Annotated in this window: 49 protein-coding genes, 1 CRISPR repeat array and 1 riboswitch (1 of these 51 running past the window's edge); of the genes, 20 read left to right on the top strand and 29 right to left on the bottom strand. The window is 73.7% G+C overall.

What is annotated here, in order from left to right; genetic code table 11:
* The 3 genes from LX15_RS26340 to LX15_RS26330 all read left to right on the top strand — a co-directional run.
* Nucleotides 1-238, top strand: the 3' portion of a protein-coding gene (locus LX15_RS26340) for a type VII secretion target (RefSeq protein ID WP_253672447.1). 116 nt of this gene lie to the left of the window's left edge; 238 of the gene's 354 nt are visible here — the last part of the coding sequence; the start codon falls outside the window, past its left edge; it ends in the stop codon at nt 236-238.
* 1 nt (nt 239) lies between these two features.
* A complete protein-coding gene (locus LX15_RS26335) occupies nt 240-1,124 on the top strand; it encodes a WXG100-like domain-containing protein (RefSeq protein ID WP_253672445.1) in 885 nt (294 codons plus the stop codon).
* Between the two features lie 217 nt (nt 1,125-1,341).
* The gene (locus LX15_RS26330; RefSeq protein WP_253672443.1) at nt 1,342-2,235 is read left to right on the top strand and encodes a bifunctional DNA primase/polymerase; all 894 of its coding nucleotides are present in this window, start codon (nt 1,342-1,344) and stop codon (nt 2,233-2,235) included.
* Between the two features lie 55 nt (nt 2,236-2,290).
* Here the strand turns inward: LX15_RS26330 and LX15_RS26325 are convergent, their stop codons facing one another.
* Nucleotides 2,291-2,992 carry a TetR/AcrR family transcriptional regulator gene (locus tag LX15_RS26325; RefSeq protein ID WP_253672441.1) on the bottom strand — a complete coding sequence of 234 codons (702 nt, stop codon included), beginning with the start codon at nt 2,990-2,992 and terminating at the stop codon, nt 2,291-2,293.
* Nucleotides 2,993-3,112: 120 nt separating this feature from the next.
* Between LX15_RS26325 and abc-f the strand changes: the two genes are divergently transcribed.
* The 4 genes from abc-f to LX15_RS26305 all read left to right on the top strand — a co-directional run bounded on the left by abc-f (nt 3,113) and on the right by LX15_RS26305 (nt 7,688).
* A complete protein-coding gene (abc-f, locus tag LX15_RS26320) occupies nt 3,113-4,753 on the top strand; it encodes a ribosomal protection-like ABC-F family protein (RefSeq protein ID WP_253672439.1) in 1,641 nt (546 codons plus the stop codon).
* Nucleotides 4,754-4,853: 100 nt separating this feature from the next.
* Entirely contained in the window at nt 4,854-5,726 is an 873-nt protein-coding gene (locus tag LX15_RS26315; RefSeq protein WP_253672464.1) for a Vgb family protein, read from the top strand.
* 192 nt (nt 5,727-5,918) lie between these two features.
* Nucleotides 5,919-6,560 carry a class I SAM-dependent methyltransferase gene (locus LX15_RS26310; RefSeq protein ID WP_253672437.1) on the top strand — a complete coding sequence of 214 codons (642 nt, stop codon included), beginning with the start codon at nt 5,919-5,921 and terminating at the stop codon, nt 6,558-6,560.
* A gap of 84 nt (nt 6,561-6,644) precedes the next feature.
* The gene (locus tag LX15_RS26305; protein ID WP_253672435.1) at nt 6,645-7,688 is read left to right on the top strand and encodes a DNA polymerase IV; all 1,044 of its coding nucleotides are present in this window, start codon (nt 6,645-6,647) and stop codon (nt 7,686-7,688) included.
* 76 nt (nt 7,689-7,764) lie between these two features.
* Here LX15_RS26305 and LX15_RS26300 read toward each other — a convergent pair whose 3' ends face one another.
* On the bottom strand, nt 7,765-8,541 hold the full coding sequence (locus LX15_RS26300; RefSeq protein WP_253672433.1) for a polyprenol monophosphomannose synthase: 777 nt from the start codon (nt 8,539-8,541) through the stop codon (nt 7,765-7,767).
* Between the two features lie 597 nt (nt 8,542-9,138).
* Nucleotides 9,139-9,774 carry a hypothetical protein gene (locus LX15_RS26295; RefSeq protein WP_253672431.1) on the bottom strand — a complete coding sequence of 212 codons (636 nt, stop codon included), beginning with the start codon at nt 9,772-9,774 and terminating at the stop codon, nt 9,139-9,141.
* Between the two features lie 377 nt (nt 9,775-10,151).
* Here LX15_RS26295 and LX15_RS26290 point away from each other — a divergent pair, with 377 nt between their 5' ends.
* A complete protein-coding gene (locus tag LX15_RS26290) occupies nt 10,152-10,847 on the top strand; it encodes a hypothetical protein (RefSeq protein ID WP_253672429.1) in 696 nt (231 codons plus the stop codon).
* Between the two features lie 668 nt (nt 10,848-11,515).
* Here the strand turns inward: LX15_RS26290 and LX15_RS26285 are convergent.
* The 7 genes from LX15_RS26285 to cobN form a co-directional block, all read right to left on the bottom strand.
* The gene (locus LX15_RS26285; protein ID WP_253672427.1) at nt 11,516-12,061 is read right to left on the bottom strand and encodes an EF-hand domain-containing protein; all 546 of its coding nucleotides are present in this window, start codon (nt 12,059-12,061) and stop codon (nt 11,516-11,518) included.
* Nucleotides 12,062-12,161: 100 nt separating this feature from the next.
* On the bottom strand, nt 12,162-16,784 hold the full coding sequence (locus tag LX15_RS26280; protein ID WP_253672462.1) for a type I polyketide synthase: 4,623 nt from the start codon (nt 16,782-16,784) through the stop codon (nt 12,162-12,164).
* Nucleotides 16,785-16,793: 9 nt separating this feature from the next.
* Nucleotides 16,794-18,824, bottom strand: a complete 2,031-nt coding sequence (locus tag LX15_RS26275; protein WP_253672425.1) for a non-ribosomal peptide synthetase — start codon at nt 18,822-18,824, stop codon at nt 16,794-16,796.
* Nucleotides 18,825-18,831: 7 nt separating this feature from the next.
* The gene (locus LX15_RS26270; RefSeq protein WP_253672423.1) at nt 18,832-19,824 is read right to left on the bottom strand and encodes an NAD(P)-binding domain-containing protein; all 993 of its coding nucleotides are present in this window, start codon (nt 19,822-19,824) and stop codon (nt 18,832-18,834) included.
* Nucleotides 19,817-20,668: an SAM-dependent methyltransferase gene (locus tag LX15_RS26265; RefSeq protein ID WP_253672421.1), complete on the bottom strand. Its 852-nt coding sequence runs from the start codon at nt 20,666-20,668 to the stop codon at nt 19,817-19,819. The genes LX15_RS26270 and LX15_RS26265 overlap by 8 nt, the downstream gene beginning before the upstream one ends.
* Before the next feature lie 607 nt (nt 20,669-21,275).
* A complete protein-coding gene (gene tsaD, locus LX15_RS26260; RefSeq protein WP_253672419.1) occupies nt 21,276-22,349 on the bottom strand; it encodes a tRNA (adenosine(37)-N6)-threonylcarbamoyltransferase complex transferase subunit TsaD in 1,074 nt (357 codons plus the stop codon).
* A 10-nt stretch (nt 22,350-22,359) separates the two neighbouring features.
* Nucleotides 22,360-25,965: a cobaltochelatase subunit CobN gene (gene cobN, locus LX15_RS26255; protein WP_253672460.1), complete on the bottom strand. Its 3,606-nt coding sequence runs from the start codon at nt 25,963-25,965 to the stop codon at nt 22,360-22,362.
* Nucleotides 25,966-26,096: 131 nt separating this feature from the next.
* Nucleotides 26,097-26,219, bottom strand: a riboswitch (cobalamin riboswitch).
* Nucleotides 26,220-26,291: 72 nt separating this feature from the next.
* On the opposite strand from cobN, the gene cobG reads away from it, so the two are divergent.
* From cobG to LX15_RS26240, 3 genes are read left to right on the top strand one after another with little or no spacing between them, the layout of a single operon-like run.
* A complete protein-coding gene (gene cobG, locus LX15_RS26250) occupies nt 26,292-27,608 on the top strand; it encodes a precorrin-3B synthase (RefSeq protein WP_253672416.1) in 1,317 nt (438 codons plus the stop codon).
* Nucleotides 27,605-28,231: a precorrin-8X methylmutase gene (locus LX15_RS26245; protein ID WP_253672414.1), complete on the top strand. Its 627-nt coding sequence runs from the start codon at nt 27,605-27,607 to the stop codon at nt 28,229-28,231. Before cobG ends, LX15_RS26245 begins: the two co-directional genes overlap by 4 nt.
* Nucleotides 28,228-29,817 (top strand): precorrin-2 C(20)-methyltransferase, encoded by a 1,590-nt coding sequence (locus LX15_RS26240; protein ID WP_253672412.1) that lies wholly within the window; start codon nt 28,228-28,230, stop codon nt 29,815-29,817. Before LX15_RS26245 ends, LX15_RS26240 begins: the two co-directional genes overlap by 4 nt.
* A 158-nt stretch (nt 29,818-29,975) precedes the next feature.
* Here LX15_RS26240 and LX15_RS26235 read toward each other — a convergent pair whose 3' ends face one another.
* The 4 genes from LX15_RS26235 to LX15_RS26220 form a co-directional block, all read right to left on the bottom strand.
* Nucleotides 29,976-30,776: a cobalt-precorrin-6A reductase gene (locus LX15_RS26235; protein WP_253672410.1), complete on the bottom strand. Its 801-nt coding sequence runs from the start codon at nt 30,774-30,776 to the stop codon at nt 29,976-29,978.
* A gap of 870 nt (nt 30,777-31,646) precedes the next feature.
* Nucleotides 31,647-32,390, bottom strand: a complete 744-nt coding sequence (gene cobM / locus LX15_RS26230) for a precorrin-4 C(11)-methyltransferase (protein WP_253672408.1) — start codon at nt 32,388-32,390, stop codon at nt 31,647-31,649.
* 73 nt (nt 32,391-32,463) lie between these two features.
* Nucleotides 32,464-33,681: a precorrin-6y C5,15-methyltransferase (decarboxylating) subunit CbiE gene (cbiE, locus tag LX15_RS26225; RefSeq protein ID WP_253672405.1), complete on the bottom strand. Its 1,218-nt coding sequence runs from the start codon at nt 33,679-33,681 to the stop codon at nt 32,464-32,466.
* 150 nt (nt 33,682-33,831) lie between these two features.
* Nucleotides 33,832-34,254 (bottom strand): TIGR03618 family F420-dependent PPOX class oxidoreductase, encoded by a 423-nt coding sequence (locus LX15_RS26220; RefSeq protein ID WP_253672458.1) that lies wholly within the window; start codon nt 34,252-34,254, stop codon nt 33,832-33,834.
* 326 nt (nt 34,255-34,580) lie between these two features.
* Between LX15_RS26220 and LX15_RS26215 the strand changes: the two genes are divergently transcribed.
* Nucleotides 34,581-34,910 (top strand): putative quinol monooxygenase, encoded by a 330-nt coding sequence (locus LX15_RS26215; protein WP_253672403.1) that lies wholly within the window; start codon nt 34,581-34,583, stop codon nt 34,908-34,910.
* Nucleotides 34,911-35,052: 142 nt separating this feature from the next.
* Nucleotides 35,053-35,868: an IclR family transcriptional regulator gene (locus LX15_RS26210; RefSeq protein ID WP_253672400.1), complete on the top strand. Its 816-nt coding sequence runs from the start codon at nt 35,053-35,055 to the stop codon at nt 35,866-35,868.
* 84 nt (nt 35,869-35,952) lie between these two features.
* On the opposite strand, the gene LX15_RS26205 is transcribed toward LX15_RS26210, so the two are convergent.
* Nucleotides 35,953-36,777, bottom strand: coding sequence for an alpha/beta fold hydrolase (locus tag LX15_RS26205; protein WP_253672398.1), 825 nt, complete (start codon nt 36,775-36,777; stop codon nt 35,953-35,955).
* A 26-nt stretch (nt 36,778-36,803) separates the two neighbouring features.
* Nucleotides 36,804-38,351 (bottom strand): MFS transporter, encoded by a 1,548-nt coding sequence (locus LX15_RS26200; RefSeq protein ID WP_253672396.1) that lies wholly within the window; start codon nt 38,349-38,351, stop codon nt 36,804-36,806.
* 146 nt (nt 38,352-38,497) lie between these two features.
* Here LX15_RS26200 and LX15_RS26195 point away from each other — a divergent pair, with 146 nt between their 5' ends.
* Together LX15_RS26195 and LX15_RS26190 are read left to right on the top strand one after the other, a co-directional pair.
* Complete coding sequence (locus LX15_RS26195) at nt 38,498-38,959, top strand: MarR family winged helix-turn-helix transcriptional regulator (RefSeq protein WP_253672394.1); 462 nt, start codon at nt 38,498-38,500, stop codon at nt 38,957-38,959.
* 114 nt (nt 38,960-39,073) lie between these two features.
* Nucleotides 39,074-40,099 (top strand): helix-turn-helix transcriptional regulator, encoded by a 1,026-nt coding sequence (locus LX15_RS26190; protein WP_253672456.1) that lies wholly within the window; start codon nt 39,074-39,076, stop codon nt 40,097-40,099.
* Here the strand turns inward: LX15_RS26190 and LX15_RS33280 are convergent.
* The 6 genes from LX15_RS33280 to LX15_RS26160 all read right to left on the bottom strand — a co-directional run bounded on the left by LX15_RS33280 (nt 40,075) and on the right by LX15_RS26160 (nt 45,703).
* Nucleotides 40,075-40,203 carry a DUF2087 domain-containing protein gene (locus LX15_RS33280; RefSeq protein ID WP_253672392.1) on the bottom strand — a complete coding sequence of 43 codons (129 nt, stop codon included), beginning with the start codon at nt 40,201-40,203 and terminating at the stop codon, nt 40,075-40,077. The genes LX15_RS26190 and LX15_RS33280 overlap by 25 nt on opposite strands.
* Nucleotides 40,204-40,887: 684 nt before the next feature.
* A complete protein-coding gene (locus tag LX15_RS26180; RefSeq protein ID WP_308213523.1) occupies nt 40,888-41,604 on the bottom strand; it encodes a GtrA family protein in 717 nt (238 codons plus the stop codon).
* A 341-nt stretch (nt 41,605-41,945) separates the two neighbouring features.
* The gene (locus tag LX15_RS26175) at nt 41,946-42,476 is read right to left on the bottom strand and encodes an NUDIX hydrolase (protein WP_253672390.1); all 531 of its coding nucleotides are present in this window, start codon (nt 42,474-42,476) and stop codon (nt 41,946-41,948) included.
* A gap of 279 nt (nt 42,477-42,755) precedes the next feature.
* Nucleotides 42,756-43,283: a DinB family protein gene (locus LX15_RS26170; protein WP_253672388.1), complete on the bottom strand. Its 528-nt coding sequence runs from the start codon at nt 43,281-43,283 to the stop codon at nt 42,756-42,758.
* A gap of 180 nt (nt 43,284-43,463) precedes the next feature.
* Nucleotides 43,464-43,735: a CRISPR direct-repeat array (repeat unit 28 nt; unit sequence GTGATCCCCGCGCACGCGGGGGTGAGTC).
* A 526-nt stretch (nt 43,736-44,261) separates the two neighbouring features.
* Nucleotides 44,262-44,825 (bottom strand): DJ-1/PfpI family protein, encoded by a 564-nt coding sequence (locus tag LX15_RS26165; RefSeq protein ID WP_253672386.1) that lies wholly within the window; start codon nt 44,823-44,825, stop codon nt 44,262-44,264.
* Between the two features lie 239 nt (nt 44,826-45,064).
* Nucleotides 45,065-45,703, bottom strand: coding sequence for a LuxR C-terminal-related transcriptional regulator (locus LX15_RS26160; protein ID WP_253672384.1), 639 nt, complete (start codon nt 45,701-45,703; stop codon nt 45,065-45,067).
* 290 nt (nt 45,704-45,993) lie between these two features.
* Here LX15_RS26160 and LX15_RS26155 point away from each other — a divergent pair, with 290 nt between their 5' ends.
* Complete coding sequence (locus LX15_RS26155; RefSeq protein WP_253672382.1) at nt 45,994-48,660, top strand: AAA family ATPase; 2,667 nt, start codon at nt 45,994-45,996, stop codon at nt 48,658-48,660.
* 158 nt (nt 48,661-48,818) lie between these two features.
* On the opposite strand, the gene LX15_RS26150 is transcribed toward LX15_RS26155, so the two are convergent.
* The 6 genes from LX15_RS26150 to LX15_RS26120 form a co-directional block, all read right to left on the bottom strand.
* Nucleotides 48,819-49,478: a YbaB/EbfC family nucleoid-associated protein gene (locus LX15_RS26150; protein ID WP_253672380.1), complete on the bottom strand. Its 660-nt coding sequence runs from the start codon at nt 49,476-49,478 to the stop codon at nt 48,819-48,821.
* A gap of 20 nt (nt 49,479-49,498) precedes the next feature.
* Nucleotides 49,499-50,281 carry an ESX secretion-associated protein EspG gene (locus LX15_RS26145; RefSeq protein ID WP_253672378.1) on the bottom strand — a complete coding sequence of 261 codons (783 nt, stop codon included), beginning with the start codon at nt 50,279-50,281 and terminating at the stop codon, nt 49,499-49,501.
* The gene (locus LX15_RS32715) at nt 50,274-52,136 is read right to left on the bottom strand and encodes a PPE domain-containing protein (RefSeq protein WP_308213522.1); all 1,863 of its coding nucleotides are present in this window, start codon (nt 52,134-52,136) and stop codon (nt 50,274-50,276) included. Before LX15_RS32715 ends, LX15_RS26145 begins: the two co-directional genes overlap by 8 nt.
* Nucleotides 52,137-52,160: 24 nt before the next feature.
* Nucleotides 52,161-52,751, bottom strand: a complete 591-nt coding sequence (locus LX15_RS26130) for a DUF3558 domain-containing protein (protein ID WP_253672376.1) — start codon at nt 52,749-52,751, stop codon at nt 52,161-52,163.
* The gene (locus LX15_RS26125; protein WP_253672373.1) at nt 52,751-53,194 is read right to left on the bottom strand and encodes a hypothetical protein; all 444 of its coding nucleotides are present in this window, start codon (nt 53,192-53,194) and stop codon (nt 52,751-52,753) included. Before LX15_RS26125 ends, LX15_RS26130 begins: the two co-directional genes overlap by 1 nt.
* A 205-nt stretch (nt 53,195-53,399) precedes the next feature.
* Complete coding sequence (locus LX15_RS26120; RefSeq protein ID WP_253672371.1) at nt 53,400-54,251, bottom strand: DUF817 domain-containing protein; 852 nt, start codon at nt 54,249-54,251, stop codon at nt 53,400-53,402.
* A gap of 314 nt (nt 54,252-54,565) precedes the next feature.
* Here LX15_RS26120 and LX15_RS26115 point away from each other — a divergent pair, with 314 nt between their 5' ends.
* From LX15_RS26115 to LX15_RS26100, 4 genes are all read left to right on the top strand, one after another.
* Nucleotides 54,566-55,732 (top strand): methyltransferase, encoded by a 1,167-nt coding sequence (locus tag LX15_RS26115; RefSeq protein ID WP_253672369.1) that lies wholly within the window; start codon nt 54,566-54,568, stop codon nt 55,730-55,732.
* Nucleotides 55,733-55,889: 157 nt separating this feature from the next.
* A complete protein-coding gene (locus LX15_RS26110; RefSeq protein ID WP_253672367.1) occupies nt 55,890-56,447 on the top strand; it encodes a TetR/AcrR family transcriptional regulator in 558 nt (185 codons plus the stop codon).
* Entirely contained in the window at nt 56,444-56,833 is a 390-nt protein-coding gene (locus LX15_RS26105; protein WP_253672365.1) for a DUF6463 family protein, read from the top strand. The genes LX15_RS26110 and LX15_RS26105 overlap by 4 nt, the downstream gene beginning before the upstream one ends.
* A gap of 63 nt (nt 56,834-56,896) precedes the next feature.
* Nucleotides 56,897-57,325, top strand: a complete 429-nt coding sequence (locus tag LX15_RS26100) for a DUF4345 domain-containing protein (protein ID WP_253672363.1) — start codon at nt 56,897-56,899, stop codon at nt 57,323-57,325.
* Between the two features lie 15 nt (nt 57,326-57,340).
* Here LX15_RS26100 and LX15_RS26095 read toward each other — a convergent pair.
* On the bottom strand, nt 57,341-57,671 hold a 331-nt coding region (locus LX15_RS26095; RefSeq protein WP_253672361.1), incomplete at its 5' end, for a transposase.

The following is a 57,671-nucleotide window of genomic DNA, read 5'->3' as shown; positions in this document are numbered from 1 at the left end:
GAATGACGCGTATGGGCTGTTCTGCCGTCCCTTCGCCGCGATGCTCAAACCCGCGCAGCAGCGGGGCGCGGACGCGTTGAAGGAGTGCGCGGAGCTGCTGGACCGCACCGTCGAGGACCTGCGGAAGGTCGCGGACACCTACCAGGAGGCCGAGGACAAGGAGGCCCGGCGGATGGAGGAGATCCTCGCCAGGCTGGGCGACGTGCCCTCCGCGCCGACCGTCGACAGGAGGGCCTGACATGGGGTTGGACCAGCGGACCGGAAACCCGTTGGTGGACGACAAGTCCTTCGTCGGGGGCAACTACACCTTCGACCCGCGCCAGCCGCTCGCCAACGTCGGTCTGCCCACGGGCGGACAGAACGCGGACGGCACCGAGGGCAGCACCGGTGTCATGACCGGGTTCACCGCCTTCGAGGCCGGGTGGACGTTGGCGCAGGGCATCGACAAGGGCGACTGGACGCTCGCGGCGGCCGGTGCGGCCGGAGTCGCGTTGGACGCCTTCAGCGCGGCCACCGACCCCATCGGCTACGTCGCCGGGCAGCTCTTCTCCTGGATGCTCGAACACGTCGAGCCGGCCCGCGCCGCGCTGCACGCGCTGAGCGGGAACCCGGACATGGTTCGGGGCTACGCCGCGTCGTGGACCAACATCGAGAAGGAGATGACCGCGGTGGGCACCGAGTACCGTGGCGTGGCCGAGCAGACCAGGGGCTTCTGGGAGGGCGCGGCCGGCGACGGCTACCGGGCGCGGGCCGGCAGGATCGCGGACCTGTGCCACGGCGCGGCGGGCGGCGCGCACGGCGTCGCCGCGCTGACCCTCGGCATGGCCGAGGTGGTGGGCGGTGTCCGCACCGCCGTGCGCGACCTGCTGTCCACGTTGGCCGGCACGCTGGTGAGCGCCGCGATCGAGCTGGGGGCCACCGTGGGTCTGGCGGCGCCGGTCGTCGTGGGCCAGGTGACGAGCAAGATCGCGCAGGTCGTGCGGATCGTCGGCGAGCTGATGACGGCGTTGGGCAAGACGCTCAAGAGCGCGACGACCTGGTTGGTCGAGCTGCGGGACCTCTTCGAGGGCTTCTGGCGCTCGATCCGCGCGCTGCGGGAGAACACCGGCCCCGCCGCCGCGTAGTCGGTGACGGGTGGCGCGGTCGAGCCCGCAGGCCGCGCCACCCGGCTTCCACGACACAACAGCGGTTTCCCCTTGCGGAGAAGGCACAAACGACGGTCTCGCCGTGCGCCGGACCCAACCGCTCTTCTTCTCCGATGCGATTCCCGTCCTTCTGGCGAAAGGACCCGCCCAACCCCCGCCAGGATCACTATCCTTCTGGCGGGGAGGGGAAATCGCCATGGGAGTTCCTGCCCGGCCCGCTCCAGACCGCCTTCTGCGGGCGGCGTTGTCCGCCGCCGCCCGAGGGTGGCCGGTGATGCCCCTGTGCCCCGGCGCCAAACGTCCCGTGCTCCGCGACTGGGAACACCGCGCCACCGTGGACCCGGAGATCATCCACGGGTGGTGGGCGGAACAGCCGTACAACATCGGCATCGCCACCGGACCCGCCGGGCTCCTGGTGATCGATCTCGACGACGCCCACGGCCAACCACCGCCCGAACCGTGGGCCAGTTGGGGTGTCCGCCACGGGCGGGACGTCCTGGCGTTCCTCGCGCGTGAGGCCGGCGCTCCCCCACCTCCCCGCACCTACACCGTGGGAACCCCGCGAGGCGGGGAGCACCACTACTTCCTCGCGCCCGCCGGCCAACGAACGCGCAGCACGGTGGGAACTCTGGGTTGGCGGGTGGACACCCGGGGCGACGGCGGGTACGTGATCGGGGCCGGTTCCGTTCACCAGGGCCGCCGCTACACGGTCCTCGACCCGGCCCCGGTCGCGCCGCTGCCGCGGTGGTTGGCCGAGGCGCTGACGCCGCCTCCGCCACCGGAGCCGCGCCCGCTCCACCTGCCGTCCCGGCGGGCCGACGCCTACCTGCGGGCCATCGTCGAGGACGAGGCCGCCCGGGTGGCGCACGCCCCGGTCGGGGAACGCAACATCACGCTGTTCAAGGCGGCCGCCACCCTGGGCGCCCTGGTCGCCGGGGGTGAGCTGGACGAGTGGACCGCGCGTCGCGTCCTGCGCGAGGCGGCGGCCGTGCACCTGGGGGTCGAGGGGTTCACCGACACCGAGACCGCCAGGACGATCACGTCCGGGCTGCGGCACGGGGCGCGCCAACCCCGTCGGTTGCGCGACTGAGGACCGCGCCAGAGGACGGCGCCCGAGGATCGCGTCAGAGGACCGCGTCAGAGGACTACGGGCCGGTGAAGACTCCCGCGACCGCCGCCCGCGCCGCGTCGTGCGCCGCCTGGTCGGCGAACTGGACGGACGTCGGAACGCGCAACAGGACCACCTGGTGGTACAGGGGCGCGGTGGCGGCGACCAGCAGGCGGCGGGCGTCGGTCCTCTCGGGGATCTCGCCGCGCAGGACGGCGCGCTCCACGATGAGCGCGCAGCGCCGGTACCGGTCCTCCCAGAAGTCGCGGAGGGCGCTGGCCGCCCGCGCGGAGCGGAACGACGCGGCGATGAGGGCCGTGGTGAGCGAGGGGGTCGAGGTCAGGGCCTCGTGGACCTCGCGGTTGACGGCCACGAGGTCGCCGGTGAGCGAACCGGTGTCCGGTGCGGCCCAGTCGTCGTCCCGGGCCGCGTCGAGGAGGTCGGCGAGCAGGCCGCCCACGTCACGCCAGCGCCGGTAGACCGTCGTGCGGTGCACGCCCGCGCGTTCGGCCACCGAGTCGACGCTCAGGCCGTCGTAGCCGTGTTCGAGGAGCTGGGCGCGCACCGCGTCGAGGACGAGGGCGCGGTTGCGGGCGGTCCGGCCGCCCGGTCGACGGGCGCGCTCCCGGCCGGGCGGAGCGGCTCCGGCTCCGGCTCCGGCTCCGGCTCCGGCTCCGGCTCCGGCTCCGGACATGATCGGCGTCACGCTCGTTCCGCTTGCCCGCGCAACGGTCTCCATGTCACCATCTTAATGCAACTGCTGTCGCACTAACCGGAGGTCCGGTGCTCCTGTCCAGCGCTCAGTCCGTCCTGCGGCCCCTCGCGGCCCACCCGGTCCACCGAGCCCTGGAGCACCCGTATGCCTACGCAGATCTCCGTCCGTTCCCTCAGCAAGTCCTACGGTGACCGCCTCGTCCTCGACGCGGTGACGTGCGCGTTCCCCGTCGGGGAGCGCACCGGCGTCATCGGGGAGAACGGCTCCGGCAAGTCCACCCTGCTGCGCCTGCTCGCCGGGCAGGAGTCGCCCGACCAGGGCGAGGTCGTCGTGACCGCCGAGGGCGGCGTCGGCTACCTCGCGCAGGACACCGAGCTTCCTCAGCACCTGACCGTCCAGCAGGCCATCGACGCGGCGCTGGCCGACCTGCGGGCCATCGAGGCGCGGATGCGCCACCTGGAGGCCACGATGGCCGACGGGGACGAGTCCGGTCTCGCGGAGTACGGCCACCTGTTGACGATCTTCGAGCTGCGCGGCGGCTACGACGCCGACGCCAGGGTCGAGGCCGCCCTCCACGGGCTCGGCCTCGGCGGGCTGCCCCGTGACCGCGCGCTCGGCGCGTTGTCCGGCGGCGAGCAGGTGCGCCTGCGCCTCGCGGGCCTCCTCGCGGCGGCGCCCGAGGTCCTGCTGCTGGACGAGCCCACCAACCACCTCGACGACAACGCCCTCGCCTGGCTGGAGAGCCACCTGCGCGCCCGGCGCGGCACGACGGTGGCCGTCTCACACGACCGGGTGTTCCTCGACCAGGTCGCCACCACGTTGGTCGAGGTCGACGCCGACCGCCGCACGGTCGCCCGCCACGGCACCGGCTACTCCGGCTTCCTGGCGGAGAAGGCGGCGGCGCGGCAGCGCTGGGTCCAGGCGCGCGAGCAGTGGGAGGACGACGTCGCCCGGCTCAGGGAGGCCGTGGCGACCACGGCCCGTCGCGTGGCGCCGAACCGGCCCATGACCGACCGCAACAAGATGGCCTACGACCGGGCCAGCGGGCGGGTGCAACAGTCCCTGGCGAGCCGGGTCCGCAACGCGGAGGAGCGATTGCGCCGCCTGCTGGACGCGCCCGTCCCTCCCCCACCCCAGCCGTTGCGGTTCACCCCGTCCCTGCACGCCAGCCAGGTGACCGGGGTCGTGCTCGACGCCGTCGACGTCGCGGTCGCCGGGCGGCTGGCCCCGACGAGCCTGACGGTCGACGCCGGAGACCGCCTCCTGCTCACCGGGCCAAACGGGGCCGGCAAGAGCACCCTGCTGCGGGTGCTGGTCGGCGACCTCGAACCCGACAGCGGGCACGTGGCCCGTCGGGGCCGGATCGGCTACCTGGCCCAGGACGTGCCGGCGGGCGCCCCGGGCGAGACCGTGCTGACCGCGTTCGCCAGGGGTCGGGGCGGCCTCCCCGAGGAGCACGCCGAGCGGCTGCTGTCGCTGGGCCTGTTCGGCGCGGAACAGCTCACCGCGCCGGTCAGCGGGTTGTCGACCGGTCAGCGGCAGCGGCTCGCGCTGGCCCGCCTGGTCACCGAACCCGTCGACGTCCTCGTGCTGGACGAGCCGTCGAACCACCTCTCCCTCGCCCTCGTGGAGGAGCTGGAGAAGGCGCTGGAGCACTACCGTGGGGCGCTCGTCGTCGTCAGCCACGACCGCCGGCTCCGCCAGCGCTGGCGCGGCTCCCAGCTCTCCCTCCACCCGGCCGACGGTCGACGCGACGCGGACCTCAGGAGCACCGTGCGCGGCTGAGCCGCCCACGGTCCTCGTCCGACGCGCCGACCGTCCTCCGACACCTCACCCGACAAGGAGTTCCTTGGTGCAGCAGACCTTCCACGGCTCGGTTCATGAAATGTCCATTGAGGACACCGCCGCCGGTCCCTACGCCGTCGCCACCGGTGCGGACGGCGCCCTGTGGATGACGTTGGTCCACGCCGGCGAGATCGCGCGGTTGACGCCCGACGGCCACCTCGACCGCTACCCGCTCGCCCCGGGCTCGATGCCCTCGATCATCGTGCCCGGCCCGGACGACGCGCTCTGGTTCACGATGAACCGCGCGAACGCGATCGGCCGGATCACACTGGACGGCGACGTCACGTCGTTCGCCCTCCCGACCGACGACAGTGGACCGTTCGGCATCACGGCCGCCGCCGACGGGGCGCTGTGGTTCACCACCATCACCGGTGACAGCGTCGGCCGGATCACGCCCGACGGCGAGATCACGACGTTCGCCCTGCCGATGCGGGGCGGCATGCCGTCGATGATCACCCCGGGTCCGGACGACGCCCTGTGGTTCACCCTCAACCAGGCCGACGCCATCGGCAGGATCAGCCTCGACGGGACCGTCACCCTGCACGCCCTGCCCACCTCGGGGGCCGCGCCCGTGGGCATCACGTGCGGCACGGACGGCGCCGTCTGGTTCGTGGAGATCGGTGCCGGCCAGATCGGCCGGATCACGCCGCGGGGCCAGGTCACGGAGTACCCCCTGCCCGACAGGGCGGCGCGCCCGCACGCGATCACGGCCGACCCCGACGGTGGGTGTTGGTTCACCGAGTGGGCCGCCAACCGCGTCGGCTACGTCGGACCGGACGGCCGGATCGAGGAGTACGCGCTGCCCACGCCGAATTCGGAACCCCACGGCCTCACCGTGGGGCCGGACGGAACGGTCCACGTCGCGCTGGAGATCGGCGCGATCGCACGTCTGACGCGTGGCCAGCGGCCGTGACGAGCAAGGCTGAGCGCCGTGACGGACGAGGCTGAGCGGCCCGGACGGCCGGGCGCGAACGGACGACGGCCGCTTTTCTCCTTGTGCCCCAAGGAGAAAAGCGGCCTCGCCGCTCCCGTCTGGCCGATAGCGCACAAGCGCGCAGCGGCTTCTCCATGAAGTGAGATCTGGTGGTCTGCCTATGCTGCGAACATGCGCAGACCTCAGCTCCCCTCGTCGATGTGGTGGAGCATCAACAGCCATTACCACGGTTGGTTGTTACGACAGCTCCCGGCGCGAGCGGAACACGCGCTCGACGTCGGCTGCGGCACGGGCGCGCTCGTCCGCGAACTCGCCGCGCGCGTCGAGCGGGTCGACGGTGTGGACGTGTCCGCGCGGATGATCGAGCGTGCCCGCGAGAAGTCCCGGGCGCTGTCCCGCGTGCGGTGGTTGTTGGGTGACGTGCTGGACGGCGACCTCCCGTTGCGACCGGACGGCTACGACGTGGTCACCGCCGTGTCGAGCCTGCACCACATGCCGCTGCGGCCCGCCATGGCCAGGATGGCGGAGCTGGTCCGCCCCGGCGGGACGCTCGCGGTCATCGGGTTCTACCGGAGATCCACGCTCAGCGACCACGTGGTGTCAGCCATCGCGCTGCCCGCGTACGCGGCGGTCGGCGCGTACCGAGCGGCGATGGGTCGGGGTGGGAAGCTGGAGAACGACGGCATGCCCGTCCAGGACCCGACGACGACGCTGGCGGAGATCCGCGCCGCGGCGGCCGAGCTGCTCCCCGGGGCGCGGGTGCGGCGGTGTCTGTTCCACCGGTACCGGCTGGTGTGGCGACGGCCGAGCTGACCAGGGGAAATCCTTGGCGGCTCATCAGGACCGACCTCCGGGTCAGGTCGGCGGCGGGAACCGGTGCGGGCCGATACTGGGGACGTGTCCACACCGGAGTGGGTGCTGCACGTCGACCTTGACGAGTTCATCGCCGCGGTGGAGGTGGCTCGCCGGCCGGAACTCCGTGGCCGCCCGGTGGTGGTCGGCGGGTCCGGCGATCCCACCCGACGCGGTGTGGTGGCCACCGCCTCCTACGCGGCACGCGAGTTCGGTGTCCACTCCGGCATGCCCCTGCGCACCGCCGCCCGACGGTGCCCGGATGCGGTGTTCCTGCCGTCCGATCCCGCCGCCTACGAGGCGGTCTCGGAGCGGGTGATGGACACGCTCCGCGCGTTCCCGGTGGTGGTCGAGGTGCTGGGCTGGGACGAGGCGTTCCTCGGCGCGCGCACCGACGACCCGGAGGCGTTGGCCGCCGACGTGCGACGCGCGGTCGCCGAGGAGACGGGCCTGTCCTGCTCGGTGGGCATCGGCGACAACAAGCTCCGCGCCAAGATCGCCACCGGTTTCGCCAAGCCCGCGGGGATCTACCGGCTGACCAGGGACAACTGGGTGTCGGTCATGGCGGACCGCCCGACGGACGCCTTGTGGGGGATCGGGAGGAGGACGGCGGCGCGGCTCGCGGCCGCCGGGCTGCGCACGGTCGCGGACCTGGCCAGGGCCGACCCGGAGGCGCTCGCCGAGCGGTTCGGCCCGAAGTTGGGGCCGTGGTACCGCCAGCTCGCGCTCGGCGCGGGCAGCACGGAGGTGTCATCGGCCCCGCACGTGCCCCGCTCCCGCAGCCGGGAGACGACCTTCGAGCAGGACCTCACGGACCCGGCCATGATCGCGGAACAGGTCGTCCTGCTGGCCGGGCGGGTGGCGCGGGACGTGGTGGCGGAGGGGCGGCCGGCGGTGCGGGTGACGGTCAAGGTGCGGTTCGCGCCGTTCCTCACCGAGACCCACGGCGTCGCGTTGCCCTCCCCCACCAGCGACGCCGAGGAGATCGAGCGCGCCGCGTCGGCCGTGCTCCGCCAGTTCGACCTCGACCGACCGGTGCGCTTGCTCGGCGTCCGGGCCGAGTTCGCGCCCGATCGCCCGCCCCCGTGAGCACGACTCTCCACTGTGGACCGAGCCAGGCACTGTGGACGAACCACGCGCGGTGGCGGGACGGGCCGCGGCGCGCTCACCTCCGGCGGGAGAGGAGGAGCCGCCACGGCATCGCGAGCCCTTCGAGCTTGACCTGAAGGGACATCTTCGAGGAGCCCGCCGCCCGCTCGGAGAACGTGATGGGCACCTCGCGCAGCTCCGCCCCCAACTGACGCGCCCGCCACTTCGTCTCCACCTGGAAGGCGTAGCCGTTGGAGCGGATGGTGGACAGGTCCATCCGCTCCAGGACCTCGGCGCGCCAGGCCACGAAACCGGCCGTGGCGTCCCGGACCCCCATCCGCAACAACACCGAGACGTACGTGTTGGCCGCCCGGGACAGCAACCGCCGCGACCACGGCCAGTCCGCGTCCAGCTCGCCGCCCTCGGCGTACCGCGAGCCCACGACGACGTCGGCGCCGTCGGCGAGCGCGGCGATCATGCGCGGAACGGCGTCGGCCGGGTGGGAGAGGTCGGCGTCCATCTGCACGACGGCCGCGCAACCCAGCTCCAGCGCCGTCCGCATCCCGGCGACGTAGGCGCGGCCGAGACCGTCCTTGCTGGTGCGGCGGACCACGTGCAGCAACCGGCCCTCCCGCCAGTCCGCCGCGGCCTGTTCGGCGAGGTCCGCCGTGCCGTCCGGGCTGCCGTCGTCGACCACGACCACGCACAGGTCGGGCAGGTCCAGCTCGGCGAGCCGGCGCAGGGCCTCGGCGATCGTCTCCGCCTCGTCGTAGGTCGGCAGGACCACCCCGACCCGGCCGACCCCCGCGACCGTCCGCGTTCGGTCTTCCTGTCGCGCCTCGACGTTCTCCATGTCCTCAGGATGCCTGGCGGGCCACGTCGGTTGCCCTGACTCGCGCCGATTCGTCGACCAGTTCACAGAAGAAACGGACATAAGGGAAGAACAGGACTCCCGCACCGGAGTGGAGCGCCCAGCGCCCAGCGGTCGGGAACACCCCGCTCACACTGTCCACTTCGAAATGTCCAATTCGGACAGAGTATGGACGGGAAGAGACGGCCGACGACGTGAGGCGAACGTCGGCGGGCGTCGCGGTGCCGGTCGTGGGTACTTCTACTCCTGGCCGGGAGTCGTCGATGCCTGGCTCGTGGAGATGGTGCGCCCCTCGACCTGCTCTCCCGGGTGGTCGTCTCCTCGCTCTCCGGTGGCGGGACGGTGCGGATCACGGCGGAGCCGCGACGTTCCTCGCCAAGGTGACCACCTGGCCCACCCCACGAGCCCAGGGTCCGGGGCCGGCGTGGCCGAGGCCGATCACGAGTCCCTGACGAGGCCCGTCTCATATGTCCACTGTGGATACGGTGGTGGCCGTGCGCCTCCCGGTCGCGGCCACCGCCCCGGCCAGGACGGGCACGGGCACGGGCACGGGCACGGGCACGGGCACGGGCAACCGTGTCAGGCCAGACGCAGGACGGCCCTGGGGAGATCGGGGGCGCACGAGTCGCAGACCTGGTAGTTCTTCCTGCCTCTGGACCCGCTGTGCTCCACCAGCCACCGCTGGGCCTGCTCGCGGGTGACGCGCCAGGCCCGTCCCCAGTGCCACACCTCGTTGAGCCCGTGCGCCCAGTCGCGCAGGGTTCCCGGGTACGCGGCCTCGTCGGTCCACCGGGGCAGCCTCGGGCACGTGGCCCGGTGCAGCGTGATGTCCTCGATCGCGTAGGGCCAGCGGGCGGGATCGGTCGACCGGGCGAGCTGCTGCTCGTAGAGCACCAGCGCGGCCTGGTGCTGCTGGATGTACTGGGCGCAGGTGGGGCAGCACCCGCCGGGCGGCACCTGGGCGGCGATCGCGGCCAGCAGGTGCTCCCGCACGCTGCCCGCGGTGACGATGCCCTGGTCGATCCGGGACAGCAGGTCCAGGACGTCCTCCAGCGCGACGTCCCACCCGCTTCCCGCGCGCAGCGTCCTCGGCCGCCACGACCTCCCCTGCCACCACGCCCTGATCAGGCGCTGCCCCGGCAGCACGACACGCATCTCCACACCCTCGTTGGTCCAGCGGGGCTCGGGGAGGCACGGCGGAACGGCTGATCCCATGGCCAGCGATCATGCCGAGGCCGGGGCCCTCCCCACCCCCTCCCTCACACCAGAGTGGGAGCCCGGCCCGCACATTTCACCGGAAAGTGCGGCAACCGATTTCCGTCACCGACGGACGGAACGGCGGAGTTTCGTTGTCATGCCGGCCGGGAACCGCGGGCCGACGCCCGGGCGGGGCCGGTCGCCGACCGAACGGGGAACCGGGCCGAAAAGATCATCCGGATTCTCCCCCGACGCGGCGACGAGCAATGATTCACTTTTGCCGGAGGGCCAGGAGGGCGGCGCGGCCAATGACGCTGCGCGATCAACAACAGCACACCGTGTGCTACTCGGACAGGGGGTGATCGAACCCGGTTCCGCTGCCGATGGACAACAGCGTGACTCCACATCTTCCGGGTGGACAACCCGGTTCGGCATATCACCCGTACCAGTTCCTCCAGGCGCTTCGGCTGTGGTGCTCCCCCGTCGCCAACCTCGACGAGCAGGGCGACGAGGGCATCCTGACGGTCGTGCACACCCTGCCCGAGCTCACCGCGCACCTGCGCCGGCTGGCCATACAGGGCAAGTTGCAGGTGAAGTTCCGGGACGTCCTGGTGCACTCGCTCACCGAGGCGACCAAGGCCATGGCGGCGGTCACCGACCTCCTGGAGATCACGACCAAGGACGACGACAAGCACAGCCCGTGGGACGAGGCGAACCTGCGGGCCCGAGAGGAGGCGTTCGACCTGCTCAGCAGGGCGGCGGCTGGCCTGAGCCGGCTGGAGGACCGTCTTCACTTTTGCTGCTACGAGGACAAGGCGCAGCCCCACGGCGAGGAACCACCCATGGTCAGGGACCGGGTCTCCCCCACCTCCCTGAACCCCGTCCGGCACCCGCAGGGCAGGGAGCGGCAGGACGACCGCCGGCCCGGCGCGGACGGCGCGGGCCAGGGAGGCCTCGGCGGCAACAGCGTCGTGGCCACCGCGGTGACCCGCTCGCTCGCCCACGCCAACCTCGGCTCGCTGAACGGGCCGGGAGGATCGCAGCGGGAGAACAACACCGCTCCCCCTGTGATCAACACGGGGAGCCGCTGACCCGACGGGGAGAACGGCGATCCCGTCTCCCCCGTCACCCCACCGACACGTGTGACGCCCCGCTCCCCAGCCGTTTCCGAACCAGGACGGCGCGGGATCGCGGGACGCATCGCGTGCCGGCGCTTCCCGTGCTGCCAGCGCGATTCTGGTGGCACGGTTCTGGCGGCGAGACCGATGACCACCGAGAAAGATTCCGAAAGAAGCCGAGAAAACAGTTGTACCTCCCCGTCCGGATTCTCGCTGGCTGAGAGCGGGTGATCCGGAGGGAACGCGGGAACGTGGGGCCGGGCGGGAACGCTCGGCCCCACGTTCGTCAGGTGCGTCCACGAGCCGTGGGACCAGAGCCCGGCGGCGTCGGAGGGGCGGAAAGCCACTGACGTCACGGCGAGACCGTCGCCGGAACCGTTCCGCTCCCGGCGACGGTCGATCCACGCGTTGGTCGTGGCGGTGAACGAGAACAGGCCCGGCGGCGGGGTGCCACCGCGATCCCGTGAGTCCACTTTGGACTGTCTAGAGAGGACATATGGTGGCCCCGGTCATCCCGCCGACGGGCTCTCCCGCGTTGACCACGGGTGACCCAGCGTCGACCCGTGTCCAACCTGACGAGCGGCGGCCACCCGGTGCCCGCCCCGTGCCCGCCCCGTGCCCGCCCCGTGCCCGCCTGATGTTTAGCCGGGCGAGCCGAACAGCCAGCTCCCCGGCGCGTTCTCATCCTCGCTGCTGATGTACTCCCGCCAGGCCACGACGTACTCCTCGCGCCCGATCTGGCCGTCGTCATCCCGGTCGAGGTGCGAGAACGAGGCCCTGGCCTCCTCCCGTGACGGACCGAACGCCTCGATCAGCCGCACGAACTCGTCCTGCGCGAGCTGCCCGTCGTCGTCCTGGTCGGCCAACGCGAACTCGGCCGCCGCGACCTCGCGGGCATGCTGGAGAAAGGAGTCCTGGGCCGCCAGGCTGGTCATCGCGGCCTCGAAGTCGTCCCGCCCGATCTGGCCGGTCTCCTCGATGCCGAGGTCCTCGCACAGCACGGCCCACGTGCGGCGGTAGTGGTCGAGGATCGCGTGGGCCTTCGGCGAGCTGGCCGGCAGGTCGAAGGTGTGGGCGAGGGAGCGCGCCATCTGCTCGAAGTCGCCCCGGAAGATGATCCCGTCGCCGTCGATGTCGATCTGGTCGAACACGCGGCCGTACCTGCGCCGCAACTGACCCCCGGTCATGCTGCTCCCTCCTCACCACTGGGGAGGCCGGCCGCCCGGCGCGGGACGCGCCCGGCCCGCGCCGGGGTCGGGGCCGACGACGCCCGGCGCGGGGGCGGGGTCAGCGCCCGCCCTGGCCCGGCGCGACGCCGTCCCCCGGCCACCACTCCCGCGTCACCGGCGGCCGCGCTCCTCCGTCGTGGACCTCCGGCACCTCCGGTTCCCATGGTGACCCACCCGGCTCCGCCGTGCCGTCGATCGCCCTGGCGAGCGCCCCGACCGTGGGCGCGGCGAACAGGTCCCGCACGGTGATCGCCACCCCCAGCTCCTCCTCGCACCGCTGGACGACCTGGAGCGCCAGCAGCGAGTGGCCGCCGAGGGCGAAGAAGTCGTCGTGCGGGCCGATCCCGGCCACGCCCAGCACCTGTTCCCAGACCCCGAGGAGGTCCCGTTCCAGCCGGCTCCTCGGCGCGAGGTCGGGCGGCGACCCGGCGTCGTCGCCCGGCCACCCCTCGGGGAGAGCGGCCTGCACGGCCGGCGACGCGGGTGCGTGGCGCCCGTCCTCGGACACGCGGGACGCGGCTACCAGGTCCTCCGGGGGCACGACGGACACCGCCACCTGACCGAGTGGCAACGCGGCCAGGGCGGCCTCGAAGGCGGCCACGGCGTCGTCCTGGCACATCCCCCCGCCCAGCTCCGCGCCGGAGAGCCGCCGGTGGTGGCGCTCGACGTCGACGGCCATGCCGGTCCCCCGCCACCGGTCCCAGTTGATCGACAGGGTCGGCACGCCCAGCTCCCTGCTCGCCTGGACCGCGGCGGTGTCGAGGAAGGCGTTCGCCGCCCCGTAGCAGGCCAGGCCGGGCGCGCCGACGAAGGAGGCCAGCGACGAGAAGAGCACGACGAAGTCGGGGCGCGCCCCCACCTCGCGGAGCGCGTCGAGCAGCACGACGGTCCCGTCCACCTTGGCGCGCAGGGCCTCGGCCACGTCGGCGTGACCGAGGAGCTGCGCCATGCCGCCCCCGGCCACGCCGGCGGCGTGCACCACGCCGTGGACGGCGCCGAAGCGCTCCAGCACCTCGCTGAGGACGTCCTTGATCCGGGTGCGGTCGGCGACGTCGGCGGCGTGGACGGTCACGTCGGCGCCGAGCGCGAGCAGGCGGCGCACGCCGTCGCCCCGCGCCGTGCCGACGTCGAGGTCCTCGGGGCCGGCGTGGCGCCCGATGAGGACCACCCGCGCGTGACGGGTCGTGGCCAGGTGCTCGGCCACCCGCAGACCCACGCCGCCGAGCCCCCCGGTGACGACGTAGACGCCGCGCGGCCGCAGCGGCGCCGGGGGCAGCTCGTGGTCGGCCAGCGACAGGAACCGCCGCACCCAGCGCCGGCCGCCCCGCAGGGCGACGGGCTCCTCGGCCTGGGGGCGGGCGAACTCGCTGAGCAGGTCGCGCGCGAGCTGGTCCTGGTCGGGCGTCCCGGCCGCGTCGACCTCCCCCGGGTCGAGGTCGACGACGGTGACCGACAGGGCGCTGATCTCGTGGGGCAGCACGCGGCTGGCGCCCACGGCGCACGCCGCGCGGGGGCTGAGCCGCTCCCCTCCGGTGACCGAGAACGCTCCCCTGGTCACGACGCACAGCTCCACGGGCCGCGTCCCGCCCGCCGCGCCCCGGGCGACCCCGATCACGCTGGCCAGGTCGGGGCCGAACTCGGCGCGTTCCGGCCGGGACCAGAGATCGACGATCCGCAACGGCCGGTCCTGGTCGCCGACGAGCGAGAACAACACGGGGTAGTGCCCGGTCTCCTCCGGGGGGAGTTCGACGTCGGTGGCGCCGGTCCGCCGGAAGTCCGTGCCCGGTGTCGCCACCACCGGCTCCGCCCCGTGCCGGCGCAGGACGGCCACGACCCGGTCGGCCAGCGGCGAGTGGTCCGACAGGACCAGCCACCCCCCGCCGCGGGCCACGGCGTGCAGGTCGGGGCGCGTCAGGTCGACCGAGCGCCGCCAGTCGACGGCGTAGAGCCAGTCCCTCGGCCGCGTGGGCCGCGGCCGGGGCCGGGCCGGGGCGGACGGCGACCCGCTCCGGTCAAGCCGGCAGGGCGTCGGGGCGAAGGAGTAGCGCACCGAGGGGACCCTGGCGCGCCGCTCGTCCCGGTACAGCGCGGACACGTCAACGTCCACACCGGACACCCACAGCCGGCCCACCGCGTCGAGCAGCACCTCCACGTCGTCGCGGCGTTCCTGCGGGTGCCGGGTCGCGCTGACCACCAGCACGTCGGGCGCGCCGCCGAGCGCGGCCCGCGCGAGGGTGGCCAGCGTCGTGCCGGGGCCGACCTCGACCAGCGCCGCGCGGCCCCTGGCCAGGACGTGCTCCAACCCCTCGGCGAACCGGACGGTCGTGCGGAGGTGGGTCACCCAGTACTCGGGGTCGGCCACCTCGTCACCGACCACGCGACCGTACACATTGGACACCAGAGGCGCGGTGGGCGGGCGCAGCGGGATCCCGGACAGGAACCGGCGGAACTCGGGGAGGCCGGACTCCACCAGCTCGGAGTGGGCGGCGGTGGTCAGCGGGAGCGCTTGGCAGGACACCCCCTGCGCGGTGAGCTGCCGCCGCAGCGTCCTGATCTGGTCGGCCGGGCCGGCCACCACGCACAACGCCGGGCCGTTCACCGCGCACAGCGACAGCGTCCCGGTCAGGAACGGCCGGATCTCGTGCTCGGCGGCGGCGACGCTGAGCATCGCCCCGTCCGAGAGCGCGGCGAGGATCCGTCCCCGCTCGACCACCACGGCCAGCGCGTCGCGCAGCGTGAACACACCCGCGAAGTGGGCGGCGGCGTACTCGCCGAGGCTGTGGCCGAGGAACACCGTGGGCCGCAGCCCCAGCGCGGTCAGCAGCCGGCCGAGCGCGACCTCGGTGACGAACAGCGCGGGCAGGGCACTCGTCGGGTCCTCGATCGCCGCCGCCCCCAGCTCGGCCGCGAGCGGGTGGTCGAAGAACAACGCCGCGCGGACGAGATCGGCCAGCACGGGGTCGGCCAGCACGGGGTCGGCCAGCAGGCCGAGGCACTCGTCCACGGCCTCCCGGTAGACCGGGTAGTGCTGGTAGAGGCCGCGCCCCATGTCGCGGTACTGCGCGCCGCCGCCGGGGAACATGAACACGAGGTCGTCCGGCGGCCCGAGGTGGGCGTCGCCGACCACCAGCCGCGCGTCGTCCACCGACGGCGCGCAGAGGGAGCGCACCGCCGTCTCGCGGTCCGGGAACACCCCGGCCAGCCGTCGGCCGAACTGGCGACGGCCGACGGCCAGCGTGTAGGCGACGTCGGCGAGGTCGGCCTCGCGGTCGCGCAGGAACCGCCCGCACTCCTCGGCGTCGGCCTGGAGCGCCTCGACGTCACGCGCGGACAACGTCACGAGCTGCCACGGGCGGCTCGGCCCCGACGGCGGGCGCGGTGGGGCCTCCTCCAGGATGACGTGCGCGTTGGTGCCGCCGATGCCGAAGGAGCTGACGGCGACGCGCCGGGGATGGGCCGCCGACGGCCACGGTCCGCCGTCGACGCGCGGCTGGAACGGGCTGCTCGCGAAGTCGATCTCCGGGTTGGGGCGGCGGAAGTGCGGGCTGGGCGGCAGGTACCGGTGGTGCAGCATCAGCGCCGCCTTGATGAAACCGGCGACCCCGGCCGCGGCGTCGGTGTGCCCGATGTTGGCCTTGACCGAGCCGAGGCCGCAGAAGCCCACCCCGGTCGCGCCGGCCGCGCGGTAGGCCTCGGTCAGGGCGGTGACCTCCACGACGTCCCCGACGGCGGTGGCGGTGCCGTGCGCCTCGACGTAGCCGACGGTGTCGGGGGCGACGTTGGCCGCGGTGAGCGCGTCGCGGACCGCCGCCGCCTGGCCGAGCACACCGGGCGCGACGTAGCTGAGCCTGGCCGCGCCGTCGTTGGTCACCGCCCCGCCCCTGACCACGGCGTAGATCCGGTCGCCGCTGGCCAGGGCGTCGGCCATCCGCCGCAGCACCACCACGCCGAGGCCGTCGGCCGGCACGAACCCCGTGCCCGCCTCGTCGAAGGGCCGCACGTGCCCGTCGACCGACCAGATCCCGTTGTCCCGCCGGAGATAACCCATGCGCCGCAACGGCGTCCACGACACGCCGCCGGCCAGGGCCATGTCGCAGTCGAAGGTCAGCAGCGCCTGGCAGGCGAGGTGAATGGCGACCAACGACGTCGAGCAGGCGGTCTGCACGGCGATGCTCGGTCCGGTCAGGCCGAGCTTGTAGGACACGCGGGTCGGCAGGAAGTCCTTGTCGTTGGCGGACATCAGCAGGTCACTGGAGGTGCCGAGGAACGCGCCGAGGTCCACCCGGTGGTAGGTGCCCATCGTCTGTCCCGCGTAGACACCGACCCGGCCGGGGAAGGTGTCCGGGGCGTGGCCGGCGTCCTCCAGCGCGTGCCACGCGGCCTGGAGGAACATCCGTTGCTGGGGGTCGATCAGGGCGGCCTCGCGCGCCGAGTACCCGAAGAAGGTGGCGTCGAAGTCCTCGCCGTCGGGCACGATCCCCGCCGCGGGGACCAGGTCGGGGTGGCCGAGCCGGTCGTCGTCGGCTCCGGCCGCCCGCATCTCCTCGCGGCTGAGCCGGGAGATGCCCTCGCGGCCCTCGGCGACGAGCCGCCAGTAGGCGTCGAGGGTGGGTGCGCCGGGAAACCGGCAGCTCATCCCGACGACCGCGATGTCGAGAGCCGTCTGCTCCCTGTCCTCCACCTTCAACCGTCATCCTTTCCGTCGGCGTGCCCGCAGGCGTTGGCTCGTCCGCGCGCGGTGGTCCCGCACCGGCGGCACGTCGGCGCCGGACCGCCCGCCCCCGGGCACGGCCGGACCGTCGGCGCCGCCGGGACCGTCGACGCCGTCCAGACGCGCGGCGAGGAGCCGGACGTTGTGGGCCCGCACGAGGTCGGCCGTGGACACGCGCGCTCGCCAGCGCGCCGAGATCTCCTCACGCAGCCGCGCGAGGTCGAGCGAGGTGCCGCCCAACGCGAAGAAGTCGTCGGTCGCGCCGACCCGGTCCAGCCCCAGCACCCGCGCCCACAGCCGGGCCAGCGCCCGCTCGGTGTCCCCGCGCGGGGGCGCGTAGTCGTGGCCGAGCGGCGGCCGGCTCGCGCCGGGCGCGGGCAGGGCCGCCCGGTCCACCTTGCCGTGCGGGGTGAGGGGGAGGCGGTCGAGCGCGACGAACACCGACGGCACCAGGTAGTCCGGCAGTCGGGTGGCCAGGAACGCGCGCAGCTCGGGGACCGGCACCGGGCGGCGGTCGGGCACCTCCAGGTAGGCGACCAGCCGTCGGTGGTCGGCGACGCCATCCCTGGTGGTGACGACGCCATCCCTGGTGGTGACGACGGCGTCCCTGGTGGTGACGACGGCGTCGGTCGTCGTGACGACCGCGTTCGCGACGTGGGGATGGGCGCGCAGCGCCTCCTCCACCTCGCCCGGCTCGACCCGGAACCCCCTGACCTTGATCTGGTGGTCGACCCGGCCCACGAACTCGACCTGCCCGTCGGGCCGCCGACGACCCAGGTCGCCGGTGCGGTACATCCGCGCACCCGGCCGACAGGAGAAGGGGTCGGGCAGGAACCTCAGTGCGGTCAGGTCCGGGCGGTTGAGGTAGCCGCGGGCGACGCCGGCCCCGCCCACGTACAGCTCGCCGATCGCGCCGGGGGCCGAGGGCCGCCCAGCCTCGTCGAGGACGTACAGCGCGACCCCGGGCAGGACCGCGCCCAGCGTCGGCTTCCCCGGCTGGTCCGCGCACCGGCCCGCGGTCGCGCTCACCGTCGCCTCGGTGGGGCCGTAGGCGTTGAACAGGCGGACGCGGCCGGCCCAGCGGCGCACCAGGAACTCCGGCAACGCCTCGCCGCCGGCCACCAGGGTGGCCACCGGCGGCGGGTCGGTCGCCGGGAGCGAGGCGAGCAGCGACGGCGAGGCCGAGAAGTGGGTGGCCCGGTGCTCCCGGAGGGCGCGGGCCAGGTCCGCGCCGGTCAGGGACGACCCCGCCGACGGCAGGCAGAGCGTGCCCCCGTTGAGGAGGCTCATCGCCAGCTCCCACACCGAGGCGTCGAAGGTGATCGGCGCGAACCGGAGGACGCGGGCGCCCGCGAGGTCGCCGAACCGGCTGGCCAACCCGACCGCGAGGTTGACCACGCCGGCGTGCTCCACGAGCACACCCTTGGGCGTGCCGGTGGAGCCGGAGGTGTAGAGGACGTAGGCCAGGTTCCGGCCGCTCACCCGGGGTTTCACCGCATCCGCCGCAGGGGACGCGTCGGGCTCGTCGGTTCCCTCTGGCTCGTCGGGTTGGCCGGACCCGTCAGGCCCGTCAGGCTCGGTGGGCTCGGTGGGCTCGGTGGCGCCGTCGCCCCGGTCGAGGCGCACGACGTGCCGGACGTGGCCGGGGAGCGCGACGGGCGGGTCCTGGTCGGCGACGAGGACGGCGGCCCCGGTGTCGGCCAGCGCCATGGCGGTCCGGCTCGCCGGTTGCGCGCGGGTCAGCGGCACGTAGGCGCCCCCGGCCTTCCACACCGCGAGCACCGCGACGACCAGCTCGACCGGCCGGTCGACCAGGAGGGCGACGACGACCTCGGGGCCGACGCCGTGGGCGCGCAGGCGGGCGGCGAGGCGGGCGGCCCTGGTGTCCAACTCGCCGTAGCCGACCTCGCGGCCGGCGTGGACGAGGGCGGGCCGGTCCGGTGCAAGCGCCGCCCACCGCTCGACAAGCTCGTGCGCGCCCCCGGGGCCCAGCTCGGTTCCCGCGCCCACCCCAACCTCACAGGTGGACCGTCGGGCGCGGGAACTGTTCACAGAGGACGGTGATGTGTTCACTGTGGAATCCGTCGTCGAGCGCCTGACGCACCCGGTCGCGCAGGACGGGGAGGAAGGACCGGGTGATGCCGCTCTCCTCGGCGAACGACGCGAGCTGCCGCAACACGTCCAGGTGCGTCGTCAGCGGGGCCTGCTCGTGCCGGTAGTCGCCCCGCTCCAGCAGCTCCACGCCGACGTCGACGGTCTGCTGGACGCCCGCCTGGTGCAGTGGAACGGACTTCGCGAACGCCTCCAGCGGAACTCCGGTGCGCGTGGCGAAGGCGACGCATTCAAGGAATCCGTTGACGGCCGCGTAGTACCAGACGGCCGCGACCATGAGGTACGCCTTGGCGCAGCGGATGTCGGGGCCGAGGTGGACCGAGAGGCCGCCCAACGCCCTGCGCAGCGGGGCGATCTCCTCGTAGTACTCCTCCGGTCCTGAGTAGACGGTGTGGCAGTCCGGGGTGCCGACGGTCCGCGGGTGACCGAGGAAGGCCGCCTCCAGGCACCGCCCTCCCACGCCCTCGACCCACGTCACGAACGGGGCGACGTCGTCGCGGGAGCCACTCGCGGTCTGCACGACGAGCCGGCCGCCCAGACACGCCCCCGCCGGTTCCAACACCTCGCGGGCGACGTCGTAGCCGAGCAGGGCCAGCACCACCGTGCGGCTGGACCGCACCGCCTCCTCGACGGTGCGGCACCGGGTGATGTTCGGGCCGACCAGCGCCTGCGCGCGGTCCGCGCTCCGGTTCCACACCGCGACCGACAGCCCGGCTCCCGCGCAGGCCCTGGCCACGGCGGCGCCCATGGCGCCGGTGCCGAGCACCGCCACGTCCACCGCGTCCGGCCCTCCCCGCGCGCGACGGACCCCTGCCCTGCCCGCCTCGGGCGCGCCGCGCCGGGACCCCTGGCGGACTGCTTTCCCGGAGCGGGGCGGGACGGCGGCGCGCTCAGGCACGGTCGGCCCGCCGCGCCACGAGGATCATGTGCGCCAGCTCCGGCGCCGCGGCCCAGTCCGCGAAGGCCCGCAGCACCCTGGCGGTCTCGTCGACGCCGTACTCCCGCTCCAGGTCGGCGCGGTGGTCGCGCAGGCGCGCGACGAGCCGGGTGAACGAGCACCCGACGTGCTCGGTGACGTCGACGAACTCGACGACGTCCAGCCCGGCCTCGCGCAGCAGGCGGAAGTGCGCGCCGAGCGTCCCCAGCGCGGTCATCGGGAGGAGGTCGAAGAACTCCGCGACCCGGCGGAGGAGGTCGTCGTCCACGGGCGTCCGCAGGAACGGCGTCTCGACGACCAGCCGCCCTCGCGGGCGGAGCAGGCGGGCGATCTCCGGGAACACCTCGGAGAGCGCGAAGTGCGGGGTGGACTCGAACGCGAGGACCGCGTCGAAGGCGCCGTCGGGGAACGGCGTGTCGAGCGCGTCGCACTCGACGAACGTGACCAGGTCGGCCAGGCCGGCCATGTCGGCGCGCCGCCGGGCGTCCGCCAGCGCGCGCGGGTTGACGTCGACGCCGACCACCTCCGCGCCGGTGGCCTTGGCCGCCTCGACCGTCGCCGCGCCGTGACCGCACCCGAGGTCGAGGACGCGGTCGCCGGGACCGACGCCGAGGCGGCCCACGACGAGCGTGGTGAGCCGGGCGGTGGCCACCTCGATCGGGCTGTCGTCCTCGGGGCCGGTCCAGTAGCCGTGGTGGAGGTCGGGGCCCCAGTACCTGGCGATCAGGGGCGCGAGGTGGTCGTAGGCGGCGACGACCTGCCGACCCGCGACGGGCGCGGCCGCGGTGTTCGTGCTCGTGCTCATCGGTTGCTCACCCGACCTCCCGGAAGAAGCGACCGCGGACCGCCGGTCGCGGTCGCGCCACGCGGGGGAACCGGACGCCCCGGCGGGTCGCCGCAGGGGACGGGTCGGGCGTGGCCGGGAACCGTCGTGACGAGACCAGGAACGGTCAAGGCAGAACCCCTCACCCGAGTGAACATCGGACCGCCGTGGCACATCACCATCACCTCGGGACGCCGTCTGGGGCTCTTGAGCGCCGCCACCCGGTGAGGCGACCGGAAGTAACCCGCCCGTCTTCCCCGGATCACATGTGATCCACTGCCTCCTCCCCGGCGTGGGACGGCCGGCGGCCGCCGTTCTCCCGGGTTCGACGGCCAGCGCTGGACGTCGGTCAGGCCGCGAGGTCGAGCAGGACCGGCGAGGGCGTTCTCAGGGCAGGTGACCGCGCTTGAGCGTCCATGAGGGACGCTCGCTTCGCGTGCGCGTCCAGCGCGAGAGATGCCGATCCCCGCGCGGTGTCAGCACGCGTGGGCGGTGTCCGACCCTGAAGACGGAAGTGTCCCGTGAGGACACTCGTCCTCACGGGACACGTCACACCCGATCGACCACCGGGATGTGGACCGGCGGTGGGTCAGGCGACGCTGGGCTCGGCGTCGTCCGGGTCGGCGGTGGGGTCGAGCTGCGCCCAGGTCAGCTCCACGCTCGGCTGGACCGACAGGCGGGCGTCCGACGGCCGCGCGCCCGCGCGGACCAGGAGGTCGCCGACGGCGGCGATCATCGCGCCGTTGTCGGTGCAGAGCCGGATCGGCGGCACCCGCAGCTCGATGCCGGCCTCGGCGCAGCGCTGCTCGGCCAGGGCGCGGACCCTGCTGTTCGCGGCCACCCCACCGACGATCACCAGGGTCGACACGTCGTGCTCCCGGCACGCCCGGATCGCCTTGAGCGTCAGCGTGTCCGCCACCGCCTCCTGGAAGCTCGCGGCCACGTCGGGCACGGACAGCTCCCGCCCCGCCGCGGCGGCCGCCTCGACGTGCCGGGCGACGGCGGTCTTCAGCCCCGAGAAGGAGAAACCCAGCGGCGGGTCGTTCCGGCCGGTGAGCGGACGGGGGAAGGCCACCGCCGTCGGGTCGCCCTCCCTGGCCGCCCTGTCGATCGCCGGGCCGCCGGGGTAGGGCAGGCCGAGGAGGCGCGCGACCTTGTCGAACGCCTCCCCCGCCGCGTCGTCCATCGTGTCCGACAGGTGCACGACCGGGTCACGCACCAGGTCACGCACCAGCAGCAGCGAGGTGTGCCCGCCCGAGACGATCAACACCACGCTGCGGGACGGAAGCTCGCCGTGGGCGAGGGTGTCGGCCGCGGCGTGCCCCGCCAGGTGGTGCACCGCGTACATCGGCACGCCCAGCGCCTGGGCGTACGCCTTGGCCGCGCCCACCCCGACGTGCAGGGCGGTGGACAGTCCCGGACCGGACGTGACCGCCACCGCCCCCACGTCGTCGAGGGTGAGCCGGGCCGAGGCCAAAGCCTCGCGGACGCAGGGCACGAGCGCGGAGACGTGGGCGCGGGCAGCGATCTCCGGCACGACCCCGCCGAAGCGGACGTGCTCGGCCATGCTGGACGACAGGGCGTCGCCGAGCAGCACGCCGTCCCTGACGAGGCCGACACCGGTCTCGTCGCAGGAGGTCTCGATACCCAACACCACGGTCATGGCCGCTCGTTCACCTCTCGTCGTCCTCAAGGTCGCCCTCGGTCCGCAGGTACACCTCGCGCAGCGCGTCGAGGGTGGCCTGCTCCGGCTTCTCCCACATGCCCCGGTCGGCCGCCTCCAGCAGGCGCTCGGCGATGCCATGCAACGCCCACGGATTCGACTGGGTCAGGAACCGCTGGTTCTCCTCGTCGAGCACGTAGCTCTCGGCGACCTTCTCGTACATCCAGTCGGCGACCACGTTGGTGGTGGCGTCGTACCCGAACAGGTAGTCCACCGTCGCCGCCAGCTCGAACGCGCCCTTGTAGCCGTGCCGGCGCATCGCGGCCAGCCACCTCGGGTTCACCACGCGCGCCCGGAAAATCCGGTTGGTCTCCTCGGTGAGCGCCCTGGTGCGGACCGAGTCCGGCCGGGTGCTGTCGCCGATGTAGGCCGTCGGCGTCTTCCCGGTGAGCGCACGGATCGTGGCGACCATGCCGCCGTGGTACTGGTAGTAGTCGTCCGAGTCGAGGATGTCGTGCTCGCGGGTGTCGACGTTCTTGGCGGCGACCGTGATCCGCTTGTACGTGGTCTCCATGTCCTCCCTGGCCGGCACGCCGTCCAGGCCGCGGCCGTAGGCGAAACCGCCCCAGACCGCGTAGACCTCGGCCAGGTCCGCGTCGTCCCGCCAGTTCCGGCTGTCGATCAACGGCAGGATGCCCGCGCCGTAGGAGCCCGGCTTCGAACCGAAGATCCGCATCGTCGCGCGCCGCTCGTCGCCGTGCCGCTCCCGGTCGGCGCGGACGTGGGCCAGCACGTAGTTCTGGTCCTCGGGCTCGTCGAGGTCGGCGACCAGCCGGACCGCGTCGTCGATCAGGGCCACCACGTGCGGGAACGCGTCCCGGAAGAAGCCGCTGATGCGGACGGTCACGTCGATCCTCGGCCGGCCCAGCTCCTCCAGCGGCACGACCTCCAGCCCGGTGACCCTGCGGGACTGCTCGTCCCACACCGGGCGGACACCGAGCAGGGCCAGCACCTCGGCCGCGTCGTCACCGGCGGTGCGCATCGCGCTGGTGCCCCACACCGACAGGCCGACCGAACGGGGCCACTCGCCGTGGTCGGCGCGGTAGCGCTCCAGCAGCGAGTCCGCCATGGCCTGGCCGGTCTCCCACGCCAGCCGGCTGGGCACGGCCTTGGGGTCGACCGAGTAGAAGTTGCGGCCCGTGGGCAGCACGTTGATCAGGCCGCGCAGCGGCGAGCCGCTCGGGCCGGCCGGCACGTAGCCGCCGTCGAGCGCGTGCAGCACCGCGTCCATCTCGTCGGTGGTGCGGTCCAGCCGGGGCACGACCTCGGTGGCCGCGAAGCGCAGGACCTTGGCGACCAGCTCGTCGGACCGGTCGAGGACCGACCGGCAGACGTCCTCGGCGGCGGCCGGGTCCCAGCCGCGCTCCTCCATCGCGGCGACGAGCGCGTGCGCCGTGGCCTCGGTCTCGTCGGTGGCGGTGCGGCCGGCGCTGCCGTCCTCGGCCATGCCCAGCGCCTCGCGCAGGCCGGGCAGCGCCGCGACCTGGCCGGCCCACATCTGTCGGGCCCTCAGCATGGCCAGCACGAGGTTGACCCTGGTCTCGCCGGTGGGCGCCTCGCCCAGCACGTGCAGGCCGTCCCGGATCTGCACGTCCTTGATCTCGCACAGCCAGCCGTCGACGTGCAGCAGGAAGTCGTCGAACTCGGCGTCGTGCGGCCGGTCCGCGATCCCCAGGTCGTGGTCCAGGCGCGCGGCCTGGATCAACGTCCAGATCTGGGCGCGGATCGCCGGCAGCTTGGCCGGGTCCATCGCCGCGATGTTCGCGTGCTCGTCGAGCAACTGCTCCAGCCTGGCGATGTCGCCGTAGCTGTCGGCCCTGGCCATCGGCGGCACCAGGTGGTCGACCAGGGTCGCGTGCGCGCGGCGCTTGGCCTGCGTGCCCTCGCCCGGGTCGTTGACCAGGAACGGGTAGATCAGCGGCAGGTCGCCCAGGGCGGCGTCGGGGCCGCAGGAGGCGGACATGCCGGCCGCCTTGCCCGGCAGCCACTCCAGGTTGCCGTGCTTGCCGACGTGCACGACGGCGTCGGCGCCGAACTCGTCCTCCAGCCAGCGGTAGGCCGCGAGGTAGTGGTGGCTGGGCGGCAGGTCGGGGTCGTGGTAGATCGCGATCGGGTTCTCCCCGAAGCCGCGCGGCGGCTGCACCAGGACGACCACGTTGCCCGCGCGCAGCGCCGCGAGCACGATCTCGCCGTCCTTGTCGCGCGAGCGGTCGACGAACAGCTCACCCGGCGGGGCGCCCCAGTGCCGCTCGATGTCCTCGCGCAGGTCCTCGGGCAGCGTCTGGTACCACGCGCGGTACCGCGCGGCGGAGATGCGCACCGGGTTGCCGGTGAGCTGCTCCTCGGTGAGCCAGTCCTGGTCCTGGCCGCCGGCGGCGATGAGCGCGTGGATCAGCTCGTCGCCGTCCTGGGTGGACACGCCCGGCAGGGCGTCGGGGCCCTCGGCCGGGCCGATGTCGTAGCCGCGCTCCCGCAGGGCGGCCAGAAGGCGGACGACGCTGGCCGGCGTGTCCAGGCCGACGGCGTTGCCGATGCGGGAGTGCTTGGTCGGGTAGGCCGACAGCACCACGGCGATCCGGCGGCGCTCGGCGGGGATGTGCCGCAACCTCGCGTGCCGGACGGCGATGCCGGCCACGCGCGAGGCGCGCTCGCGGTCGGCGACGTAGACGGTCAGCCCGTCCTCGTCGATCTCCTTGAAGGAGAAGGGAACCGTGATGATCCGGCCGTCGAACTCGGGGATCGCCACCTGCGACGCGGTGTCCAGCGGGGACAGGCCGTCGTCGTTCTCCTCCCACGCCGAACGCGGCGTGGTCAGGCACAGCCCCTGGAGGATCGGCACATCCAGCGCGGCCAACGCGCCGACGTCCCAGGTCTCGTCGTCCTCGCCGGCCGAGGCCGCGGCGGGCCTGGTGCCGCCGGCGGCGAGCACGGTGACGACCAGCGCGTCGGCCCGGCCCAGCGTCTCCAGCAGCTCGGGCTCGGCCGTGCGCAGCGAGGCGCAGAACACCGGGAGCGCCTGCCCGCCCGCGTCCTCGATCGCCTCGCACAGCGCCTCGACGAACGCGGTGTTCCCCGCGACGTGGTGGGCGCGGTAGTACAGCACGCCGACGACCGGCCCCTCGGTGCGGCGCGCGGCGCGCTCCAGCACGCCCCACGTGGGGGTCTCGGTGGGCGGCGCGAAGCCGTGGCCGGTCAACAGCACGGTGTCGGACAGGAAGTGGTGCAGCTCGGCGAGGTTCGCGGGGCCACCGTGGGCGAGGTAGGCGTGCGCCTCCGCGCAGACACCGGCCGGCACGGTGGACAGCTCCATCAGCTCGGCGTCCGGGGCCTGCTCGCCGCCGAGCACGACGACGGGGCGGGGGCCGGCGAGCAGCGCGTCCAGCCCCTCCTCCCAGGCCCTGCGCCCGCCGAGGATGCGGACGACGACGAGGTCGACGCCCTCCAGCAGGGCCGGCAGGTCGTCGACGGTGAGGCGGGCCGGGTTGCCCAGCCGGTAGTCAGCGCCGCTGGCGCGGGCGCTGAGCAGGTCGGTGTCGGAGGTCGACAACAGCAGGATCGCGCCCTGCGGGGCGTCGGCGCCGGTGTCCTGCGGGGCACCCGCTGCCGGCTGACGCGATGGCACGTCGTGGCTCACACGGTCCTCCCTCGGGGTCCTCGCCCCAGAGTCGTCGGGGTGTGGCGGCCGGGAGTCTCCTGGCTCCCGGATCGACGCTCACCCCGGCCTTCCCGCCCTGGTGGGCCGTGGCCGTGCCGTGGGGTTCGCTCCCCGGTGACAGTGGCGGGACCGCGCCGGAGTCGCACCGGCTTCCTCCCTCTGCCGCCGGGGGTGACCCTACCGACAGGCACCCTGATCCCGGCAACACCGCAAGTAGCATCCCCGCCGTGTCCCACGTCTCGCCCGTCAAGGACCTGTCACCGGGGTCGGACCCCGGCCCCGGCCGGACCCGGCCGGACGCCTGTCCCGGCGCGTTGCGGGCGCACCAGGCGGCCGACGGCGGACTGGCCAGGGTGCGGGCGCCGGGCGGCGCGCTCTCGGCGCGGCAGATGCGGGCGCTGGCGGCGGCCGCGGCGGAGCTGGGCGACGGGCACCTCGAACTGACCTCGCGGGGAAACATCCAGCTCAGGGGGCTCGCTCCCGGCGCTGAGCCGCTGCTGGCGGCCCGGCTCGCCGAGGCGGGGCTGCTGCCGTCGACCACGCACGAGCGGGTGCGCAACATCCTGGCCTCGCCGTTGAGCGGCAGGGACGGGCAGGGCGCGTGGGACGTCCGTCCACTGGTGACAGATCTTGACCAGGAGTTGCGCGCCCGCCCCGAGTTGGCGGAGCTGTCGGGCCGGTTCCTGTTCACGGTGGACGACGGGCGCGGCGACGTCGCGGGGCTCGACGGCGACGTGGGCGTGCTGGCGCTGGACCTCGGGCGCGCCGCCGTGCTGCTGTCCGGTGAGGACACCGGCCTGCGCGTGTCGGTCGAGGAGGCCGTGGACACCATGCTCGCCGCCGCGTCGGCCTTCCTCGCCGAGCGGGCGGCGCGGGGTTCCCGCGCCTGGCGGATCGCCGAACTGATCGCCGAACTGGAGGACGGACCCGCGCGGATTCTCACCCGTCTGGCCGATCGTCTGGGGCGCGCCCCGGAACCCGGGCCGGCCCTCGTGGTCCGGCCGCGCCAGCACGGTCCCGTAGGATCGATCAGGCAACGGGACGGGCGCGTCGCCATGGCCGTCCTGGTGCCACTCGGGCGACTCTCGGCCCAGCAGGCGGACATCCTCGCCGACGCCGCGCTCGACGGCGGGGACGAGCTGCGGGTCACGCCGTGGCGCGGGGTGGTCGTCCCCGACCTCCCCGGGGACGGGACGGGGCACTGGTCGTCCACAATGGACAGTCATGGCCTGGTCGTCGACCCGGCGTCGCCCTGGGTCGGGGTGAGCGCCTGCGCCGGACGGCCGGGCTGCGGGAAGGCCATGGCCGACGTCCGCGCCGACGCCACGTGGGTGACCCGTCGCGCGGACGAGGGACCCGGCACCGGGCTGCCGGTCCACTGGGTCGGCTGCGGCCGGCGGTGCGGCCGCCCGAGGGGGCGGGTCGTCGAGGTGGTCGCGACCGGCGCGGGCTACGAGGTGACCAGGGACGGCCACGTCCTGGCCAGGACCGGCGACATCGAGGAGACGGCTGCCGCGGTCGACGCGGCGCGGAGGGACCAGTGATCGACTACATCCGGGACGGCGCGGAGATCTACCGCCAGTCCTTCGCCACCATCCGCGCGGAGAGCGACCTGAGCCGGCTGCCGGCCGACCTGAGCCAGGTCGCGGTGCGCATGGTGCACGCCTGCGGCATGGTCGACCTGGTCGCGGACATCGCGTGGTCGCCGAACGTCGTCGCCGACGCGCGGGCCGCGCTGCGCGCGGGCGCGCCGATCCTCTGCGACGCGGCGATGGTCGCCTCCGGCGTCACCCGGCGTCGGCTGCCCGCCGACAACCCGGTGGTCTGCACGCTGTCCGACCCGCGCGTGCCGGGCCTGGCCGCCGAGCTGGGCACGACGCGCAGCGCCGCCGCGCTGGAGCTGTGGCGCGACCAGCTCGACGGTGCGGTCGTCGCCATCGGCAACGCGCCCACCGCGTTGTTCCGGCTGTTGGAGATGGTGGCCGAGGGCGCGGGCCGGCCGGCCGCCGTGCTGGGCATCCCCGTGGGCTTCATCGGGGCGGCCGAGTCCAAGCAGGCGCTGGCCGACAACGACCTCGGGCTGGAGTACCTGGTCGTGCGCGGGAGGCGGGGCGGCAGCGCCATCACCGCGGCGGCCATCAACGCGATCGCGAGCGAGGAAGAGTGAGCAGCAAGACGCGGGTCGGTCGGCTCTGGGGCGTGGGACTGGGTCCTGGTGACCCCGAGCTGGTGACGGTGAAGGCGGCCCGGCTGATCGGCGCCGCCGACGTCGTCGCCTACCACAGCGCCCGGCACGGCCGCAGCATCGCGCGGGCGCTGGCCGAGCCGTACCTGCGGGGCGACCAGGTCGAGGAACCGCTGATCTACCCGGTCACCACCGAGACGACCGACCACCCCGGCGGCTACCAGGGCGCGATGGACGAGTTCTACGCCGAGTGCGCCGCCCGGCTCGCCGCGCACCTGGACGCCGGCCGCGACGTCGTCGTGCTCGCCGAGGGCGACCCGCTCTTCTACGGCTCGTACATGCACATGCACAAGCGGCTGGCGCACCGCTACCCCACCGAGGTCGTGCCCGGCGTGACCTCGGTCAGCGGGGCCGCCGCCGTCCTCGGCCGGCCGTTGGTCGAGCGGGACGAGGTGCTGACGGTGCTGCCCGGCACGCTCCCGCCCGAGGCGCTGGCCGAGCGGCTGGCGTCCACGGACTCGGCGGCGGTGCTCAAGCTGGGGCGGACCTTCGAGAACGTTCGGGCGGCGCTGGACAAGGCGGGCCGGCTGGACGAGGCGTGGTACGTGGAGCGCGCCACCACCGAGGGCGAGCGGGTCGCGCCGCTGGCCGAGGTGGACCCGGCGACGGTGCCGTACTTCTCGCTCGCGCTGGTGCCGAGCCCGCTCAACGCCCAGAACCCCGAGGCGACCGGAAACCGGGATGCGACCGGGGACCTGACGGCAGCCGGGGACCTGGCGGCGACCGGAGCCGGCGCGGCGGAGCGGGACGGGGGCGTCGCGCGGGGCGAGGTGGTCGTGGTCGGCCTCGGCCCTGCCGGCCGGCCGTGGCTGACGCCCGAGGCGCAGGAGGCCCTGGCCGCGGCCGACGACCTGGTGGGCTACGGCCCGTACCTGGACCGGGTGCCGGCCAACCCGCGCCAGCGGCGGCACGCCTCGGACAACCGGGTGGAGGCCGAACGGGCCGCACACGCGTTGGAGCTGGCGCAGGCCGGTTCCCGGGTCGTGGTGGTCTCCTCGGGCGACCCCGGGGTGTTCGCGATGGCCAGCGCGGTGCTGGAGGTCGCGAGCGAGCCGAGGTTCCACGACGTCCCGGTGCGGGTACTGCCCGGCCTGACGGCGGCGCAGGCGGTGGCGAGCCGGGTCGGCGCGCCACTGGGCCACGACTTCTGCGTGATCTCCCTGTCCGACCGGCTCAAGCCGTGGGAGGTCATCACCGAGCGGCTGGTCGCGGCGGCCAAGGCGGATCTCGTGCTGGCGCTGTACAACCCGGCGTCGCGCAGCCGGCGGTGGCAGGTCGCGGCCATGCGGGACCTGCTGCTGGAGCACCGCGGCCCGGACACGGTGGTGGTCGTCGGCCGCGACGTGGGCGGCCCCGGGGAGCGGGTGCGGGTCACCACGCTGGCCGAGCTGGACCCGGACGAGGTCGACATGCGCACGCTGCTGATGATCGGGTCCTCGACGACGCGGGTGGTGCGTCGCGGGAACGACGACACCGTGGTGTTCACGCCGCGGCGCTACCCCGCCTGAGAACGTCGGCCAGCCTGCGCACGCTGGCTCGCCCAGGAACGGCCGGCACGCGTAGGACGCCAGCCCGCAGAGGGGTGGTGGCTCACCTAGGCGCGTCGGCTCGTCTAGGAACGCCGGCTCACCTAGGGACGCCGGCACGCCTAGGAATGTCGGCTCACCTAGGGACGCCGGCACGCCAGGGCGTCCAGCCAGGCCACCGCGTCCTCGACGGAGTCCACGGTCTCGACCGGGACCCCGTCGGGGAGCGGTGGCCGACGCACCACCACGACCGGCAGGCCGACACGGCGCGCGGCGACGAGCTTCGCGGCGGTCATCTCGCCACCGCTGTCCTTGGTGACCAGCACGTCGATCCGGTGCCGGCCGAGCAGCGCCAGCTCACCGTCCACAGTGAACGGTCCCCTGTCGAGCACGACCTCCAGCCTCGGCGGCAGCGGCGGCTCGGGCGGGTCGACGCAGCGCGCGAGGAACCACTGGTCGCGCAGGGACGCGAAGGCGGCCAGCCCCTGGCGGCCGATGGTGAGGAACACGCGTTCGCCCAGCCCCGGGAGCAGGGCGGCGGCGTGGCCGACCGACTCGGCCCACCGCCAGTCGTCGCCGGGCCGCTCCTGCCAGCCGGGGCGGCGCAGCACCAACAGCGGGACGTCAGCCTCGCGGGCGGCCTGGACGGCCGAGGCGGTCATGCGATGGGCGAACGGGTGGGTCGCGTCGACAACCGCGCTCACTCGTTCGCGACGCAGCCAGGCGGCGAGGCCTTCCGGACCGCCGAAGCCGCCCACCCGGACCTCCCCCTCGGGCAGTCGCGGGTCACCGACCCGCCCGGCCAGCGAGGACACCACGCTCAGGCCAGGTCGGCCGGTCAGCACCGAGGCCAGCCTGCGCGCTTCCCCGGTCCCGCCCAACACCAGCACCCGCGCCGTCACCACGTCACCCCGGTCATCGTCCGCCCTCGTGTCTCCCACATCCTGACTTCTCGATGCACCGACCTGCGCCGCGGCCCCCTGATCAGGCCTGCTGTGCTTCACCGCCGCCACGCTTCTGATCTTTTTCGTCCACTTTAGACACTGTGCGACTCCCTTGATTCTCCACCTGATCCTCAGGGACGCGAAAAACTCAGACGCCGAAGTTGTCAAATGGTTTTCTCGCAAACCCGGGTAGTTGTCCACAGGCGACCGAGTTGTCCACAGGCCACAGCGATCCCATTCCCCCGAGCGGTGGGAGCCGATAGACTGGAGCGGGGCTCGCCCCCCGGGAAGGGTGGGGGGCTGCCCAAGGGCCGGAGAACCAGTCGGAACTGGCTGAGCGGCTCACCCTCACCGCAGACAGGTTCCGCTTCTCCTTATCCTGCCCCGTTTTGTCACGGTGATGATTGCGATCCGCGTCGGAGCCGAACGGCCGACGCCGCGTTCATCCGTGTTACGCCACATCGAGCAGCACAGATTGCGATCTTCATCGGACCAGTGCTGCCGAGGCGTGGAACCTTCACACCAAGGTGCGGTCGTCGCGTGTCCTCATCTGCTTCCACGAGGTCCTGCCCCCAGGTTGTCAAATGGTTTTCTCGCAAACCCGGGTAGTTGTCCACAGGCGACCGAGTTGTCCACAGGCCACGACGATGCCGTTCCCCCGAGGGGTGGGAGCCGATAGGCTGGAGCGGGGCTCGCCCCCCAGGGCGGGTGGGGGCTGACCTGGGGTAGGGGAAGCGATCGGCACGGGTCGAGCGGCACGGTTGTCGGCAGGCCCGTGAGGGCGAGTGTGTCACCGCCGTGTTTCGTCACGGTGATGATCACGATTCCCGCAGGGGCACCGGTCGGCCCTGTCAGTGAGCCGGCGGGTCAGGCGCGGCAGCGGTCGGCGGAGTACAGGTGGCTGTCCGGGAACGCCGAGGCGGTCAGGACCTGGCCGACCACGATCACCGCGGTGCGCACGATCCCGGCCGCGCGGACCTGCTCGGCGATGTCGGCCAGCGTCCCGCGCAGGATGACCTCGTCCTCGCGGCTGGCCCTGGCCACCACCGCGACCGGGCAGTCCGCCCCGTAGTTCGGGATCAGCTCCTCGACGACCTGCTCGATCCGCTGCACCGCCAGGTGCAGCACCATGGTCGCCCGGCTCGCGCCGAGGGTGGCCAGGTCCTCCCCCGGCGGCATCGGGGTGGCGCGGGCGGACGTGCGGGTGAGGATCACGGTCTGCCCCACACCGGGGACGGTCAGCTCACGGTGGAGCGAGGCCGCGGCCGCGGCGAACGCCGGCACGCCGGGCGTGACGTCGTAGGGAACCCCGGCCGCGTCCAGCCGGCGCATCTGCTCGGCCACCGCGCTGAACACCGACGGGTCGCCGGAGTGCAGCCGGGCCACGTCCTTGCCCTCGGCGTGGGCGGCCAGCATCTCGGCGAGGATCTCGTCCAGCGTCAGGTTCGCCGTGTCGACCAGGCGCGCGCCCTCCGGGCAGTACGCGAGCAGGTCCTCGGGCACGAGCGCGCCCGCGTAGAGGCAGACCGGGGACGCGGCGATCAGTTTCTGGCCGCGCACGGTGATGAGGTCGGCCGCGCCCGGCCCGGCTCCGATGAAGTGAACGGTCATGTCCTCGCCTCCACACACCACGTCCGCCGGGGCGTGGCAGCCCGGCGGGACCCGACTTCGCTGCGCCGCGCCCTCACCGCTTGGCGACCGCCCAGACGGTCACCGGCATCATGGGCCGCCAGCCGGTGAAGCCGCCGACCGGTGAGGCGCGCTGGACGGAGACCCGGCTCAGCTCGCCGCCCAGTCGCCGGTACCAGTCGGCCACGACGACCTCGGATTCCATGGTCACGGCGTTCGCGACGAGTCGGCCGCCCCGCGGCAGCGCGTCCCAGCACGCCTCCACCACACCGGGAACGGTGACCCCGCCGCCCACGAACACCGCATGGGGCTGGTCGAGCCCGGCCAGGGCGTCCGGCGCGGCGCCGGTGACGACACGGAGCCCGGGAACGCCCAACGCGGCGGCGTTGCGGCCGACCCGCTCGGCCCGCTCGGTGTGCTGCTCGACCGCGATCGCGCGGCAGGACGGATGGGTGCGCATCCACTCGATCGCGATGCTGCCCGCGCCGGCGCCGACGTCCCACAGCAGCTCGCCGGGCACGGGCGCGAGCCGGGCGAGGGTGACCGCCCTGACCTCCCGCTTGGTGAGCTGCCCGTCGTGTTCGAAGGCGTCGTCGGGCAGGCCTGGGACGCGCGACAGCACCGACGCCTCGGGCTCGGCCCGGCAGTGCAGCGCGATCACGTTGAGCGCGGCGACCTGTCGCTCGCCCCAGGTGGCGGCGGTGCCGTGCACCCGGCGCTCGTCCGGCCCGCCGAGCTGCTCCAGCACGGTCATCTCCGTGGGTCCGAACCCGCGCTCGACGAGCAGCTCGGCGATGCGCGAGGGCGTGTCGCCGTCCGCGCTGAGCACCAGCACCCTGCGGCCCGGCTGGACGACCGGGTGCACCAGCTCCACCGGACGTCCGACGACGCTGACCACCTCGACCGCGTCCAGCGCCCAGCCGAGGCGCGCGCAGGCCAGGGACACTGAGGACGGGTGTGGGAGGACGCGGAGCCGCTCGGGCGGCACGAACCGGGTCAGCGTCGCGCCGATGCCGAAGAACATGGGGTCGCCACTGGCGAGCACGCACACCGCGCGGCCGGCGTTGGCGGCGAGCAGGCCGGGAAGGGCCGGCAGCAGGGGCGAGGGCCAGGTGGTCCGCTCGGCGGCGGTGGGCGGCACGAGGTCGAGTTGTCGGGCGCTGCCGAGCAGCACCTCGGCGGAGAGCACGGCCTCCCGGGCCGCCGGTGACAGGCCGTCCCACCCGTCCGCGCCGATGCCGACCACGGTGACGATGGGCTCCTGCCCGCTCACGTCCGCGCTCCGTTCCCGCTGGGCGCGAGGCGCCACACGCGCGTGACCCTCACCCGACAACACACGAGCGGAGACGGTAGTCGACCACCTCTCCCCCGCCCGTCCGTCGACCCGTCTGGTCGGACGTCGTTCCTGGTCAGGGCGGGCGGGTCAGACGTTGCCGAGCACCCGGGTGACCGAGATCTCAATCACGGCGCGCAGCGGGTTCTGGCGGGGCGGCTTGTACCGGGCGGTGTAGCGCAGCTCCGCGTCCGCGACCGCCGCCGGGTCCTCCCGGATCACCGCGCGTCCCTCCAGGGTCGACCACCGCCGACCGTCCACCTGGCAGACGGCGACGAGCGCGCCCTCCGGGCCAGCGGCCAGGACGTTGCGCACCTTCCGCGAGTCGCGGGAGGAGATGACCCTGGCCGTGCCCGTGGCCAGGTCCAGGGTCACGCCGACCGGCACGACGTGGGGCGTCCCGTCCGGCCGCGACGTGGTGAGCGTGGCCAGGTGCCGTTCCTGCCAGAAGGTCCGGAACGCCTCGCCCAGCTCGGTCAGGTCGACCCCGACCCCGCTCACCCATCGCGCCATGGCCCCGATCCTGCCGTACGGGCCGACGCCGGCCTCGCGCCCCGGGACGTCGGGGTGCCGGGCGCCCGACACCAGGGGGACACCAACGCCAGGGACACCGACACACCGGGGACGCCGGGACGCCGATACACCAGAGGCACCGAGACGCCGACCCACCAGAGACGCCAGGACGCCAGGACGCCAGGACGCCAGGACGTGATCGGAGGTGATTTCCAGAATGGCTGGAATCCGGCGCGGCGCGGCTGCCGCCACGGCCGGCGTCCTGGCCACGATGGTCGACGTCCGACGCGTCAACTCGATGTCAGCGCGACGAAGGGAAGCACCTCGTGATCTTCATCGTGGTCAAGTTCACCATCCGTCCCGAGCGGGCCGAGGAGTGGCTGTCGCTCGTGGACGAGTTCACCCAGGCCACCAGGAACGAGCCCGGCAACGTCTTCTTCGAGTGGTCGAGGAGCGTCGAGACGCCGAACCAGTTCGTCCTGCTGGAGGCCTTCGCCTCGCCCGAGGCCGGCGAGGAGCACGTGAACTCCGAGCACTTCCGCACCGCCATGGCGTGGATGCCCGAGTTCATCGCCACCAAGCCGGAGATCATCAACGTCGAGGTGCCGGGCTCCGGCTGGTCGGAGATGGCGGAGCTGACCCCCGCCCAGGGCTGAGCCGACGGGCGGTTCCGGCGCGGACGACCCCCGCCCCACCCCTCGCGGGCTGGCACGCGCATGGCGCGGGCCACACCTGGCGGTGGGTGGGTGGCGGGGGTCGTCCGCGAAACGGCGAGGATGGGGACGGGAGGTGGAGCCGGTGCGGACCGTGGACCGGGCGATGGACGTGCTGGAGGCCGTCGCCGCGGCGGAGGAGCCGATCACGGCGAAGGCCCTCGCCCGCGCCGTCGGCTGCGGACTGTCCACTGTGTACAACCTGATCGGGGCGCTCGCGGCGCGCGGCTACCTGGCCCGCACGTCGGCCGGCTACGTCCTCGGCCACCAGGTGTCCTGGCTCAACCAGGCGTTCTGGCGGCAGATGAGCGTCACCGACGACCTGCATGGCCTGCTCGGCCAGCTCCAGCGGGTCGCGGGGGCCACCGCCTGCTACTCGACCTACCGCGACGACGAGATCGTGATCGCGGACATGACCGCGCCCAGGGACCGGGACGCCGAGTGGGGCATCTCCCTCGGCAGCGACCCGTTCGCGCACGCCACCGCGCACGGCAAGGTCCTGTTGTCGTCGTGGTCGGCCTCGGCCCGGCGTCGCTACCTGGCCGCCAACGGAATGCACCAGCTCACGCCGAACACCATCACCTCCCCGCGCGAGCTGGAGTCGCAGCTCCGGCTGATCCGGCGGACGGGGTTGGCCACGGAGGTGGAGGAGGCCGCGCCGGGCATGGCCTGCCTGGCCACCCCCGTGCACGACGACAGCGGCGGGGTGGTGGCCGCGGTCTCCATCGCCGTGACCACCGAGGAGTTCCATCGCCGGCAGCGCCAGCTCGTCGCCGCCGTCCGTCGGGGAGCCCACGAGGCCGCGAAGATCCTCCGGGACCACCGGTCCCGGCTCCGGTCCGCGCCCGGGTCGCCGAGCGCGTCCCCGGCCGGCGCCCCCGGCGACCGAGCCTGTCCATAGTGGACACCTGAGTGGACACCTGAGACACCTGGCCGTCGACGCGGCGCCACGCGAGGCGATGCGGCGCGGCGCCGACGGCCGGGGTCAGCTCGCCGCGGCCATGACCTGCCGGTCGAGGTGGTCGACGATGGTCGTGGTGAACAGGTCGGGGTTCTCGAACGGGAGGCCGTGCCCGCCGGGGACCTCCACGAGCGCGGCCCCCGGGATCAGGTCGGCGAGTTCCCGCTGGTGGTGCGGGGGCACGATCCGGTCGTCCGCGCTGGCGACGACCAGCGTGGGCGCGGTGATCCTCGGCAGCGCCGAGGTGATGTCCACGGCGATGTCGGCCTCGGTCTGACGGATGAACCCGCTCGTCGCGCCGTCGAGCGAGGCGGTGAACCCGGCGGTGGCGGCGGCGAAGTCGGCGTCACTCCGCGCGCGCAGCGTGTCGTCGCCCATCGCGGTCACCTGGAGCAGGCGGGCGAGCAGCTCGTGGTCGGCGCGGGCCAGGCGCAGCCACAGGTCGAACTGGTGCCGCATCCACGCGTCGGTCCTGGCCCAACCGGCGTGGACGACGAGCGAGCGCACCCGGTCCGGCCGGGCGGCCGCCGCGGCGGTGGCGACGACGGCGCCCAGCGAGTGCCCCGCGAGGTGGAAGTCGGTCAGGCCGGCGTGGTCGGCGGCGCCGAGGAGTTGCGCCACCAGGTCCTCGACGAGGATCGGGCCGCCGGGGTCGGTGGTGGCCCCCGAGCCGGACAGGTCGGGCGCGACGATGGTGAACCGGTCGGACACCGCGTCGATGAGCGGGGCCCAGTTGGTCTCCCCGGTGGCCCCGGTGCCGTGTGCGAGCACCAGGCCGGGGCCGCTGCCGGTGACGAGGTAGTGGACTGTGCTCGTGCCGCCGGACACGCGGACGTCGACGGTGGGCATGGTGGTGTTCCTTTCGTTGTCGCTGGTCAGATCGCCCGCGCGGGGCGGGCGCGAAGGCGGGGCTTCGTGTCGCCGTCCTCCCGGCGGGTGGCCGTGAGCCGACCGACCACGACCGCGCCGAGCAGCGACAGGGCGGAGAGGATCCACAGCGCGACGTGCAGCGCGCCCGCGTACGCGGCCGTGGCGGACTCGGCGAACGCGGCGGGGGCCACGCCGGCGGGCACGGCACCCACCATGTCCCCTTGCAGCAGCCGGGACGTCGCCGACGCCGCGACCGGCTCGCCGTACCGCGCGGCCAGGTCGGTCCGGGTCAGGGTGGTGATCAGCGCGCCGAGGACGGCGAGGGCGACCACCTCGCCGGTGATCCGCACGGTGTTGAACAGACCGGCGGCCATGCCGGCGCGGGCGGAGTCGACCGAGGAGATCGCGGCGCCGTCCAGGATGGCCAGGGAGATGCCGAACCCGGAGCCGATGAGCAGGAGCGGGACGGCCAGCGGGACCGGCCCCGACCCTCCCGGCACCAGCGCCAGCGTCGCCGTGCCGGCCGCGACCAGCACCAGGGTGGCCACCAGCAGGCTCCGCTGCGACAGGCGGCGGGCGAGGACGCCGGTCAGCGGGGGCAGGACGAGGGTCGGTCCGGTGAGCAGCAGCAACGCCAGCCCGGCGCCGTGGGCGGTGTAGCCCAGGGTGGCCATGAGGTAGGGCGGCAGCACGATGGTGAGCGCGACGAAGCCGAAGGCCAGGAGGAACGGCATCGAGCAGAGCGCGACGAACCGGGGCTGGGCCAGCAACGACAGGTCGACCAGGGGCGCCGGGTGCCGCCGCTCGACCACGACGAAGGCCGCCAGCAGGACGAGGCAGAGCGCGAACGCGCCCAGCACCGCTGGGTGCGCCCAGCCCAACACCGGCCCCTCCACGACGCCGAAGGCGAACGCCGTCAGGCTGAGGGTGAAGGAGACCGCGCCACCCCAGTCCATCCCGTGCGCGACGGGCAGTCGCGACTCGTCGAGCCGTCGGGTGGCCACCAGGGACGGCAGCAGCAGGACGGCGACCAGTCCGAACAGGCCGCGCCATCCCCACGCGCTCACGGCGGCGCCAGCGATCACCGAGCCGAAGGCCAGCCCCACGCCGAGCGTCGTGCCGAACAACGCGAAGGCTCGGGCGCGGCCCGGCCCCTCGGGGAAGGCGTGGGCCAGCAGCGCGCTGCCGCTGGTGGCGACCGCGGCGGCCCCGGCTCCGGCCACCGCCCTGGCCAGGACGAGCAGCCCGATGGTGGGGGCGACGGTCGCGCCGAGCATCGCGGCCACGAACAGGGACAGCCCCGCGGCGAACATCCGCCGCCGGCCGATCCGGTCGGCCATGGCGCCCGTGCTCGCCATGAAGGCGGCGAAAGTCAGGAAGAAGGCGTTCACCACCCACTGCGCGGCGTCCAGGTCGGCGCGCAGGTCGGACCCGATGTCGGCCAACGCCTCGGCCGCGCCGGTGGCGGTGATCGGCACGAGCAGCATCGCCGAGCACACCACGGCCAGGGTGGTCCGGGCGCGGGCTGGTCGGAGCGGGACGGCCGCGTTCATCATGTTCCCCCTCGAACTCTGATGAGCATCAGAACCTTGATGCTCATCAGAGCATGGCGACAGCCTGGGGGTGAGGTCAAACGCGAGTGGTAGTGTTCGTGGACACATCAGAGCCCTGACGGTCAGACCGGAACGGAGGGCCGCCCGTGGGAGCCGAGGAGACGATCAACGCCGCCGTGGCGTGGCGGCCCGGCAACGCCATCAAGCGGGCCGAACAGGCGCTCATCGCGGAGAAGACCCGCGCCCTGCGCCCCTTCGGGCTGACCGTGCCGCAGTACGCGGCGATGTACGCGCTCTCCCTCGCCCCCGGCATCTCCGGCGCGAAGCTCGCCCGCTTCTGCTCCGTGACCCCGCAGAGCATGACCACGGTGCTGAAGACGCTGGAGTCCCGCGGCCTGGTGGAGCGCGAGCCGTCGGCCGACCACGCCCAGGTCCTGGTCACCCGGCTGACGCCCGACGGGCAGGCCCTGCTGGAGAAGGCCGACGCGGCGGCGGTCGCCGTGGAGCGACGACTGGTGGACGCCTACACCGAGCGGGAGCGCGACCTCCTGCGCGACCTGCTCGACCGCGCCGTCACCGTCCTCAGGGGCGGCGACCCCGCGAACTGACCCGACTGGACTCAACCGACTGGACTCAACCGGCCGGGCTGAGCCGGCCGGGCTGAGCCGACGACAGGGACGACAGGTCGACCTTGACCGGGGTATGAGGTCAGGAACTGTCCTATCTCGCCGGCATCCTCGTGCCATCAGCGACACCCGAGCCGCCTGCTGCGTCTGTTGTCCCTCCTCCAGCCCCCGCGTGAGTGGCCGGGGAGCGAGTTGGCCGAACGCCTGGAGGTCAGCCCGCGCACCATCCGACGCGACGTCGACCGGCTCCGGGAGCTCGGCTACCCGGTCGAGTCGACGATGGGGGCTACGGGCGGATACCGGCTGGTCGCGGGCAGCGCCATGCCGCCGTTATTGCTGGACGACAAGGAGGCCGTCGCCATCGCGGTCGGCCTGCGCACGGCGACCAAGCACGCCGTGACGGGGATCGAGGAGGCGTCGGTGCCCGCCCTGGCCAAACTCGACCAGGTGCTGCCCTCCCGCCTGCGCCGCCGGGTGGGCGCGCTCAACGCCGCGACCGTCCCGATGGCGCCGTTCGGGGAGCCGGACAGCGTCGATCCGGAGCACCTGAGCGTGCTCGCCGCCGCGGCCACGAACCACGAGCGCGTGCGGTTCGGCTACCGCTCCCGCGACGGGACCGAGTCGCGACGGCTGGTGGAGCCGCACAGCCTGGTCCCGGCGGGACACCGCTGGTACCTCGTCGCCTACGACACCGAACGGGACGACTGGCGGACCTTCCGGGTCGACCGCGTGCGCGAGCCCAGGCCCACCGGGGTGCGGGTCGCACCCTGGAGGCTCCCGGACAAGGACGCGGCCCGCTATGTCCAGCGCACGCTCTACTCACTCGCGCCCACCTACGAGGTGGTCGCGACGCTGCACGCGCCGCTCGCCGAGGTCGCCGGCCGGCTGGGCGCCACGCCCGGCGAGCTGGAGCCGATCGACGAGCGACGCTGCCGCCTGCGCGGTCGGGCCGACACGCTGGAGTGGCTCGCGTTCCGCCTGACCGCGCTGGGCTGCGAGTTCGAGGTGCACGAGCCACAGGAGCTGATCGACTACCTGCGGGCGTTGGCGGACAGGGCCACCCGCGGGACGCGAGGGCGCCGGCGGCGGCCCCTTGCTCAGCCCTCGTCCGGCCGCCAGTAGCGCCCGTCCTTCCGGACGAGGATGCCCGCGTCGACGAGGTGGCGCCGGATCGTGACGTGGTCGACCTCGCCGCCGTCGCACCACGTCCTGAGCCTGTCGTTCACCGCGTGTTCCTCGTAGACGACCCCGGTCTCGAAACGCGCGCGCCGCGACGTGACGGAGCACGGCCATCCGTCGCGTGGACTGGGCGGGCAGGCTGGCCAGGCGGTCGCCGCGCACGAAGGGTCGGACATCGGACTCCGCGTCGTCACCGCCGTTCTTCTCCCTGACGACGGCGGTGCCCTGACGGGCGAGTTCCCCGAAGTGTTCCTCGCACGCCTGGAGTTCGGGTCCCTCTGCGCGGACCAGGTCGCCCTCCTGGAGCTTCCGGAGCGCCACCGACGCGTCCCGACCGGACAGACCGGTGGCCGCCATGACCTCGGCCAGGTCCTGGCCCCCAGCACGACCGCCGCGAAGACGCGGAGTCGGGCCGGATCGGCGAACAGGCGAACCACGTTTTCTGGAGTCATTGGCGAACCATAACGGGACATTGGCCCGCGCCGAACCAAAATTCCGCCCCGCCCTCGGCACCCATCATGTGACGGGCGACCGTCGACAGCCGGTCGAATCAGACGGGAAGAACATCCCACTCACCCTGACAACGCGTTCACCCGCGGATGACGCCGTTCTTCCGTTCCCGAATACTTCGAACGGGGTTGCGGGAACACTCCCGGCGGGTTCTCTGACGCACTCCTGACGGGACAGAACGCCGACACGGGACGTCCGCGCCGGCGCTCCACCCCTCAGAATCAGCGACCACGTCCCTTGACCCTGCGACGGCGCCGCGCGTTCCTCCTCGCCCGGGCCCGGGCCCGGGCCCCGGCCTTGGCCGCGCCGGCCCGACGCGGCCGGCGCCGCTCGCGCGGCCCGTTGCCCACCTGCGCGGTCGCCGGCTGACGTCGCGCGGCGGCACCGTCGGCCCGCCGGACGTCGTGGTGGGCGACGTGCCCGCCAGAACCCGGAGCCGAACCGCCCTGCCGCGCCTTCTCCTGCGGAAACACCCACTTGCGCAGCGCCCACCACCGGAAGGCCATCGCGACCAGCGTGCCGACGACGGAACCGCTCGCGAAGTCGGCGATCTCCTGTGTCAGGCGGTCGACCTCGGGGACCTGGAGGTGGAACAGGTACCGGGAGACGTACAGCGGGACCAGGTTGAGCGCCGTGGCCAGCCCACTCACGGCGAAGAACAGGACAGCCTCGTGGTGCCGTTTCCTCCCACCCCTCAGGGAGAAGGACCACTCACGGTTCAGGAAATAGGAGACAATCGTCGCGACAATGATGCCGACGGCCTTCGCCTTCACCGGGTGGCCGCTCATGACCGTCAGCTTCAGGCCGTACCACGTACCATTGTCGACCAGGCAGGTGAATCCTCCGACGGTCGCGAACCGCAGCAGTTCGCGATATCTCTCCAACAGGTCCCGCACTAATTGGGGAACGAGGGCGGAGGCGGCCTTGCCGATCGACATGGCGGGCAGTGTACGGCACGTCCGAAATCTGTCCCCTCGCTCCGTCCGCGCCCTGTCGCGCTGGGAGGGTTGTCCGTTTCCCCCGATCCACGCACCGAGGCCAGGCCCGCTGGGCGACCGCCTCAGGGCGCACGCCAACCAGTGCGCCGACGTCGTCGCGTCTCAGTCGAGGGCATCGGCATGAGCGCTGAAAGCGGGGGCGAGGCGAACGCCGTCGGTGGCGTCGAAATCCTCCGGACCGGCGGGTTCGCGCGGCGCGGCCAGGGTCCGCCAGGGTCGACGGCGATCGTCGGCGGAGCCGAGGCTACGGCCGGGGGACGCCGAATCGCCCCCCATCACTGTCACTCGTGGGCGAGCAGCAGGAAGCAGGCGGCCAGCGTGGCCGCGTCCCGCACCGCGCCCGTGGCGACCAGCTCGTTCATCTCGCCGGGCCGCACGAGGAGCGGCCGGCGGTTGGCCTCGAACTCCTCGGTGCTGCGCGGCACCTCGCACCGCAGGGCGGTCACGGTCACGACGTGGATGCTGGAGTTGGCGAAGCCGGCGGCCTCCTGGACCACGCCGAGCCGCCGCGCGCCGCCCCCGACCCACCCGGTCTCCTCGACCAGCTCCCGAAGGGCGGCGATCTCCACCGTCTCGCCGTCCTCCACCCCGCCCTGCGGGAACTCCGTGCCCCGGTAGCCGGGGAAGGTCGGCCGCTCCAGTTCGACCATGACGTACCGGTCGTCCTCGGTCCGAGGCACGACCAGCACCGAGTCGGCCTTGTCCACGTAGTGATAGTCGTGCCGACGCTCCAGCGCGTCGACGTAGGTCTGCCGCCGAACCCGGAACCAGGGGTTCCGGTACTCCACCGAAGCCGGACCGGTCGCTCTCACAGCGCGCTCCACGATCTCTGGGGTTCACCACGACCTCGCGGTCGTCCGGCCGGGCGTCCCTCACGCCCACCCAGCATCATCCGCCTGAGAAAGAGAGACGGAAGCGGCCGCCGTGGATACCGAACCCAGCGGTGGACTGCTTTACCCTGCCGCTTTGGCCTGCCGCCACTCGTCCCCTCGCCGCCACGGCGGTGATCCCTGCGAGCAGGGGGTCGGTGGAACATGCGCCTGCGCGCGCCCGGGTGTTTCCCTCGGAGGGGCTGGCAGCGCCTGGACCGCCTATGTGGCCGACGCGGCGCGCAGCAGTCGGAGTTGTCCGATCTCAGCCGCGTTCTTCATCAGCTCCGCGTTCACCCACGCCACCGTGTGGGCGACGACCTGACCAGAGCCTTCCGGCCAGGGGAACCAAGCGGGTGCGTCCAGTTCGGCGTCGGTCATCCGGTCCAGCGCCGCGATCCATTCCACGCGGAGCGCACGCAACCAGTCGATGGTCGGCTCGCCGGGACCGGGCCAGCGGATCTCGGTCCGCTCGCGGGGCCGCCGCCCGTTGACGTGGTCCAGCGTCACCGACCACCACCAGCCGACGTGCCAGGTCAGCCAGGCGATGGTGGGCACAGGAACGGGGTCGGGCTCGGTCTCCGCCCAGTCCGGCGCCCACTCACCGTCGGGGCCGGGACGCATCGTCCAGCAGAGGCCAGCGGGCTCCCACAGGAAGTCCTCCCGCTGGAGCCGCTCCAGGTGGAACTCGACCAACGACCAGGTGAGGTCGAACTGCCACCGCAGAAGATCACGACGAGCGACGGACACGGGCGGATCATGTCACCCGACGCCACCAGCCAAAGCCGAATACCCTCCCGCCGCCCACCATGATCTACTCAACCTGATCACGCGTGACCCGCCGAGAGGCCCCGGGACAGGACGACAGGACACAACCGAGCATGAACATCAAGAATCGATAACGCCGCCCATCACCCCAGGTCGCGAAGGGTGATCCCCGCGCACGCGGGGGTGAGTCGAACCGGCGGCATCGTGGTGCTCAGGCATGCCGGTGATCCCCGCGCACGCGGGGGTGAGTCCGGCTCGCCGTCGTCGCCCTGGAGATGGTGACCGTGATCCCCGCGCACGCGGGGGTGAGTCGGAGCGGACGTACACGCGGGGCGTGCGGTTGCTGTACTCCCCGCGCATGCGGGGGTGAGTCTCGGATCGTCCGGGGACAGGCTGCTCGACAGGTGTACTCCCCGCGCACGCGGGGGTGAGTCCGACGTAGCCGCCGGCCGGCAGATTCCGGATCTGTAGCCCCCGCGCATGCGGGGGTGGTTCTGACCCGCACCGGTGAAATCTGCCGATCTTCAAGGGCGGGTATCCGCTGGGGAACCTTGCAGTGTCCACCACCGAGCTGTCGGGGAGGTGTCGGTTCACCGGGTTGGGGCGGGGTTTGTCCACAGGCGCCCGAGTTGTCCACAGGCTGGGGCTGACCGGTGGTTCGGGTGATCGCCGCTGGGTAGGCTGGAGCAGGGCTCGCCCCCCAGGGCGGGTGGGGGCTGACCAGAGGTTGGGGGTTCGTTCCCCGTGGCGGTTGGGGGCCAGTCGCCACACACGCTTTCCCGCGCCCACGTCGACGATCCCGTGACCGGGACAAGATGACAGTTCTGAGACTGGGACACATGCGGCGGTCGGGGAACCGTGGGCTCCACGTCCTGGCGCGTGGACTCCGAGGTTAGGAGGCCGAGCCGGGAGGGGTGGCGAGGGTCCCGGCTCGGCGTGCTCCGTCGTCGATGAGAGGGATCAGGTGACGGGGGCCTTGGCGCGGAGGACCGCCATGAACTCCCGCATCCAGGACGGGTGGTCGGGCCAGGCGCGGGCCGAGACCATCAGGCCGTCCACCACCGCCGCGCCGTCGACGAACTCCGCGCCGGCTTGGCGGACGTCCGGCTCCAGGGCCGGGTAGGCGGCCGTGCGGCGCCCCTCCAGGAGCCCGGCGGCGGTCAGGGCCAGCACGCCGTGGCACAGGTGCGCGACCGGCTTCTGCTCGGTCATGAAGTGCCGGAGGATGCGTTGGCAGTCGGGGTTGTTGCGGATGTACTCGGGGGCGCGGCCGCCCGGCACGACCACGGCCGCGTACTCGGCGGGGTCGACGTCGGCGAAGGCGAGGTCGGCGGGCCAGGTGTGGCCTGGTTTCTCGGTGTAGGTGTCGAATCCGTCGACGAAGTCGTGCACCACGAACTGCAACCGCTTCCGGGTGGGCGCCGCGACGTCCACCTCGTAGCCCTCCTCCAGCAGCCGCTGGTAGGGGTACATGACCTCCAGCACCTCGGCGGCGTCGCCGGTGAGGATCAACACCTTGGGCACGGTCCGCGCCTCCTCGCTCGCTTCCGGGTCGGCTCGCGGCCGCGTCCGTGGCGGCCGCACGTCCTGCCCACCTTCGGCGACACAGCCGCCTCGCCGCACCCCTCGAAGCACCGAAGAACACGTTTGGAGCAAAGAACACTTTCGGGGCATGAAGAAGAAGAAGGAGAAGGAGAAGTAAGAAGGAGCCGACGAAGCGCCCACAGTGTCCATATCGGACAGTGGGCTGCCGGGAGCTGGCCTCAGATGAGTCCTTCGCGGACCGCCCACGCGACGGCGTGCGGGCGGTTGCGCAGGCCGAGTCGGTTGAGGAGGCCGTGCACGATGTTCTTCACGGTGCGCTCGGAGTAGGCGAGCTTCTCGGCGATGTCGACGGTGCCGAACCCCTCCGCGAGCAGGCGCAGGACATCCACCTCGCGGGGGTCGAGCCCGGACGCGGTGAGGCCCCTGGGGGCCAGCACCTCCCGTTGCAGCCGGTTGACCTGGCGCAACAGCGCGCCCAGCAGGTCCTCCGGAAGCTGTCCCCTGCCCTCGGCCGCCGCCAGGACGCTGGCCGCCAGCCGTTGCGCGGTGGCGGCCGAGCGCGGGACGACGCCGGCGAGCCCGCACTCGACGAGGGCGAGCAGGTCGGCCTCGCGCAGGTCGTCGACCACCAGCACCAGGCGCGCGGTGCCGCGTCGGGCGAGGTTGCGGAGCTGTGCCAGCACCTCCGAGTCGATGGCGGCGGCCACGACCACGATGACCTCGGCCCTCGGCACCTCCTGGTCCCGCACGAGGCGGATCCCCGGCACGTCCCTGACCAGCCCGGTGATGCCGACGTAGCTGATCGGGTCGAAGGCGTGGACCGCCACCGCGACGTCCCTCGTGGTGACCTCTCCCACTGTGCGCTCCTCGTCGTCTGCCCGGGCCGGGCGCCCTCGGACGGTCGCGGGCACGCCGGACTCACCCCGGTGCGGGGGTGCGGGCGGGTTGGGACGGTCGGACGAACACGGGGGTCCACCAGTGGTGACGCGTGGTCGCCGGCCGTGTCCGACGGTAGGCGGAGCGCGGCACAGTGGGTACCGAAGACTTTCGGCGCTCCCCCTCTGGCCTAATGCTTCGGTGGCGAGGTCGTCACCGAGAGGTGAGGTAGCCTGCCTTGTCGATCTTTGTTGTCGTGTGAAGGGTGGGCATGGCTGCCGTCCGACTCGGTGGGACCTCGGAAGGACACGCCCCTCTGGCTGGTCGGCTCGACGAGCTCCGTGTCCTGGCCGAGGCCGGCACGCAGGCTCGCTGCGGCGCGGGGCAGCTCGTCCTCGTGGCGGGGCCCACGGGCGTGGGCAGGACCGCGTTGCTCGCGGCGGCGCGGAGGGAGTGGGCGGCGGCCGGGCTGACGGTGCGTCGCAGCCAGCCGACGGCCACCGACGCGAACACCACGGGTGTCGTGGCCCACCAGTTCCTGCTCGCGGGGTGTTCCGAGCTGAGCGACGCCGAGCTGAGGGCTTCCGAGCCGACGAGCCGGCATCTGGAGGAGTGGGCGGCGTCGCAGGCCGTCATCGAGTTGACCAGGAACGGGCCGGTGGTGTTGTGCGTCGACGACGTGCACCACGCCGATCCGGTGTCGCTGCGGTGGCTGGCGGAGCTGTCCACTCTCGCCGAGCCGTTGCCGCTGCTGGTGGTGTGCGCCGTGCGCACCCCGTTCGACCTGGGCAACGAGCCGCTGGCCCACCTGGTGTCCTGCGCGAGCCGGGTCCTGCGGTTGGCGGCGCTGCCCGAGGACGCGGTGGCGGAGCTGGTGGCGACCCGGGCTGACGCGGCGACGGCGCGTCGGCTCGCGGCGCCCCTGACCCGCGTGACCGGTGGGAACCCGCTGCTCGTGCACGAGATCGTCGACCGGCTCGGCAAACGGGTGGCCGGTGTGGACGCGCCGCCGGACGAGCTGGTGCACCGGGTGGTCGAGTGGTGGAAGCGCCGGGCGCCGGCGACGACCGCGCGCGTGGCGTCCGCGCTGGCCGCCCTGGCGACCCTGCGGGACCCGGTGCCGACCGAGGACGTCGCCGCGGTGGCCGAGGTGAGCCGGTCGGTGGCGGCGCGGGCGATCGACGCCCTGCACACCGCCGGGCTGCTGCGGTCGGCCTCGCCGGCGGCCTTCACCGATCCGGTGCTGCGGGACGCGGTGCTCGCCGACCTGGAGCCGGCGGCCCGCGCCGACCTGCTCTCGCGGGCCACCCGCACGCTCACCCACGCCGCCGGCGACGCCGAGACCGTCGCGCAGCAGTTGTTGCGCAGCCCGGTCACCGGCTCGACCTGGGCGGTGCGGCAACTGCGGCAGGCCGCGTCGGCGGCCATGGGGCGCGGGGAGCCGGCGTTGGCCGTGACCTTCCTGGAACGCGCGCTCGCCGAGTCGCGGGGGGAGCACGCCTCGGCGGTGCTGCTCGCCGAGTTGGCCGTGGCCCGGTTCGACACCGACCCGATGCTCGCGATCGGTGACTTCCGACGCGGCCTGCGCCACCTGCGTCAGGCGCGGTTGGCCGACCCGCCGACGGATCGGGACTGGGCCGAGTACGACGACGAGGCGGCGCTCCAGCTCCAGTGGCGTTGGATGGGCAGCCGGTACGCGCCGCCGGGCGCGGGCGGGGTTGCCCGCACCGACCGGCTCAGCGGGGAGCGGATCCTCGCCGGCATCGCGACGGCGTTCTACCTGTACTCCAGCAGCGCGGACGAGGTCGTGGACCTGGCCAGGACGGCGTTGGCCGGGGGCATTCCGCGCAGTGGGCCGTTGGCGGTGCTCGTCTCCGCGGTCAGCGCCCTGATCTGCGCCGACGAGTACGAGGAGGCCGACGGCTGGCTGGCCGAGCTGGTGGTCGAGGCGCGGTCGCAGGGCGGCGGGTTCGCCGAGGCGTTGCTGCACGTGGCCCAGGCGTCGAGCCTGCACTGGCGGGGTCGGCTGGCCGAGGCCGAGCGGAGCGCGCGGACGGCGTTGGAGGTGCTGCCGGCCGAGCAGTGGGGTCCCGCGGTGGGCCTGCCGTTGCGGGTGCTGGTGGACACGCTGCTCGACCAGGGCAGGGTGGACGAGGCGTGGGAGCACGCGAGCACGCCGTTGCCCGAGGACAGCGTCAGCGAGACGTGGGCGTGCGAGGGGTACTTCATCGCCAGGGGTCGGGTGCTGGCCGCCCGGGGTGATCTCGACGGGGCGCTGCGGGACGTCACGGACGCCGGTCGGCTGGGTGCGCTGTGGGACCGGCAGAACCCCGCGGCCAACGACTGGCGCGCGGCCGCCGTCCCGGTGTTGCTGGCGCTCGGCGAGCACGAGCGGGCGCGGGAGGTGGCCGAGGCGGACCTGGTCGCGGCTCGGCGCTGGGGCAGTCCCCGGCCGATGGGTCGGGCGTTGTGGTCGGTGGCCATGACCTCGCCGGCCGAGCGCCGCGAGGAGCTGTTGACCGAGGCGGTCGGCCTGTTCGAGCGGGCCGGCGCCCAGCTCGACGCGGCGGGGGCGACGCTGGACCTGGGGCGGCTGCACGCGGAGCGGGGTCGGCAGAGGGAGGCGCGGGAGGTGTTGCGGACCGCGATGGACCTGGCGGCGCGGTGCGGCGCCACTCCCCTGGCCGAGCGGGCCAGGGCCGCGCTGGTCGCCGCCGGCGGCCGGCCGCGAGGTCCCCGGCGCAGCGGCCCCGCCGCGTTGACGCGGACCGAGCGGCTGGTGGCCGAGCGCGCGGCGGGCGGCGCGACGAACCAGGACATCGCCGCCGAGCTGGTGGTCAGCCTGCGGGCGGTCGAGATGCACCTGACCAGCGTGTACCGCAAGCTCGGCGTGCCGGGCCGGGCGGCGCTGGCCGAGGCGCTGCGCGAGCCGGAGTAGGCCGGGGAGCGCGGCCGGGCCGCGCCTCAGGGGCTCCGCTCCGTCAGTCCCGTTTGTCTGTCCACAGTGGAACACGTTGTGGCGCGGTGGCCGTCCCCCTCCGGAGGACGGCCCCTTCCGGGGACGGCCACCGCATTCCCCTCCACAGTGGACTGTGATCACCACAGGTCGACGTCGTCGTCATCGTCGTCCTGCACCGGCTGCTGCGGTCGCGGACGACCGGCCGCGCCCGGCCCTGCCGAGGGCGGCGGGGGCGGGAATCCGTTGCCCCGCGTGGCCGCGCCGAGGCCCGGCGACCACGGCGGCACGGGCTGGGACGGCGGAAGCGGGGGCGTCGGCGGCTGCGACGCCGGGGCCTGAGCCGGGGCCGGCGCGCCGGGCGCGCCGTGCGGCGGGAGCGGGGGCGGGGTGGAGCCGGCCGGAGCCGACTGGCCGGCCTGCTCGGCCTCCAGCAGCCGCTCGTCGTCCTCGTCCAGCTCGGGCAGGTGGCTGGTCAGCATGCCCATCGCCTCGGTGCCCGCCCCCATCGGGACGAACGCCTCGGCCACCTTGTGCGCGGCCAGCCGTTGTCCCTTGTGGACGGTCTGCATGATCAGCGCGGTGAGCCGGGCCGGGCCCAGCTCACAGGCCCGGTGGCCGAGCACGAGCTGCTGGAGGCCGCCGTTGGGCGCGACGGTCACGGTGACCGAGCCGTCGGGGGAGCTGACGGTCGTGGCCGCCGCCGCGATGTTCTCCTCCAGCGCCTGGGACTTCTGCCGCAGGTCGGCGAGGGTGCCCTCGAAGTCGGCCAGCCACCGCTGGGTGTCCGGGTTGGTCATGGGTCGTGTGCTCTCCCGCCTCAGCCCCGCGCGCCGACGAGCAGGTCGTCGACGCGGGCGGCCAGCCGTGCGTTGTCGATGGGCGCGATGCTGAGCCAGTCGCCGTCGGGCACCGCGAGGTAGCGGCCCCGGTCGGTGTCGAACCAGCTCACCAGCGGGCCGTGCCGGCGCGCGCCGCCGCCGTGGGGTCCGACCCGGCTCACCCCCACCTGGCCCCCGCCGGTCCTGGCGGCGGCCAGGTCGAGCAGCTCCTCGGCCCGCGCCGCCGGCACCCCGGCCCTGACCAGCGCCTGGCGCTCGTCCTCGTCAGGGTCGGCGAACGGGTCGTCGGGGTCGACGTCCTCGCCCACCGCCCTGGCCAGCGCGGCCAACGGCACGGTCATCGCGGCGCCGGGGCCGGCGGGGCGGTCCGGCACCAGGTCGACCACGGCGCCGGCCAGGCCGGTCGGGCGGATCGCCGACAGGCCGACCCGGTCCCCGTCGAGCACGGCCAGCACGGCCGTCGCGCCGGTGCTGGCGGCCACCGCGCGCAGCGGCCACCCGACGTGGCCGACCGCGTCGACGAACAGGTCCGCCGTCGCCAGCGCGCGCATCAGCTCGTCGAGGTCGACGTCGAGCCGGCCCCGGCTCATCAGGCCCTGGTCGGCGAGGTCGGCGTGCACCTCCTCGCGCAGCGTCGCCCGTTCGGCGACGGTGCGCCCGACGCTCGGGGCGTCCACCGGGTACGGCATCGGCCCGAGTTCCCGGTCCCGCCAGAGGATGTCCCACGCCCGGGTGGTGAGGGTGAAGTCGTGGTCAGCCATTGTCGCGCGGCTTCTCGTGGTAGTTCCGCTTCTTGAACGTCACGCCGATCACCGAGGGCGGCAGCCGGTCGGCGTCGGTGCCGAACAGGTCGTCGTCCTTGAGGTAGCCGGGCGTGCGGTGCTCCTTGTCCTCCTCGCCCCGCGCGCCGTGACCGCCGGCGCCCATGCCGCCACCCACCGGGGTGGTCGACGACCCGCCGGATGGCCCGAACGTGGACGAGCCGGTGGGGCCGAAGCCGGTCGGCCGGCCACCCGGGCCGCCGACGCCACTGCTGCCGCCGGGGCCGACCGGGGCGGAGCCGCCGCGCGGCGCCACCTCGCTGGACGGGCCGCCCCACGAGCCGCCGAACCCGCCGCCGGGCCGGTAGCCCCCGCCACCGCCACCACCGCCGAAGCCGCCTCCGGCCGGTGCGCCGGCACCGCCGCCACCACCGAAACCGCTGGTCACACCGCGCATTCCGCTCTCGGGCGTCCAGTTGGGGAGGTTGGGCCGACCGGGCGTGGAGCCGCCACCGGGCGTGGAACCCGTGCCGGGCGCGGGCGGCGTGGGCACGCCGCCCTTCGGCCCGTACCCGCCCTTGGGCTGCCACGGGTTGGTGGTGCTTCCCCCGCCGCCACCGCCGCCGGGCTTGCCACCGGGCGCTCCGGTGTTGGGCACGCCGGGGTAGTTGGGCGGCGTGTTCCCCGCGCCGGACCAGGAGCCCGATCCGGGGACGTACTGGCCCGGGTTGGGCTGCGGGACGTACGGGTCGGGTCGGCCCGACTTCGGACGGGGCGTCCACTCGTGGTCGCCCCCACCCGACGGCACGGTCGTGCCGGGGGTGAACGCGGGGTTGGTGGTGGGCGGGCGGTGGGTCTCCTGCCCGGAGTAGCCGCCACCGCCTCCCCCGGACCAGCCGCCGCTTCCGCCGCCACCGGACCAGCCACCGGCGGGTTCGCGGGGCGTCTCGGTGAACTGCGGGGTCGTGGACGCGTCACCCGAGCCCGAGTAGCCCGCGTAGCCGGGGACCTGGTCCTGGCGGCCGGACCCGTCGGAGCCCTGGTCGGACAGCGTCGGCACCCCGGCGGCTCCCGCGCCGAACGCGCCGACGGCGGAGCCGTACTCCACGTTCGCACCGGCGGGAGACGCCTGGCCGGCGGCGGCAGCGAGCGGCGTCCGATCATTTCGCCGCACGACCTCGGGCGGCGGCGCGAACAACGGGGTGGTCGCGTCGACGGTCCGCGACTGCTGCTCCATCGCCACCATGACGTCGACCGCCTGCTGGTGCGCGGCCTGGGCCGCCGCCTGCCGCGCGCGCAGGTCCTGGGTGACGGCCTGGAAGCTGGCGAGGTCGCCGTTGCCCTGCGGGGCGAACCGCGCCAGCTCCCTGTCGTAGTCGAAGTCCACGGGCTCCGGCATGGACGCCTTCGCCTGCTCCATGATCTGCGCCTGGTTGGCGACCTTGGCGCCCATCTGGTGCGCCGTCTGCCCGGCGCTCTCGCTCCAGGTGGCCAGCCGGACCGTGGCCAGTCGCGCGGCGTCGGCGGCCGGCCCCTGCCAGCCGGCCTCGGTGCCGCTGATCCGCTGGGCGAGGAGCTGGCCGGACGAGGTCATCTCGGTGGCCAGGTCGGTCCACTCCTGGGCGAGCGAGTACGCCTGCCCGGGGTCGTTGCCGTGGTGCACCGCGTCGTACAGCTCGCGGTGCGACATCGCCGCCCAGTTGGGGCTGTCGGTCAGCACCAGGTCGGCGGCCACCGTCGCCTCCTGGCCCGGCGCCGACGACACCGCGGCCGCCGACGGCGTCCCCGGGGCCGGCACGGCCTCCTGCCCCGGCAGCGTCTCCGGTTCCCTCACCGGCCCGGTCTGCGGCTCCACGCCTTCCTCACCCGTCTTCCTCGGTCATCCCTGTCCCGGCAGCCGCCGCGCCACGGACTCGGCCACCTTCCGCGCGACCTCGCACGCCGGCGGTCCCTCACCGGCGGAGCGGGTGGACATGTCCACCGTCACCGACGCCTCCGACCCGAACGCGACCAGGACGCTGCACGTCCGCTGGTTCGGGGCGGCCTCCTGCCGCGCCGGTCGACCGGCCAGGTCCAGCGAGGTGACCTCGTCGCCGGAGCGCGGCCGGAGCTGGTCCAGTCCCGCGCCGGGTCCCGGGTCGACCATGACCCGGCCGCCGGTCGCGCCGCCCGCCCTGAACTGGCACTCCGGCTTGCCGCCGAAGGTCCCCCGCCGGCCGGCCGGCAGCCCCAGCTCGGCGACCACGGCGGGGTCCACCAGGGCGCACGGGTCGGTGTCCGAAACGGACACCGCGGACGGCGCGGCCGACGCTGGGGAGCCCGGCCGCGCTGACGAGGAGGCGGAGCCCGGCGACGACGACGCCGACGTCGTTGTCGGCGTCGTCGCCGGGCCGGCCAACTCGGCTCCCTGCCTGGACGAGCAGGCCGTGGCCAGCAGTGCCAGGAACGGCACAAGCGTTCGCCACCTCATCACGCCAGCCGCGTGAAGCTCTCGACGTGCGACTGCTCCACCTCGCGGTAGTGCCGCATCGCGTCGGCCACCGCGTTGTGCGCGTCCTCCAGCACCTGCCGGTACTGCTCCAGCACCGCCACGCACGACTCGTCCGTGCCCTCGGCGCGCCGTTCGAACTTCTCCGCCATCGCCTGGCCGACCGGGTTGCGCCCGAGGGGGACCCGGCGGGCCATGCCCCGCGCGCGCTCCAGCCAGGCGTCGGCGAGGTCGACCTGCTCCCGCAGGGCGGTCCTGAGCTGCTCCCCCGCGGCGGGGTCGAGCGCGAGCCGGCCGGCGTCGATGTCCCGCCGCAGCACCTCGACCTGCTGGATCGCGCCGCGCAACGCGACCCCGGCCGTAGCCGGCACCGCTGGCGCGCCCGGCGCCACCGTCGCCGACGGACCCCGTGCCCCGTCCTCCACCGCTCTTCTCCCCAAGCCGAGACACCACGACATGTCCGATGCCGCACCTCGGCCCGCACCGACCGAGGTGGACACGGCCATGATCGAAGACGCTCGGGAGGGATATCCCCGGTGGGAGGGCATCGCTGCCCCTTGGTGCACGCGGTCTGCCCGGCGGGACACCAGGAGGGGCACGCCCCCGTTCGCCCGTGGAGGGCGGGCACGGTCAGGCGGCCAGGCGTTCCGGCGGGGCGCCGCCCTCCTGGTCACCTGCCGGGCGGATCCGCGACGGAAGGTCGGCGGGGTCCGGCCGGAGACGCCCGCGGCGGGCCTGCCAGGTCGCAACCACCACGAAGGCGACGCTGACCAGCAGCGCCCACGCGCCGAACTTCGAGGGGTGCACCAGCCGCCACACCACCGCCTGGTCCGGGTAGCGCCACGCGCCGAAGAACGTGGCGACGTTCTCGGCGACCCACAGGAAGAAGCCGACCAGCATGAAGGACAGGGACAGCGGCAGCCGGTAGCGGCGCGGGCCGACGGTGAAGTGCACCCACGCGCGCCAGGTCACGGCGACCAGCGTCGCGGCCAGCGGCCACCGCAGGTCGGGCAGCCAGTGATGGGTGACGAAGTTGACGTAGATCGCGGCGGCGACGAGCGCGGTGGCCACCGGGCGGTAGAAGGACACGCGCAGGCGGAGCAGCCGCCAGGCCTGGCAGCCGTAGCTGCCCACGGCGGCGTAGAGGAACCCGCTGTACAGCGGCACTCCGCCGATCTTGGTCAGCGCCGGCTCCGGGTACGCCCACGAGCCGAGGCGCACCTTGACGAGTTCGAAGGCCAGGCCGATGAGGTGGAACACCGCGACCACCGCGATCTCGCGCGTCGTCTCCAGCCCGACGAGCCAGAACACGAGGGTGACGAGCAGCCCGTACAGCAGGAGGGCGTCGTAGCGCGGCACGGGAAGACTGACCACTGTGGACAGTGCAAGGCCGGCGAACATCGCGACGGCGAAGGCGCAGCAGCGGGCCTCCAGCCACGCGAAGCGCAGCAACTGCACGACGGCGAAACGGACCGATCTCACGAACCGGAGACGTTTCACGCGAAGGCGGCGTTGCGCCGAAAGGAGCAAGCCGTCGGCGACCTCGCCGGAAACGCCACGAACGGCGGAGCGAACCGGTTTGGTGAGCGGGCGACCGCCGTGAGAGGGTCGGACGACGGTTCCTCCAGGGAGGTGGGCGCGGTGACACTCGGCATGGTCCTCGGCGATCCGGCGACGCCCACTTCGACGCGGGAGCCGCTCGTCCTCTGACCTCCCCGGCCAGCCGCCGGGCGTCGCGCTCCCCGCGTGGAAGTGGTCCGCGTTCCCCTGTCGACGTGTGATCACGAGGAGCCCGCGTGCCCGAGATCAGGTGGATCGAGGACGGCGTCGAGCGCCGTGCCCGCTGGCGGTCCGAAACCGGCCTTCCCCTTCCCCGCAGGGTCGTCGTCGCGGACGACCGGATGCCGGCCGACACGGCCTACCGCCTCGCCTGCGAGGGAACCGCGCTGTTGTGGCGCGGTGACTTCCCCAACGCGCGTCAGCTCCTGCGGGCGATGGCCCGCAGGGTCGACCGCAGACCGCCCCGGCCAGGGGCCACCCCCACCGAGACCTTCCACCGCGTTCGCCAGGCCAGGGGCCGGCGGGCGCGCGTCCTGGGCATGCTGCTGGTCGCGCTGGAGGACGACCACAGCGTGGCCCTGCGTCGGGCTCCCGACGTCCGACGCGCCTGCCTCGACGCCTACGGGCCGCCGGACGGACCTTCGGTGACGTCGCTGCGGGAGCTGCTCGGCGTGATCGGCGCGCGCGAGTGGCGCGGGCGGGGAGTCGTGGTTCCCGCTCTGGGCGACAGGATTCACCCGCACTACGGCGTCTTCTCCCCCACGCGCGGCGAATACCTGGATCTCGTGGCGGAGGCGCCACTACCCCTTGTAAGTCCACTATGGACAGATGAGTCGACGCGCGAGCCGTACACCGCGTTCGACGTCGGCACCGGGACGGGTGTGCTCGCGGCGATCCTGGCCCGGCGCGGGATCGACCGGGTCGTCGCGACGGACACCAACCCCCGCGCCGTGGCCTGCGCGCGGGAGAACATGGCGCGCCTCGGCCTCGCCGACCGGGTCGAGGTGGTGTCCTCGGACCTGTTCCCGCCCGGTCGCGCCGCGGTCGCGGTGTGCAACCCGCCCTGGCTCCCCGCCACGCCGACGTCCACTTTGGAACATGGCGTGTACGACCCGGGCAGCCGGATGCTCCTCGGCTTCCTCGACGGCCTGGCCGACCACCTGGCTCCCGGCGGCGAGGGCTGGCTGATCCTGTCCGACCTCGCCGAACGACTCGGCCTGCGGGACGGGGAGGAACTCCCGGAGGCCATCCGACGGGCGGGCCTGCGCGTCGTGGGCAGGACGGACGCCCGGCCCCGCCACGGCCGCGCGGCCGATCCCCGCGATCCCCTGCACTTCGCCCGCTCCGCCGAGGTCACGACCCTGTGGCGGCTCGCCCCGGCCACACCTCCCCCGCTCCCCTGAGGAGCCAACGCGACAGGCCGCGCCAGCGACGCGGACGGCCCTGCTCAGCCTCGGCGAAAGCGGTGGTCAGGGTCACCACGGAACGGCCACCCACGCGCCATACCGTACGGTACGGTACGGCCGAGATCGAGATCCGCACGGCGAACAGGTGGGGTGCGTGGCGAGCAGGCAGGACTGGTTGGAGGCGGGCCTCGCGACACTCGCGGAGGACGGGGCCCAGGCGCTGACGATCGAGCGGCTGAGCGGCCGGCTCGGACTGACGAAGGGCTCCTTCTACCACCACTTCAGGAACATGGGGGCCTTCCGGGCCGCCCTGCTCGACCACTTCGAGGCCCGGTACACGACGAGCTTCATCGACGTGGTCGAGCGGGCCGGCGGGTCGCCGAGGGAACGGCTCGACCACCTGCTGAACCTGGCGCTCGCCCACGGCGACTTCTCCACCTCGCTGGACGTGGCGTTCCGGGCGTGGGCGCTCCAGGACGCCGAGGCCAACGCGGCCCAGGAGCGGGTCGACCGCCGCCGCACCGAGTACCTCCGCGACCTGTGCGTGACGGCCGGGATCGACGCGGAGGAAGCCACGTCCGTGGCCCGTCTGATGTACCTGGTGCTCGTCGGCGCCCGGCAGGTCGTCCCGCCGATCTCCGCCGAGGAGATGCGCCACGTCTACGCCATGGCCATGCGGCTGCTGCCGGACGAACCGAGGAGGAACGCGTGAACGCCCTCACCCGCTGGGTGCCCCGCCTGATGATCGTCGCCGCCGTGGCGCACGTGGCGATCGCCCTCACCGACGACGCGTGGCCGGGGATCCTGCGGGACGGGTTCTTCCGCAGCGTCGTCGACCACGGCTCGGCCGACTACGACGCCCGCCACTCCGCGGTCTGGTTCCTGGCCGGCGGGCTCGCCCTGTTCGCGTTGGGCGTGCTCACCCAGCACGTCGTCCGGTCCACCGGGCGCCTGCCCGCCCAGGTCGGCTGGCTCCTGCTCCTGCTCGGGGTGCCGCTGTGCCTGGTCTCCTTCCCCGCCACCGGGGCGTGGGCGCTGCTCGTGCTCGGCGTGCTCGCGCTGGTCGCCGCGCGCCGGCCCGCCCCCGTCCCGGCCTGACCCGGGGCGTCCTCAGGCGAGGCGCCCGAGGCTCTCGCTCCACTCCGCACAAGGAGGTCGCGCATGGCATCCCGACGAGCGCTCCAGGTGGTCCTCGTCCTGCTCGGACTGTTCGTGGTCGGGTCAGGGGCCGCCGACATCGCGCTGGGGCCGGCCGTGCTGCCCGGCAGTCCCGAGGTCGTGGTGAACGTCGACAACCACTACCGCTTCTTCGCGTCGATCTGGCTGTCGCTCGGGGTCGTTCTCCTGTGGACGGTCCCGAGGGTGGAGTCGGCCACGGGACCGGTGCGCGGGGTCTGCGCGGCGGTCTTCCTCGGCGGGCTCGCCCGTCTGGTCTCGGTGGCCGCGGTCGGGGTGCCGCACGCCCTGCTCGTGGCGTTCATCGGCATCGAGCTGGTCATCCCGCCGGTGTTGGTCCTGTGGCAGAACCAGGTGGTGCGCTCCACCGCGCGGGCGGCGGCCGCACGTCACCTCGCGGCCCGCGCATCCTAGGACCTGTCCGCAAAGTCAGGGCAGCCAGAGTCGTAGGCAGGCGAGAGTGACCATGGCCTGACAATGCCGGGCTCGTTTGTCATAGCCAGTGGCCAGGGCCTTGTTGTGCTTGAGCCGGTTGAAGCAGCGCTCGACGACGTTGCGACGCCGGTAGGCCACGCGGTCGAGCCGGCATCTGCTCTCACCCCTGCGCGGACGGCCGTTGATCTGGTCGATCCGCTCCGGGATGGCCGCTGTGATGCCTCGCCTGCGCAGGGAGGAGCGGATCTTCGTGGACGAGTAGCCCTTGTCCGCAACGACCAGCGCGGGCCGGGTCCGCGGGCGGCCTGGCCCGCACCGTGAGAGG

Origin of the sequence: Streptoalloteichus tenebrarius (assembly GCF_024171885.1) — a bacterium.
Taxonomy (GTDB): Bacteria; Actinomycetota; Actinomycetes; order Mycobacteriales; family Pseudonocardiaceae; genus Streptoalloteichus; species Streptoalloteichus tenebrarius.
The sequence above is the reverse complement of the archived record's forward strand: the minus strand, read 5'-3'. Positions and strand labels throughout refer to the sequence as shown.

What these genes read in the sequence shown, in the direction of transcription:
- LX15_RS26200 (WP_253672396.1), bottom strand. Translation starts at nt 38,351, where the DNA reads ATGAACGCGGCCGTCCCGCTCCGACCAGCCCGCGCCCGGACCACCCTG.
- LX15_RS26330 (WP_253672443.1), top strand. Translation starts at nt 1,342, where the DNA reads ATGGGAGTTCCTGCCCGGCCCGCTCCAGACCGCCTTCTGCGGGCGGCG.
- LX15_RS26285 (WP_253672427.1), bottom strand. Translation starts at nt 12,061, where the DNA reads ATGACCGGGGGTCAGTTGCGGCGCAGGTACGGCCGCGTGTTCGACCAG.
- LX15_RS26155 (WP_253672382.1), top strand. Translation starts at nt 45,994, where the DNA reads ATGGCTGCCGTCCGACTCGGTGGGACCTCGGAAGGACACGCCCCTCTG.
- LX15_RS26325 (WP_253672441.1), bottom strand. Translation starts at nt 2,992, where the DNA reads ATGGAGACCGTTGCGCGGGCAAGCGGAACGAGCGTGACGCCGATCATG.
- LX15_RS26130 (WP_253672376.1), bottom strand. Translation starts at nt 52,751, where the DNA reads ATGAGGTGGCGAACGCTTGTGCCGTTCCTGGCACTGCTGGCCACGGCC.
- LX15_RS26100 (WP_253672363.1), top strand. Translation starts at nt 56,897, where the DNA reads ATGGCATCCCGACGAGCGCTCCAGGTGGTCCTCGTCCTGCTCGGACTG.
- LX15_RS26220 (WP_253672458.1), bottom strand. Translation starts at nt 34,254, where the DNA reads ATGGCGCGATGGGTGAGCGGGGTCGGGGTCGACCTGACCGAGCTGGGC.
- LX15_RS26310 (WP_253672437.1), top strand. Translation starts at nt 5,919, where the DNA reads ATGCGCAGACCTCAGCTCCCCTCGTCGATGTGGTGGAGCATCAACAGC.
- LX15_RS26180 (WP_308213523.1), bottom strand. Translation starts at nt 41,604, where the DNA reads ATGTCGATCGGCAAGGCCGCCTCCGCCCTCGTTCCCCAATTAGTGCGG.
- LX15_RS26315 (WP_253672464.1), top strand. Translation starts at nt 4,854, where the DNA reads ATGTCCATTGAGGACACCGCCGCCGGTCCCTACGCCGTCGCCACCGGT.
- abc-f (WP_253672439.1), top strand. Translation starts at nt 3,113, where the DNA reads ATGCCTACGCAGATCTCCGTCCGTTCCCTCAGCAAGTCCTACGGTGAC.
- LX15_RS26265 (WP_253672421.1), bottom strand. Translation starts at nt 20,668, where the DNA reads ATGAGCACGAGCACGAACACCGCGGCCGCGCCCGTCGCGGGTCGGCAG.
- LX15_RS26205 (WP_253672398.1), bottom strand. Translation starts at nt 36,777, where the DNA reads ATGCCCACCGTCGACGTCCGCGTGTCCGGCGGCACGAGCACAGTCCAC.
- LX15_RS26295 (WP_253672431.1), bottom strand. Translation starts at nt 9,774, where the DNA reads ATGGGATCAGCCGTTCCGCCGTGCCTCCCCGAGCCCCGCTGGACCAAC.
- LX15_RS26150 (WP_253672380.1), bottom strand. Translation starts at nt 49,478, where the DNA reads ATGACCAACCCGGACACCCAGCGGTGGCTGGCCGACTTCGAGGGCACC.
- LX15_RS26335 (WP_253672445.1), top strand. Translation starts at nt 240, where the DNA reads ATGGGGTTGGACCAGCGGACCGGAAACCCGTTGGTGGACGACAAGTCC.
- tsaD (WP_253672419.1), bottom strand. Translation starts at nt 22,349, where the DNA reads ATGACCGTGGTGTTGGGTATCGAGACCTCCTGCGACGAGACCGGTGTC.
- cobM (WP_253672408.1), bottom strand. Translation starts at nt 32,390, where the DNA reads ATGACCGTTCACTTCATCGGAGCCGGGCCGGGCGCGGCCGACCTCATC.
- LX15_RS26145 (WP_253672378.1), bottom strand. Translation starts at nt 50,281, where the DNA reads ATGGCTGACCACGACTTCACCCTCACCACCCGGGCGTGGGACATCCTC.
- LX15_RS26300 (WP_253672433.1), bottom strand. Translation starts at nt 8,541, where the DNA reads ATGGAGAACGTCGAGGCGCGACAGGAAGACCGAACGCGGACGGTCGCG.